General features: G+C 28.2%; 56 protein-coding genes (1 of these 56 running past the window's edge). 47 read left to right on the top strand and 9 right to left on the bottom strand.

The window, feature by feature from the left end:
* From larA to ACRDDE_RS07325, 5 genes are all read left to right on the top strand, one after another.
* Positions 1-331: the final stretch of a nickel-dependent lactate racemase gene (gene larA, locus ACRDDE_RS07345; protein ID WP_438626648.1), read on the top strand. 941 nt of this gene lie to the left of the window's left edge; only the last 331 of its 1272 coding nucleotides appear in the window; its start codon lies off the left edge, out of view; it ends in the stop codon at positions 329-331.
* Positions 332-344: 13 nt separating this feature from the next.
* The gene (locus tag ACRDDE_RS07340; protein WP_085282011.1) at positions 345-1127 is read left to right on the top strand and encodes an electron transfer flavoprotein subunit beta/FixA family protein; all 783 of its coding nucleotides are present in this window, start codon (positions 345-347) and stop codon (positions 1125-1127) included.
* 13 nt (positions 1128-1140) lie between these two features.
* Positions 1141-2370, top strand: a complete 1230-nt coding sequence (locus ACRDDE_RS07335) for an FAD-binding protein (RefSeq protein WP_438626647.1) — start codon at positions 1141-1143, stop codon at positions 2368-2370.
* An 18-nt stretch (positions 2371-2388) separates the two neighbouring features.
* Positions 2389-3780, top strand: coding sequence for an FAD-binding oxidoreductase (locus ACRDDE_RS07330; RefSeq protein ID WP_438626646.1), 1392 nt, complete (start codon positions 2389-2391; stop codon positions 3778-3780).
* A 213-nt stretch (positions 3781-3993) separates the two neighbouring features.
* Positions 3994-4659 carry a hypothetical protein gene (locus tag ACRDDE_RS07325; RefSeq protein WP_438626645.1) on the top strand — a complete coding sequence of 222 codons (666 nt, stop codon included), beginning with the start codon at positions 3994-3996 and terminating at the stop codon, positions 4657-4659.
* A gap of 67 nt (positions 4660-4726) precedes the next feature.
* Here the strand turns inward: ACRDDE_RS07325 and ACRDDE_RS07320 are convergent, their stop codons facing one another.
* Together ACRDDE_RS07320 and ACRDDE_RS07315 are read right to left on the bottom strand one after the other, a co-directional pair.
* Entirely contained in the window at positions 4727-4936 is a 210-nt protein-coding gene (locus ACRDDE_RS07320; RefSeq protein WP_438626644.1) for a cold-shock protein, read from the bottom strand.
* A 102-nt stretch (positions 4937-5038) separates the two neighbouring features.
* A complete protein-coding gene (locus ACRDDE_RS07315; protein ID WP_438626643.1) occupies positions 5039-6313 on the bottom strand; it encodes an amidohydrolase family protein in 1275 nt (424 codons plus the stop codon).
* 204 nt (positions 6314-6517) lie between these two features.
* Between ACRDDE_RS07315 and ACRDDE_RS07310 the strand changes: the two genes are divergently transcribed.
* The 7 genes from ACRDDE_RS07310 to ACRDDE_RS07280 all read left to right on the top strand — a co-directional run bounded on the left by ACRDDE_RS07310 (position 6518) and on the right by ACRDDE_RS07280 (position 15359).
* On the top strand, positions 6518-10759 hold the full coding sequence (locus ACRDDE_RS07310) for an acyl-CoA dehydratase activase-related protein (protein ID WP_438626642.1): 4242 nt from the start codon (positions 6518-6520) through the stop codon (positions 10757-10759).
* 203 nt (positions 10760-10962) lie between these two features.
* Positions 10963-11514: a GNAT family N-acetyltransferase gene (locus tag ACRDDE_RS07305; RefSeq protein WP_438626641.1), complete on the top strand. Its 552-nt coding sequence runs from the start codon at positions 10963-10965 to the stop codon at positions 11512-11514.
* A gap of 66 nt (positions 11515-11580) precedes the next feature.
* On the top strand, positions 11581-12885 hold the full coding sequence (locus ACRDDE_RS07300) for a hypothetical protein (protein ID WP_438626640.1): 1305 nt from the start codon (positions 11581-11583) through the stop codon (positions 12883-12885).
* 79 nt (positions 12886-12964) lie between these two features.
* Complete coding sequence (locus ACRDDE_RS07295; RefSeq protein WP_438626639.1) at positions 12965-13324, top strand: arsenate reductase family protein; 360 nt, start codon at positions 12965-12967, stop codon at positions 13322-13324.
* Between the two features lie 146 nt (positions 13325-13470).
* Positions 13471-13845 carry a GntR family transcriptional regulator gene (locus ACRDDE_RS07290; protein WP_438626638.1) on the top strand — a complete coding sequence of 125 codons (375 nt, stop codon included), beginning with the start codon at positions 13471-13473 and terminating at the stop codon, positions 13843-13845.
* A 12-nt stretch (positions 13846-13857) separates the two neighbouring features.
* On the top strand, positions 13858-14712 hold the full coding sequence (locus tag ACRDDE_RS07285; RefSeq protein WP_438626637.1) for an ABC transporter ATP-binding protein: 855 nt from the start codon (positions 13858-13860) through the stop codon (positions 14710-14712).
* A 2-nt stretch (positions 14713-14714) separates the two neighbouring features.
* A complete protein-coding gene (locus ACRDDE_RS07280; RefSeq protein ID WP_438626636.1) occupies positions 14715-15359 on the top strand; it encodes an ABC-2 transporter permease in 645 nt (214 codons plus the stop codon).
* Between the two features lie 19 nt (positions 15360-15378).
* Here the strand turns inward: ACRDDE_RS07280 and ACRDDE_RS07275 are convergent, their stop codons facing one another.
* Entirely contained in the window at positions 15379-15618 is a 240-nt protein-coding gene (locus tag ACRDDE_RS07275) for a hypothetical protein (protein WP_438626635.1), read from the bottom strand.
* 214 nt (positions 15619-15832) lie between these two features.
* Here ACRDDE_RS07275 and ACRDDE_RS07270 point away from each other — a divergent pair, with 214 nt between their 5' ends.
* The 12 genes from ACRDDE_RS07270 to ACRDDE_RS07215 all read left to right on the top strand — a co-directional run bounded on the left by ACRDDE_RS07270 (position 15833) and on the right by ACRDDE_RS07215 (position 25588).
* Entirely contained in the window at positions 15833-16351 is a 519-nt protein-coding gene (locus ACRDDE_RS07270; RefSeq protein WP_438626634.1) for a hypothetical protein, read from the top strand.
* 214 nt (positions 16352-16565) lie between these two features.
* Positions 16566-17375 (top strand): ATP-dependent sacrificial sulfur transferase LarE, encoded by an 810-nt coding sequence (larE, locus tag ACRDDE_RS07265; protein WP_438626633.1) that lies wholly within the window; start codon positions 16566-16568, stop codon positions 17373-17375.
* A 9-nt stretch (positions 17376-17384) separates the two neighbouring features.
* Positions 17385-18542 carry a THUMP domain-containing class I SAM-dependent RNA methyltransferase gene (locus ACRDDE_RS07260; protein ID WP_438626632.1) on the top strand — a complete coding sequence of 386 codons (1158 nt, stop codon included), beginning with the start codon at positions 17385-17387 and terminating at the stop codon, positions 18540-18542.
* A 57-nt stretch (positions 18543-18599) separates the two neighbouring features.
* Complete coding sequence (locus ACRDDE_RS07255) at positions 18600-18998, top strand: hypothetical protein (RefSeq protein WP_438626631.1); 399 nt, start codon at positions 18600-18602, stop codon at positions 18996-18998.
* Positions 18999-19073: 75 nt separating this feature from the next.
* Entirely contained in the window at positions 19074-19700 is a 627-nt protein-coding gene (locus tag ACRDDE_RS07250; RefSeq protein ID WP_438626630.1) for an HD domain-containing protein, read from the top strand.
* Entirely contained in the window at positions 19701-21071 is a 1371-nt protein-coding gene (locus ACRDDE_RS07245) for a hypothetical protein (protein WP_438626628.1), read from the top strand. It begins immediately after the preceding gene.
* Between the two features lie 19 nt (positions 21072-21090).
* Positions 21091-21792, top strand: a complete 702-nt coding sequence (gene walR, locus ACRDDE_RS07240) for a cell wall metabolism DNA-binding response regulator WalR (RefSeq protein WP_438626626.1) — start codon at positions 21091-21093, stop codon at positions 21790-21792.
* Positions 21792-23213 (top strand): sensor histidine kinase, encoded by a 1422-nt coding sequence (locus tag ACRDDE_RS07235; protein WP_438626677.1) that lies wholly within the window; start codon positions 21792-21794, stop codon positions 23211-23213. The genes walR and ACRDDE_RS07235 overlap by 1 nt, the downstream gene beginning before the upstream one ends.
* A gap of 13 nt (positions 23214-23226) precedes the next feature.
* Complete coding sequence (gene truA, locus ACRDDE_RS07230) at positions 23227-23964, top strand: tRNA pseudouridine(38-40) synthase TruA (protein ID WP_438626624.1); 738 nt, start codon at positions 23227-23229, stop codon at positions 23962-23964.
* A gap of 45 nt (positions 23965-24009) precedes the next feature.
* Positions 24010-24318: a GIY-YIG nuclease family protein gene (locus tag ACRDDE_RS07225; RefSeq protein ID WP_438626623.1), complete on the top strand. Its 309-nt coding sequence runs from the start codon at positions 24010-24012 to the stop codon at positions 24316-24318.
* 191 nt (positions 24319-24509) lie between these two features.
* A complete protein-coding gene (locus ACRDDE_RS07220) occupies positions 24510-25259 on the top strand; it encodes a carbohydrate deacetylase (RefSeq protein WP_438626622.1) in 750 nt (249 codons plus the stop codon).
* 2 nt (positions 25260-25261) lie between these two features.
* Complete coding sequence (locus tag ACRDDE_RS07215) at positions 25262-25588, top strand: PTS lactose/cellobiose transporter subunit IIA (RefSeq protein WP_438626620.1); 327 nt, start codon at positions 25262-25264, stop codon at positions 25586-25588.
* Positions 25589-25645: 57 nt separating this feature from the next.
* Here the strand turns inward: ACRDDE_RS07215 and ACRDDE_RS07210 are convergent, their stop codons facing one another.
* On the bottom strand, positions 25646-26551 hold the full coding sequence (locus ACRDDE_RS07210; protein ID WP_438626619.1) for a hypothetical protein: 906 nt from the start codon (positions 26549-26551) through the stop codon (positions 25646-25648).
* 352 nt (positions 26552-26903) lie between these two features.
* On the opposite strand from ACRDDE_RS07210, the gene ACRDDE_RS07205 reads away from it, so the two are divergent.
* The 7 genes from ACRDDE_RS07205 (at position 26904) to ACRDDE_RS07175 (ending at position 33692) form a co-directional block, all read left to right on the top strand.
* Positions 26904-27218 (top strand): PTS lactose/cellobiose transporter subunit IIA, encoded by a 315-nt coding sequence (locus ACRDDE_RS07205; RefSeq protein ID WP_438626617.1) that lies wholly within the window; start codon positions 26904-26906, stop codon positions 27216-27218.
* Between the two features lie 49 nt (positions 27219-27267).
* Positions 27268-27594, top strand: coding sequence for a PTS sugar transporter subunit IIB (locus ACRDDE_RS07200; protein ID WP_021431139.1), 327 nt, complete (start codon positions 27268-27270; stop codon positions 27592-27594).
* Between the two features lie 130 nt (positions 27595-27724).
* Entirely contained in the window at positions 27725-28711 is a 987-nt protein-coding gene (locus tag ACRDDE_RS07195; protein WP_438626615.1) for a N(4)-(beta-N-acetylglucosaminyl)-L-asparaginase, read from the top strand.
* Positions 28695-29723: a hypothetical protein gene (locus ACRDDE_RS07190; RefSeq protein ID WP_438626613.1), complete on the top strand. Its 1029-nt coding sequence runs from the start codon at positions 28695-28697 to the stop codon at positions 29721-29723. The genes ACRDDE_RS07195 and ACRDDE_RS07190 overlap by 17 nt, the downstream gene beginning before the upstream one ends.
* Positions 29717-30391 carry a copper homeostasis protein CutC gene (locus ACRDDE_RS07185; protein ID WP_438626611.1) on the top strand — a complete coding sequence of 225 codons (675 nt, stop codon included), beginning with the start codon at positions 29717-29719 and terminating at the stop codon, positions 30389-30391. The genes ACRDDE_RS07190 and ACRDDE_RS07185 overlap by 7 nt, the downstream gene beginning before the upstream one ends.
* Positions 30392-30554: 163 nt before the next feature.
* Positions 30555-32621: an SH3 domain-containing protein gene (locus tag ACRDDE_RS07180; RefSeq protein ID WP_438626610.1), complete on the top strand. Its 2067-nt coding sequence runs from the start codon at positions 30555-30557 to the stop codon at positions 32619-32621.
* Between the two features lie 105 nt (positions 32622-32726).
* Positions 32727-33692 (top strand): ornithine cyclodeaminase family protein, encoded by a 966-nt coding sequence (locus ACRDDE_RS07175; protein ID WP_438626608.1) that lies wholly within the window; start codon positions 32727-32729, stop codon positions 33690-33692.
* Between the two features lie 37 nt (positions 33693-33729).
* Here the strand turns inward: ACRDDE_RS07175 and ACRDDE_RS07170 are convergent, their stop codons facing one another.
* Positions 33730-34614 (bottom strand): AraC family transcriptional regulator, encoded by an 885-nt coding sequence (locus tag ACRDDE_RS07170; protein ID WP_025162480.1) that lies wholly within the window; start codon positions 34612-34614, stop codon positions 33730-33732.
* A 211-nt stretch (positions 34615-34825) separates the two neighbouring features.
* On the opposite strand from ACRDDE_RS07170, the gene ACRDDE_RS07165 reads away from it, so the two are divergent.
* The 9 genes from ACRDDE_RS07165 (at position 34826) to proC (ending at position 45981) form a co-directional block, all read left to right on the top strand.
* Positions 34826-36073, top strand: coding sequence for a dicarboxylate/amino acid:cation symporter (locus ACRDDE_RS07165; protein WP_438626606.1), 1248 nt, complete (start codon positions 34826-34828; stop codon positions 36071-36073).
* Positions 36074-36182: 109 nt separating this feature from the next.
* Entirely contained in the window at positions 36183-37340 is a 1158-nt protein-coding gene (locus ACRDDE_RS07160) for an MFS transporter (RefSeq protein ID WP_438626605.1), read from the top strand.
* Between the two features lie 151 nt (positions 37341-37491).
* Complete coding sequence (locus ACRDDE_RS07155; protein WP_438626603.1) at positions 37492-38055, top strand: helix-turn-helix domain-containing protein; 564 nt, start codon at positions 37492-37494, stop codon at positions 38053-38055.
* Between the two features lie 20 nt (positions 38056-38075).
* Positions 38076-38987 (top strand): trans-4-hydroxy-L-proline dehydratase activase, encoded by a 912-nt coding sequence (locus ACRDDE_RS07150; RefSeq protein ID WP_438626601.1) that lies wholly within the window; start codon positions 38076-38078, stop codon positions 38985-38987.
* Positions 38988-38991: 4 nt separating this feature from the next.
* Positions 38992-41361 (top strand): trans-4-hydroxy-L-proline dehydratase, encoded by a 2370-nt coding sequence (gene hypD / locus ACRDDE_RS07145; protein WP_438626599.1) that lies wholly within the window; start codon positions 38992-38994, stop codon positions 41359-41361.
* A 254-nt stretch (positions 41362-41615) separates the two neighbouring features.
* The gene (locus tag ACRDDE_RS07140; RefSeq protein WP_438626597.1) at positions 41616-42743 is read left to right on the top strand and encodes a tyrosine-type recombinase/integrase; all 1128 of its coding nucleotides are present in this window, start codon (positions 41616-41618) and stop codon (positions 42741-42743) included.
* Position 42744: 1 nt separating this feature from the next.
* Positions 42745-44709 (top strand): tyrosine-type recombinase/integrase, encoded by a 1965-nt coding sequence (locus ACRDDE_RS07135; protein ID WP_438626596.1) that lies wholly within the window; start codon positions 42745-42747, stop codon positions 44707-44709.
* Complete coding sequence (locus tag ACRDDE_RS07130) at positions 44709-45083, top strand: DUF6262 family protein (protein WP_438626594.1); 375 nt, start codon at positions 44709-44711, stop codon at positions 45081-45083. Before ACRDDE_RS07135 ends, ACRDDE_RS07130 begins: the two co-directional genes overlap by 1 nt.
* Before the next feature lie 91 nt (positions 45084-45174).
* The gene (proC, locus tag ACRDDE_RS07125; RefSeq protein WP_438626592.1) at positions 45175-45981 is read left to right on the top strand and encodes a pyrroline-5-carboxylate reductase; all 807 of its coding nucleotides are present in this window, start codon (positions 45175-45177) and stop codon (positions 45979-45981) included.
* A gap of 124 nt (positions 45982-46105) precedes the next feature.
* Here the strand turns inward: proC and ACRDDE_RS07120 are convergent, their stop codons facing one another.
* Positions 46106-46486, bottom strand: a complete 381-nt coding sequence (locus tag ACRDDE_RS07120) for a DUF4363 family protein (RefSeq protein WP_438626590.1) — start codon at positions 46484-46486, stop codon at positions 46106-46108.
* 18 nt (positions 46487-46504) lie between these two features.
* Positions 46505-47155 (bottom strand): DUF421 domain-containing protein, encoded by a 651-nt coding sequence (locus ACRDDE_RS07115; protein ID WP_438626588.1) that lies wholly within the window; start codon positions 47153-47155, stop codon positions 46505-46507.
* A 192-nt stretch (positions 47156-47347) separates the two neighbouring features.
* Here ACRDDE_RS07115 and miaB point away from each other — a divergent pair, with 192 nt between their 5' ends.
* From miaB to gltA, 3 genes are all read left to right on the top strand, one after another.
* On the top strand, positions 47348-48781 hold the full coding sequence (gene miaB, locus ACRDDE_RS07110) for a tRNA (N6-isopentenyl adenosine(37)-C2)-methylthiotransferase MiaB (RefSeq protein ID WP_438626586.1): 1434 nt from the start codon (positions 47348-47350) through the stop codon (positions 48779-48781).
* 202 nt (positions 48782-48983) lie between these two features.
* Complete coding sequence (locus tag ACRDDE_RS07105; RefSeq protein ID WP_438626584.1) at positions 48984-49874, top strand: sulfide/dihydroorotate dehydrogenase-like FAD/NAD-binding protein; 891 nt, start codon at positions 48984-48986, stop codon at positions 49872-49874.
* A gap of 2 nt (positions 49875-49876) precedes the next feature.
* A complete protein-coding gene (gene gltA / locus ACRDDE_RS07100) occupies positions 49877-51277 on the top strand; it encodes an NADPH-dependent glutamate synthase (RefSeq protein WP_438626582.1) in 1401 nt (466 codons plus the stop codon).
* Positions 51278-51321: 44 nt separating this feature from the next.
* Here gltA and ACRDDE_RS07095 read toward each other — a convergent pair whose 3' ends face one another.
* Positions 51322-51930 (bottom strand): NUDIX hydrolase, encoded by a 609-nt coding sequence (locus tag ACRDDE_RS07095; RefSeq protein ID WP_438626580.1) that lies wholly within the window; start codon positions 51928-51930, stop codon positions 51322-51324.
* A 215-nt stretch (positions 51931-52145) separates the two neighbouring features.
* Between ACRDDE_RS07095 and ACRDDE_RS07090 the strand changes: the two genes are divergently transcribed.
* The gene (locus tag ACRDDE_RS07090; RefSeq protein WP_438626578.1) at positions 52146-53240 is read left to right on the top strand and encodes a hypothetical protein; all 1095 of its coding nucleotides are present in this window, start codon (positions 52146-52148) and stop codon (positions 53238-53240) included.
* Between the two features lie 185 nt (positions 53241-53425).
* On the opposite strand, the gene ACRDDE_RS07085 is transcribed toward ACRDDE_RS07090, so the two are convergent.
* The gene (locus ACRDDE_RS07085) at positions 53426-54031 is read right to left on the bottom strand and encodes a peptidylprolyl isomerase (protein WP_438626576.1); all 606 of its coding nucleotides are present in this window, start codon (positions 54029-54031) and stop codon (positions 53426-53428) included.
* Between the two features lie 137 nt (positions 54032-54168).
* Between ACRDDE_RS07085 and rbr the strand changes: the two genes are divergently transcribed.
* The 3 genes from rbr to ACRDDE_RS07070 all read left to right on the top strand — a co-directional run.
* Positions 54169-54705, top strand: coding sequence for a rubrerythrin (rbr, locus tag ACRDDE_RS07080; RefSeq protein ID WP_438626574.1), 537 nt, complete (start codon positions 54169-54171; stop codon positions 54703-54705).
* Between the two features lie 27 nt (positions 54706-54732).
* Positions 54733-55890 carry an amidohydrolase gene (locus ACRDDE_RS07075; RefSeq protein ID WP_438626572.1) on the top strand — a complete coding sequence of 386 codons (1158 nt, stop codon included), beginning with the start codon at positions 54733-54735 and terminating at the stop codon, positions 55888-55890.
* 151 nt (positions 55891-56041) lie between these two features.
* A partial coding sequence (locus ACRDDE_RS07070; protein WP_438626570.1) for an ABC transporter substrate-binding protein occupies positions 56042-57671 on the top strand: 1630 nt, incomplete at its 3' end.

Here is a 57671-nt window from a genome sequence, read left to right as displayed (position 1 = left end):
GATATCTGCATGTAATGATGGCCATGGAGGTCAATCTTTTTATGATAGCGTAGCAAATGCATCTTCACCTAGTGAAATATTAGAGAAAGTAAGAAAAATTTCCAAAGATAAAACTATTCCAGACCAATGGGAGTTTCAAATATTAGCAAGAATTCTAGAAAAGTTTACAGTGATAATGGTTACAAACTTATGTGACCCTAATATGATTAAAAATATGCACATGAAACATGCACATAGTTTTGATGAAGCTTTAAAAATGGCTTTTGACATAAAAGGTAAAAACTCAAAAATAGCTGTTATACCTGATGGAGTATCAGTGATAGTAAAGTAAAGGGGGAAGCAATATGGAAATATTAGTATGTATAAAACAAGTTCCAGGAACATCTGAAGTAGAAGTAGATGAAAAGACAGGGGTTTTAAAAAGAGATGGAGTCGATTCTAAAATGAATCCATATGACTTGTACGCTCTTGAAACAGCATTAAGAATTAAAAAAGAAAATGATGCTAAAATAAAAGTTTTAAGTATGGGGCCACCACAAGCAAAACAAGTAATTCAAGAAGCATTCATGATGGGTGCTGATGAGGGTTCATTAGTGAGTGATAGAAAATTTGCAGGAGCTGATGTACTTGCAACTTCATATACAATTTCACAAGGAATTAAAAAGCTAGGGAATACTGATTTAATTATTTGTGGTAAGCAAACAACTGATGGGGATACTGCGCAAGTTGGACCAGAAATAGCTGAGTTTTTAAATATACCTCATGTAACAAATGTAACAAAATTAATTGAAACTAAAGAAAAAAGTATAGTAGTAGAAGTAGATATGCCTAATACTCGTGAAATTTGTGAAATTAAATTTCCTTGTTTAATAACAGTTGAAAAAGAGATTTTCCAACCAAGATTACCTTCTTTTAAATTAAAACTTGAAACTAAAGATAGAGAAATACCAATGATTAGCCTTAATGATTTTGAAGACAAAGATGAAAAAAATTATGGATTAAATGGATCTCCAACTCAAGTTTTAAAAATTTTCCCACCTACTTCAAATGTAGAAAAAGAAACTTGGACTGGTGAAGAAGTATCATCTTTATTATTAAATAAAATAAAAGAGCTAAAATTAATATAAGGGGGAATTTAAAGTGGCTAAAATAGTTATAAATCAAGACAAAGTTACAGAAATGAAAAAAGTATTAGACATATGTCCTTTTGGTGCTATAGAGCTAAATGATGGAAAATTAGAAATTGGTGCAGGGTGTAAAATGTGTAAGATATGTGTAAAAACTGGACCAAAGGGTGTATTTGAATTCGTAGAAGATGAAGTTATAAAAATAGATAAAGATAAATGGAAGGGTATAGCAGTATATGTTGATCATCATGAGGGAGATATCCATCCTGTAACATTTGAATTAATAGGAAAAGCTAAAGAAATGGCAAAGAAAATAAATCAACCGGTTTACTGTATATTTGTTGGAAGTAATTTAGAAGACAAAACAGATGCATTACTTTCTTATGGTGTAGACAATGTATTTGTATATGATTACAAAGATTTAAAAGAATTTAAGATTGAGCCATATACTGCATGCGTAGAGGATTTTATAAAAGAAGTAAAACCAACTATATTACTATTTGGAGGAACTACAATTGGTAGAAGTTTAGCTCCAAGGCTTGCAGCTAGATTTAAAACTGGACTAACAGCAGATTGTACAATACTTGATGTTCAAGAAAATACTGATTTAGACCAAATAAGACCTGCTTTTGGTGGTAATATAATGGCACATATACATACACCAAATCATAGACCACAGTTTGCTACAGTTAGATATAAAATATTTTCAGCTCCAGAAAAAGTTGACCATCCAACAGGTAAGGTTACTTTATGCAATATAGATGAAAATAAATTGAAATCTGATATAGAGGTTTTAGAAATTAACAATAAAACTAAAGAAGTAGGAATAGAAGATGCAGAAGTTATAATAGTTGGAAGTAGAGCTATTAAGAAAAAAGAAGACATGGAAATGCTATATAAATTAGCTGATTTACTAGGAGGGCAAGTTGCAGGAACAAGACCTTTAGTAGAATCTGGATGGATAGATGCTAAAAAACAAATTGGATTAAGTGGTAGAACTGTAAAGCCTAAGTTAATAATAACTTGTGGGGTATCAGGAGCTATACAGTTTGTTGCAGGTATGAATGGATCAGAGTGTATAATATCTATAGATAAAGATGAAAAAGCTCCTATTTTTGATACAGCTCATTATGCAATTGTAGGAGATGTATATGATGTAATACCTAGACTTATTAAGGATTTAGAACTTGAAAAATCAAATGATTATGAAGTAATGGATGAAGTTGTAGCTACATTAGAATAAGGATCGGGGGAAAATACAATGTATAAAAAAATAGATGAAAAAGATATTGAATTCTTAAAAAGCGTATGTGGAGTTGAAAATATTTTAGTAGGAGAGGAAATAAATGAAGATTACTCTCATGATGAATTAGGAGGAGTTGAAAAATACCCTGAAGTTTTAGTAAATATTCACAGCACAGAAGAAGTTTCTAAAATAATGAAATATGCATATGAAAATAATATACCTGTAACGCCAAGAGGACAAGGAACTGGATTAGTGGGGGCCGCTGTAGCTATTTATGGTGGAATAATGATAAATTTAAGTCAAATGAATAAAATAATAGAGTTAGATGAAGAAAACTTAACATTAACAGTAGAACCTGGGGTATTACTTATGACTATAGGTCAATATGTAAGTGAAAAAGATCTATTTTATCCTCCAGATCCAGGAGAAAAAAGTGCAACAATTGGTGGAAATATAAACACCAATGCAGGAGGAATGAGAGCTGTTAAATATGGAGTTACAAGAGACTATGTAAGAGGATTGGAAGTTGTACTTGCAAATGGAGAAGTAATTAATGTTGGAGGAAAAGTTGTAAAAAACAGTTCAGGTTATAGTATAAAAGATTTATTAGTTGGATCAGAAGGGACTTTAGGAATAGTAACTAAAGCTATACTTAAATTATTGCCATTACCTAAAAAGGATATAAGTTTACTTATTCCATTCCCAGATTTAGGAACAGCAATTGATACAGTTCCTAAGATAATAAAATCTAAGTGTATTCCAACTGCTATTGAATTTATGGAAAGAGATGTTATACTTGCGGCAGAAGAATTTTTAGGTAAAAAATTCCCAGATAATACATCAGATGCATATTTATTGTTAAAATTTGATGGAAATAGTAAGGAAGAAATTGAAAAGGCATATGACCAAGTGGCAAAACTTTGTTTAGAGTGTGGAGCTTATGATGTATTTATCTCAGATACGCAAGAAAGAAATGAATCTATATGGTCAGCTAGGGGTGCATTTTTAGAAGCTATAAAAGCAACTACAACTGAAATGGATGAATGTGATGTTGTTGTCCCAAGAGATAAAGTTGCAGAATTTATAAAGTTTACAAATGAACTTCAAGAGACATTGAATGTAAGAATTAAAAGTTTTGGGCATGCAGGAGATGGAAACTTACACATATATATATTAAGAGATGAATTAAATAAATCTGAATGGGATACAAAGCTAAAAGAAGCTTTTGAAAAGATGTATGAAAAATCTAGAGAACTTAGAGGCCAAGTTTCAGGAGAGCATGGAATTGGATATGCAAAAAAAGAATATTTAAGTGAATCTCAAAGTGAATCATATATGGATATAATAAAAAATATAAAATTAGCGTTTGATGCTAAGAATATATTAAATCCAGGAAAAATATATTAAAACTTTATATACAGAAAAAGTCGATTTTAAATAATCGACTTTTTTTACGTTTAGGAAAATTCTGATTACTAAAAAAGTGTATAGCCTATGAAACTTAGTTATATTAAAATAATAAAAATAAATTAATTTAATTGTATACAAAATGAAAAAAATGTAGTAAAATAATGAAATAGTAAAAAAAGGTTAGAATTCTAAGTAAATAAGGAGGAAATTATGAAAAAGAGAATATTTTTGATGACTGCATTAATTTCTACTATGATTTTAACAGGTTGTTCAAATGATAATATAAAAGAAAAAAAGGAAGAAAAAACAACTACTGAGGAAAGTAGCGTAGATATTGATGTAGCAGGAAAAATAAGAGATAAATTTGATGAACTGGATACAGATTCTCATATAAGTTCTTTAACTGAATTTGCACATAGTTTTTCTGATAAAGTTGATTCTGCCAAATCTACATTAAAAGATGCAAATAATGCGTTGGATTCAGCAGGAGATTTAACTGCAGGGTTAGACTCTAAAATTAATGATGCAAATAGCAAAATAAGTAGTGCTAGAGGAGATGTTAATTCAGCTAGACATAAAGTAAATTCTAAAATAGATAATGCTACAGATAAAGTGAATTCAGCATCAGATAAGTTAAACACAGCAAAAAATAAAGCAGATAGTGCAAAAGATAAAGTAAGTGATAAAATAAATAAAGCAGATAAAGATGTAAATAATGCCAAAGATAAAGTTAATGAAATAGATAGAGATATAAACAATAAAAAAGATAAAGTTAATAATAAAGTTGATGATACGAAAAATAAAATAGAAGATACTAAAAACAAGATAGATAGTATAAAAAATGATATATCAGATAAAATTCACAATAGACACTAGAAAAAAACGAAGATTGCAACAAAAAAATTCTTACTGTAACATATATTATACAGTAAGAATTTTTTATTTACATTTTATGAACGTTTATAGCGGATAAACCTTTTGGCTCATCTATTACATCAAAACCTACTTCTTCTCCTTCATGTAAATCCTTACAATGTCCATTTTCCTTAACATTAGAGAAATGAACAAAAACATCGTTTCCATCGTTAGCTGATATAAATCCATAGCCTCTATCGTTATCAAACCATTTAACTACGCCTGTGAATTTTGACATATAAAAACTCCTTTAAGTTATATTTAAATAAACTATAAATAGTTTATTTACACATAGTATTTACTTTTAGAGTTTTTTAATAGTAGAAAATATATGTAAAATTTAATAAAATTTAGGGGCTGAGATTTCTTTTCCTCTGACATATCTATGAATTATATTTCTATCATCACCTATATATATAAATCTTTCTAACCTTTCAATTAAGCTATAACTTTCAGGATTTAAATTGCTATCATCTAAAATCAAGGCGTCAAAATCATAATCTTTTTCAAAACTACCGACTTTTCCAAAGAAGCTTCCGCCACATTTTGTAGCCATATAAAAAGCCTCTGAAAGAGTTAAGAAATCTACTTGATTATCTGAATTAACCCATAAAAGTTTAGAACACTGTATAGCATTTACCATAACTTTGAATATAGATAAATCATGACCTCCACTAATATCTGAGCCTAGTGCTATATTAATATCATTATCTAAAAATTTTCTAACAGGCATAATACCACTTCCTAAATTTAAGTTTGAATTCGGACAGTGAACTGCAAAGACGTTGTTTTTTTTCATAAGTTCTAATTCTTTATCGCAAGAATAAACACAATGAGCCATTAAAGTTTTAGTTTGACCAAACAAGTTAAATCTATTATAAGCATCTCCATAAAATTCAGATTCTGGCTGAAGTTGTCTAACCCAATCTATTTCTCCTAAATTCTCAGAGAGATGAGATTGAGTAGGTATATTGTACTTAATTGCTAAATCTCCTAATGATTTTAAAAGTTTACTATTACAGCTAGGTATAAATCTTGGTGTAATTATAGGGTTAACCAGTGCATTATCATTATAATAGTTTTCTAATATATACTCAGTATCAGAAATTGATTTTTTTGTGCTTTCTAATAAGTCGTTTGTGCAGTTTATATTCATATTGACTTTTCCCACAAGAGCACCAAGCCCGCTTTGCTTAAATAAATCGATAAGTCTTATGCTAGACTCTTTATGAACAGTGGCAAAAACAGCTATTCTAGTGGTTCCATGTCTCCAAACCTCTTTTATGAAATTTTTATAAACTTTATCTGCATATTCTATGCTTTTAAATTTGCTTTCTTCAGGGAATGTGTAATTATCAAGCCAAGGTATTAACTCTTTATCCATAGCCATTCCTAAATTTCTAAATTGAGGGGCGTGACAATGCAAATCATTCATTCCTGGAATTATTAAATTATCACTAAAATCTATAACTTCAAAATTTTGATATTCACTTGGTAAGTTTTTAAATAAATTTAATATTTTTCCATTTTCAACTATTATAAAACCATTTGCTATTATTTCAAATTTATCTTTAATTTTCGTGAATAATATATTCCCCTTATATATTTGAACCATAAATACCTCCTGATATGTGTAAAAAATTATAATAATTGCTAATTTAATTATAATGTACGTATAATTAAAATTAAAATATAAAAAAAATTCGTATTGTGATAATTTTAAATACTGTAACTAAAAATAGTATATGTAATATGATGAAGTAAAAATTCATATTTTATAGTGATAATCAATTTGGCCTAAATAATGGGGGGAGATTTTATGATAGATGATTTCCATATAGGTATCGATATTGGATCAACTACAGTAAAAGTTATTGTATTAGATGATAGCAAAAATATGGTATTTAAATCATATAAAAGGCATTTATCAGATATAAAAAATTCAGTTATAAGTTTATTAAATGAAGCTTATGATAGTATAGGTGATAATAGAATATCTGTTGTTATAACCGGATCTGGAGGTATGAAATTAGCAAAAAAATTAAATGTAGAATTTGTTCAAGAAGTAATAGCAAGTACAAAGGCGATTGAAACTTATAATCCAGAAACTGATGTGGTTATAGAACTTGGGGGAGAAGATGCTAAAATAATATATTTGACCAATGGTATAGAGCAGAGAATGAATGGAATATGCGCTGGTGGTACAGGGTCTTTTATAGATCAGATGGCAATATTATTAAAAACTGATGCTAAAGGGCTAAATGATTTAGCTAAAGACTATAAAAATATATATAGCATAGCTGCTAGGTGTGGAGTATTTGCTAAAACAGATATACAACCACTTATAAATGAAGGAGCTAGGAAAGAAGATATAGCTGCTAGCATATTTCATGCTGTAGTTGTTCAAACAATTAGTGTATTGGCATGTGGAAGAAAAATTAAAGGTAATGTTGCATTTTTAGGAGGACCACTATATTTTTTATCAGAACTAAGAAATAGATTTATAGATGTACTAAAACTAGATAAATATAATATTATATTTCCTGAAAATGCACAGTTGTACATAGCTATGGGTGCTGCATTATCATATAAAAATAACTATATGTTATTTAGTGATTTAATAAAAAACATAGAAAGTTTAAAAGATATAGAAGATGTAGTTAGCTCTAACATTAAACCATTGTTTGATAACGAAAAAGAATATGAAATCTTTGAAAATAGACATAAAAAAAATGTAGTAAAATCAACAGATATATCAAGCTATAAAGGTAAATGTTTTTTAGGTATTGATGCTGGGTCTACAACTACAAAAGTTGCATTAATAGATGAAGGTGGAAATTTATTATTTTCAGAATACAAAAGTAATGAAGGGAACCCTTTAAAATCAACTATAGGTATTTTAAATAATCTATATAGTAAATTACCAAGTGAAGCGAAAATCGTGAATTCTGTAGTAACAGGATATGGAGAAGGATTAATTAAAAGTGCCTTGAAAGTTGATTTTGGAGAGATAGAAACTATAGCCCACTATAAAGGAGCTAAATTTTTCTCGCCGAAAGTTGATTTTATACTAGATATAGGCGGGCAAGATATGAAATGCTTAAAAATAAATCAAGGGGTAATTGAAACTATTATCTTAAATGAAGCTTGCTCATCTGGATGTGGATCTTTTTTAGAAACATTTGCTAAGTCATTAAATCTAGATATAAAAGAATTTGCTACAAAGGCATTATTTTCAAAACATCCGGTTGATTTAGGGTCAAGATGTACAGTTTTTATGAACTCTAGAGTAAAGCAAGCTCAAAAAGAAGGGAATTCGGTAGGAGATATAAGTGCAGGTCTTTCTTATTCTGTTATAAAAAATGCATTGTACAAAGTTATAAAAATGAAATCATCTGAGGATATTGGAAAGTATCCTGTTGTACAAGGTGGTACTTTTTATAATGATGCGGTTTTAAGATCGTTTGAAAATTTAACATGTAGAGAAGTTGTAAGACCGAATATAGCCGGTATAATGGGAGCTTTTGGTGCAAGTATAATTGCAAAAGAAAAGTATAAAGAAGGTTATATAACGACTCTTTTAAATAAAGAATCTATGAACTCTATAAATTTAAAAATAAGTACATCAAGATGTAAGGGGTGTTCAAATAATTGCTTGCTTACTGTAAATGATTTTGGAAACTCAGAAAAATTCATATCTGGAAATAGATGCGAAAAGGGTATGGGTTTATATAGAAAAGAAAAAGTTGATATAAATTTATTTGATTATAAATATAAACGAGTATTTAATTACAGAAATTTAGATGAAGAAAGCGCAATAAGAAAAGTAATTGGAATTCCTAGAGTTTTAAATATATATGAAGATTATCCTTTATGGCATACTATATTTACAAATTTAGGATTTAGTGTTGTTTTGTCGGATGCATCTTCAAAGGATATTTATGAGCAGGGAATGGACTCTATTGCATCAGAATCTGCATGTTATCCTGCAAAACTAGTTCATGGTCATATACAAAATTTAATAAAAAAAGGTATCAAAAATATATTTTATCCATGTATTAGGAGTGAGAGTAAAGAATTTAAAAATGCCAACAATAGTTTTAATTGTCCTGTTGTAATGTCTTATTCAGAAGTAATTAAAAATAATATTAGTGAGATTAAAGAAAATAAAATAAATTATATTAACCCATTTTTACCTATACACAATAAAAATTCTTTAAAGAAACGACTTTTAGAAGAATTAAATAAAATAAAAAATTATGATAAAGATTTTTTAGAAATTAGCAAAGAAGAGATAGATAAAAGTGTAGAATTAGGATTTGAAGAATATGAAAAATTTAAAGCAGATATGAGGTATATGGGAGAAAAATCTCTAGAAATAATAAATAAAAATAATAAAAGAGGCATTGTGTTAGCAGGAAGACCATATCATATAGATCCAGAAATAAATCATGGAATACCAGAGTTGATAAATTCATTAGACATGGCAGTTTTAACAGAGGATAGTGTTGCACATTTAGGAAAGTTAGAAGAACCTTTAAGAGTGGTTGATCAGTGGACATATCACTCAAGACTTTACAGAGCTGCAAATTTTGTAAAGTCTGTAAAAAACATAGAACTTGTACAATTAAATTCTTTTGGATGTGGATTAGATGCGGTTACAACTGATCAAGTTCAAGAAATTTTAAATGGTGAAGGTAAAATTTATACATGCATAAAAATAGATGAAGGTAATAATTTAGGAGCAGCAAAAATAAGATTAAGATCATTAAAAGCATCTATAGAAGAAAGAGATATTAATGGGTTAAAGATAGATAAAAGGAAAAAAACATATATAAAAGGAAAAATAAACAAATCTACAAAATCAAATTATACTATATTAATGCCGCAAATGTCTCCTATTCACTTTGAGTTAGTAGAACATGGAATTAAATCTTGTGGATATAACATTGAAGTGCTTAAAGACTATGACGGAGCTATAGAAGAAGGATTGAAATATGTTAATAATGATGCCTGTTATCCTGCGATAATTGTTATAGGGCAGTTGATTAAAGCTATAAAAAGTGGAAAATATGATTTAAGCAAAACTATGGTTGCGATAACACAAACAGGAGGTGTTTGTAGAGCTACAAATTACATTGGCTTCTTGAGAAAGGCATTGAGTGATGCAGGTTATGGTGATATTCCAGTAATATCATTATCTTTAAATGGAGAAGAAAAACGAAATTTATATAGTGCATTTTCATTAGGGCTTATAAATAGAGTGATGATGGCAGCTATTTATGGAGATTTACTTATGAAAGTTTTACATAGAGTAAGACCGTATGAACAATATAAGGGTAGTGCAAATAAACTATATCAAAAGCATCTAGAAATTTGTAAGGCTAGTTTAAAAAAGGCTAGTTTATCTAACTTTAAAGAAAATATATATAACATAGTTAAAGAATTTGATGAATTTCCTATAAATGAACAAAATAAACCTAGAGTTGGATTGGTAGGAGAAATTTTGGTTAAATTTCACCCACTGGCAAATAACAATATTGTAGATGTTTTAGAGGCTGAGGGAGTCGAGGTTGTTGTTCCAGAACTGATGAATTTCTTCTTAAGTTGTGCTTATAATACTTATTATAAGTCAGAGTATTTGTTAGATAAAAAATATAAAAAATTAGGCGGAAAGTTAATGAAAGACACAATAGAGATGTATCAAAAACATTATTTAAAAGCATTAAAAAATAGTAAAAGATTTAATATGCCAGAGAGTATTGAAACATTAGCTAGTAAAGCTTCTAAGATAGTTTCGATTGGAAATCAAGCAGGAGAGGGATGGCTATTAACAGCTGAAATGGTAGAGCTTATAGAAAGTGGAGTAGGAAATATTGTATGTATGCAACCTTTTGCTTGTTTACCAAATCATATAACAGGTAAAGGGGTTATTAAGGAACTTAAACGAATTTATAAAAATGCAAATATTGTTCCAATTGACTATGACCCAGGAGCAAGTGAAGTAAATCAAATTAATAGGATTAAACTTATGTTGTCCACATCATTTAAAACAATGTAAAAAGAAGATGTATAAACTACATCTTCTTTTTAGTTATTTCCTATAAAAGTACTTAACAATAAATTATATAAAATTAAAAATAGATATTATTACCAAATTTAATATTATAATATAAAGGGATTAAAAAAACATTTGGCGAATAATGTAAGGTTGTAAAGAATTGGAATATGTAATTTTAAAAATTTAATAAGGAGGATCGGCTGTTGATATACGTATTTAGAGATTTACCAAGTTTACATACTGAAAGGTTAATACTTAGAAAAGTTTATAGAAATGATATCAATGAATTACATAGATGCCTATCGAATGATTATCTATCAAAATATATGTTAATAGATTTTGATAAAAGTATAAACACTACAAAGAAGATGCTAGATATGATAATAAATGGATATGAAAATGATAAGGCTACTCCTTGGGGAGTTACTTTAAAAGAAGATGGAAAATTAATTGGTATGTGTGGATTTTCAAGTTATAGTGAATTAAATAACAAAGCTGAGGTTGGATATATATTAAATAGTGACTATTGGAATAAAGGAATAATAACAGAAGCTCTTTGTAGTGTTATAGATTTTGGGTTTAAAAATATGAACTTAAATAAAATAGAAGCTAAATGTATATCAGGAAATTCTGCATCTGAAAAAGTTATGATAAAAAATGGAATGCGTTTAGATGGGATATTAAGAAGTGATAGACCTCATAAGGGTATGTATACAGATTTAAAACTATATTCAATTTTGAAACAAGACAAATAAATGTTGTTTATTTGTCTTATATGTTATAATATTAAGACAACTATGTAAAATGAAGGTGGGCTAAAAATGAAGGTAGTAAAAGAAGCTATATCTTCTCCTTATTTAGAATATGGAGTCGATGAAGATATAGTTATTCATGAAGGAAATTTTTGCATTTACCTAGACAAGCTATATAAATGTAAGGGCCGGATCTACTATAGAATTAGTCCTCCCGTATGTATAAATTTTGAAGCTAAAGTACTAGGTCATAAAAATATAGATTTAGAAATTCTTAAAGATGATTACCTGGAAGGGGTTATAGAAGTCCATGGATATCAACCTTTCCAAGTTAATATAAATAGTATACAAAAAAATTATGTAGATGGATACGTTAGCAGCGGAATAATAAAATCAAAAAATAGATATGTGGATTACATAGATTTTCATATTGTAAATTTTGACAAAAAGCAAGGAACCCTTATAAAGTATATGGATAAATTGTTTGCTGGAAGAATTGAGTTTGAAATAAGTGGATATGAGATAATAATTGATAAAAGATACGATTATAAAAAAGAACTATATGAAGAGTTAAGGTTTAAAAATGGTAGCATAATTACACATATAGGAAGAATAAAAAGAAAAGATAATAAAGTATTTAAGTCAACATATATATTTAAACTATTAGATGAGATATCAGATACGCTTAGCTTTTTAGCTGGAAGATACATAGGTATATGTATGGTAATGGGCTATAAAGACAATCAAAATACATTTAGGCTATGGAAGGAGTCTTTAACAACTCCATTTAAATATGTTCCTACATGGTCTGACACTATAGCAAATCATCATAATATTGAAAAATATATGAACTTAATGTGCAGAAAATTACATGATTCTTACTATGGTCCAGCGTTAAAGCATGTAGTAGACTGGTACATAGAATCTATAGATAATATAAGTATAGAAAATAATGTTGTATCCTTACAAATTGCACTAGAAACATTGTCTTATGTTGTTATTGTTGAAAAAAATAAAATTTTAACTGATGTAGAGTTTGAAAAGAATACAGCCTCTGACAATATAAGAATCTTATTAGATGAGTGCAGTATATATTATGGAAAAGAAGAATTAAATTTATTCAATGAGTATATATATAACAAGTTCAATGATGGAGTTGATATATTTACATATTTTAGAAATAAAGTTGTTCATCCGACTCGAAAAACTAAAAGAGCTAATTTAACAGTTGAAGATATGTGGAATATACTTCAAATAGGGACTAGATACGTGGAATTAGTAGTTCTATATATCATTAATTATAAAGGTGAGTATTCTAACCGTTTAAATGATAGATGCTATGGAGAAGTTGAAGTTGTTCCGTGGAATGATTAAATTTTATTTTAAGAAAATGTTTTAACATGTAGAAAACTGTGTAATAATATAAAAAATACAGTAAAGGAAAGTGATATATATGTTAAAATTTTATGGATATTCTAGATGATCTACAGTTAGGAAAGCCAAGGTTTGGCTTAATGAGAATAATATAGATTTTGAGGAAATAGAAATAGTAAAAAATCCTCCTAGCAAAGAAGAATTAGAAACTATGTATAAAACAGGTACATATGAATTAAAAAAATTCTTTAACACTAGTGGAGTTAAATATAGAGAACTTGGGCTTAAAGATATAGTTAAAAGCGAAAGTGATGATAAATTACTAGAAATTTTAGCTAGTGATGGAATGCTTATAAAAAGACCTATAGCATTTGATGGAAAAAATGTACTTATAGGATTTAAAGAAGATGAATGGAAAGAAAAACTTTTAATAAAATAAAAAAAGAACCTTTATATAAAGGTTCTTTTTTTATTTTATTAAATTTGAAGAAGATAAAGTTGACAATGGTGTATATAAAGTGTATATATATAATATACACAGTTTATACACACTATACATATTATATAAAGAAATGAGGTGTAAAATTGAATATAAATATAAGCAATACATCTACAATTCCACTTTATGAACAAATTAAAAATCAAACTAAAAATCAAATTTTAGATTCTACACTAAAGCAAGGGGAGGGATTACCTTCTATAAGAAATTTTGCAAAAGAACTAAAGGTAAGCATTATAACTATAAAAAGGGCTTATGAGGAACTTGAAAAAGAAGGATTTATAGAGACGATTGCAGGTAAAGGAACATTTGTATCTATGCAAAATAAAGATAGGTTAAGAGAAACTGCTTTATATGAGATAGAAAATAAACTTGAAATAGTTATAAAACAAGCAAAATCAGTTGGTATAACTTTAGAAGAAGGTATAGAAATATTTAAAAGTTTATATGTAGAACTTTAAGGAGGTTAATGTATGAATGCTATAGAGATAAAAAACTTAAATAAAACTCTAGGAGATTTTAATTTAAAAATAAATGATATTGAAATTAAAAAAGGATATATAACTGGATTTATAGGGCCTAATGGATCAGGTAAAACAACAACTATGAAGTTAATTATGAATATGCTGAAAAAAGACAGCGGAACTATAAAAGTATTTGGTAAAGAAAGGAGAGTAGATGATATTGAAACAAAAGAAGTTATAGGGTACATAGGAGATGTATCCGGTTATATGAAAGAAAATAAATTGAAAAATATAAAAAAATCAATAAAACCATTTTATAAAAATTGGGATGAACAACTATATAAAAAATATATAATAAAATTTAAGTTAAATGAAAACAAAGTATATAAAGAACTTTCAAAAGGGCAACAAAAGAAATTTGAGCTTGTAATGGTACTATCACATCATCCAAAGTTAATAATAATGGATGAACCAACAGCTAACTTAGATCCATTAGTAAGGAATGAATTTCTTGAAATTTTACAAGAACATATAGAAAAAGAAGAAGCTACGGTATTTTATTCAACTCATATAACATCTGACTTAGATAAAGTAGCAGACTTTCTTGTATTTATATACGAAGGGAATATAATCCTTTCAGGAAATAAAGAGGATATACTTGAGAATCACAAAATAATAAGAGGAAATAAAGAGTTATTAGATGTAGATACAAAAAAAGAATTAATGTCATATACTGAAAATTCTTTTGGATTTAATGGTATGACATCTAATGTTAAAAATGCTTATGAAGTATTTGGTGAAGAAGTAGTATATGATAATGCAAATTTAGAAGATATATTAATGTATTATACAAAGGGGTGTTAGATATGGTAAATATAATAAATCTTACAAAAATGAGTTTAAATAATTTAAGTTCGGTTATAAAAAGTATTGGGCTTGTATTTTGTATATGGATTATAGTATCGATATTTTCTCCGTCATTTTTAAGTATGCTATTTTGTATGGGTTCATATTTAATTGTATATCAAACCATGGCATATGAGGATATGCATGGTATAGACAATCTTATATCAACACTTCCAGTAAAAAGAAGTGAGTATGTAATATCTAGATATGTTTTAGGAATATTTGGGGTAATAATATCTATGGTTTTATTATTAGGAGTATACTTTAGTATAAGCAAAGTTAATAAAACTGATGTGTCTTTAGAATTATTGATAATAACAGGGGTATTGTCATCAGTATTAGTTATATCGGTTATAATACCTGTAGTTTTAAAGCTTGGAGTAACCAAAGGAAAAATAATAAATTTTTTAGTGGTTTTTTTACTAATTGGAGTAGGAACAGGTATTATACAAGGGGCTAGTTCAGATAAAGAATTTATGGATACTATTATTAACATAATAAGTTCAGTAGGGTTTCCTATGGTTACAACTATAATAAGTTTATTTATGATAACAATATCTATGATAATAAGTTTAAAATTATATAAAGATAAAGAAATAAAATAATGTTCAGGGATTAGTACAACTAATCCCTTTTTTCTGGTATATAAATTTTTGGTATGTACAAAGTTATATTTTCTAAGTTTGTAATAGTATCATAAATAAATTTAGCATTATCTTCAATACTATTACTTTTAAGTTCTAATGTTGAAAGTAATTTAGATAAGTTCTTAATTTCTAATGTATTAGTATTTTCTATAAAACCGATTTTTATATTTTTATTACATCTAAGCAAGTCATTTAAATGTTTAAAATCTAAAGTCACAATATCCCCTCCCTGATAAGTTTATAATATAATATATATACAAAAAACTCAAATAAAAACAAAGTATTACAATATGAATAAATTTTATAAAAATTTTGAATAAAAACTGGATATTTTTAGTATTAAAATTCAGAATCATATGATAATATTTTAGATGTAATTAAAAGTTTTAGTTAACTATATTGTTTTTAAAATCTAAATAGGGAGGCAGCTGATGGGGGAAAAACAAAATAGCTCTATGATAAAATCTCTTTCAATTATAATTGCAGTACTATTTTCAATAGAAATAGTTACATATACGATGGTATATGTAAACTTAAAAAGTAATTCTAATAATGCAACAAATGACATAATGTTTTTTATGATACCGCCTATTATATATATGATAGCATTTTATATATCTTTTAAGGCTATTGAAGATGAAGAAAACTCAATTTTTTCTACATTGCTAAGTATTTTAGCATCATGGACTCCGTTTTTTTTAGTACCAACTTTTATAGACAACAACATGTTAGAAACGCTATTTACTAACTTAGAGATAGTTAAACTATTACCTAAGATATCTATAGCTATAGGAGTGGTATCAACTTTAAAAGGTATTGGGGCTTATACAATTAAATCTAAAAAGAAAAAAGAAGCAAGAAGAGAGAGAGAATTGCAAATAAAAAGAGAAAGGCGAGAACTTTATAAACAAGAATTATTAAAGCATAAAAATAGAAAAAGAACTTATTAAATTTATATATTTAAAGTAGAAAGTATTTTAAGGTAAAACAAAAAGAGTTGTCTTAGAAATTAAGACAACTCTTTTTGTTTTAATTATACAAAAAGGTAAAAAACTCAAATAAAAACAAAATATTACAATATCGACACATCTTCTAAAATGTTTGATAAAAAACTATATATTGTATATAATTAAATGTATTAGAAAATGGGGGAGGTATGTGGGAATGGATACTTCAAATAAGCTAAATATTCTAAAGAATAAACTTAAAGAAATGGAAAGTGTTATAATTGCATTTTCAGGTGGAGTAGATAGTACTTTTTTATTAAAAGTAGCACATGATGTGTTAGGAGATAAATGCATAGCGGTTACAATACATGCTATGATGCATTCAAATAGAGAAATAGAAGAAGCTAAGGAATTTACAAAAGCATTAGGTGTAAAACATATAGTTATAAAAATTGATGACTTTGACGTTAAAGAATTTATCGAAAATGATGAAAAAAGATGTTACTACTGTAAAAAAACTATATTTACGAATATAAAAAATATAGCTAACGACAATAATATAAATTATGTTTTAGATGGAACAAATTTAGATGATTTAGGAGATTACAGACCAGGCTTAAAAGCATTGGAAGAGTTAAATATAAAAAGCCCTTTAAAGGATAGTTTATTAACGAAAAAAGAAATTAGAAGCTTATCAAAAGAACTTAATGTTCCTACATTTAATAAGCCTGCATTTGCATGCTTGGCTACAAGAATACCTTATGGAGAAGTTATAACCAATGATAAGCTTAGAATGATTGAAAAAAGTGAAGAATACTTACAAGATTTAGGATTTAAACAATTTAGAGTAAGAGTACATGGCAATTTAGCGAGAATAGAAGTAGAAGAAAATGAGATACATAAATTTTTTGATGAAAATTTATTAAAAACTACACATGATAAGTTTAAAGATATTGGATTTAGGTATATAACTTTAGATTTATTAGGTTATCGAATGGGCAATATGAATGATAGCATTAAGCAATAGGAGGAAGACATGAAAAATTACACATTAATAACACCGTGTTTTTTCGGTATAGAAAAAATATTAAAAAATGAAATATCAAACTTAGGTTATGAAATAATAAAAACTGAAGATGGAAGAGTAACGTATAAAACAGATGAAAAAGGAATAGCAATGTCTAATATATGGCTAAGAACTGCTGAAAGAGTTCTTTTAAAAGTTGCTGAGTTTGAAGCTAAAACTTTTAATGATTTATTTGAAAGCACAAAAGCTATAAATTGGGCAAAATACATTCCATATGGTGGAGAATTCCCTGTTTCAAAGGCATCTTCAATAAAATCTAAATTATTTTCAACTTCAGATATACAAGCAATTGTAAAAAAAGCTGTAGTAGAAAGTTTAAAAACTAGTTATCAAGAAGATGGTATGTTACCAGAAACTAAAGAAAAATATCCAATACAAGTGTTTATTCATAAAGACATAGTAACTATAACATTAGATACAAGTGGGATGGCACTTCATAAAAGAGGATATAGAGAAGTATCAACAAAGGCTCCATTAAGAGAAACTATGGCATCTGCTATGGTACAGTTAACTCCTTGGCAGCCAGGAAGAATTTTTGTTGACCCTATGTGTGGATCAGGAACTATAGTAATAGAGGCTGCTATGTTAGGACTGAATATGGCTCCTGGACTTAATAGAGAGTTTATATCTGAAAAGTGGACTACTATGGATAAAAATATATGGTGGGATGTAAGAAAAGAAGCATTTGAAAAAATGAATACAGATGTAGATTTTAAAATTCAAGGATATGATATAGATAAAGAAGCTGTTATGATAGCTCAAAAAAATGCAGAACTTGCAGGTGTAGAAGAGTATGTAGAGTTTAAAGTTTTCAATGCTAAAAACTTTGAAAGTGAAGAAAAATTTGGATTTATAGTTACAAATCCTCCTTATGGAGAAAGGTTAGAAGATAAGCAAACTGTAAAAAAACTATACAAAGATTTAGGTTATGCATTTAAAGAGCTTAAAACATGGTCTTATTACATGGTTACTTCGTATGAAGACTTTGAAAATGCATTTAATAAAAAAGCTACTAAAAAGAGAAAATTATATAATGGTAGATTAAAAACTTATATATATCAATATGTAGGACCTAAGCCACCTAAATATATGAATAATAATAAATAATTACAAGCCCTCTTAAATATAAATATAGTGTAGTAATAAATTTAAGGGGGGATATAAATGAGATTGTCAGCCAAAAAAAATAGTAAAGCTCAGCCAAGGAAAAGAACTAACAAGAATAAACATAACCAAGCAAAAGAAGTATTAAAGGAAGAAGTAGTATTAAATGACATTATGGATAAAGAAGATAAGGAAGCTGAAATAGTATTAAATGATTTAGTTCCAGAAAGAGATAAATCAAAGTATGGTATAAAAGCTAATTCAAATAATAATCAGAAAAAAAATGGAATTAAGCTAAATTTTAATTTATTTCCAAAAAACAATAAAGTTAGTACCTCAAGTAACAAGTCTAGAAATAATAAAGTTATAAAAAATGAGGAATTAGCAAAAAATAAGAAATCTGAAAAAATTGAAGAAGAAACAAAAGTTATAGATGAAATAGATAACTCACAAGAATAAAAATTCAAAACAAGAGCTTATTTTAATAAGCTCTTGTTTTGGAAATTTAAAAACTAACATAAGGATGTGTACACTATGAGTCAAAAATTAACTTTTAAAGAAATGAGTAATCATTTAATAGAAGATGAAACACCTTCTTTATATATAAAAAAAATAATTTCGGATGATAGATATTCTTTTGAACTTAAAGACAAACTTTTAAAGCTTGAAACAATAGATCAAAACCCAAAATATCATCCAGAGGGAAATGTTTTAAACCATGTGTTATTAGTTTTAGATAATGCAGCTCAAATAAAAAAAATTTCTAAAGATAGTTTATCTTTTATGTGGGCAGCACTTCTTCATGATATTGGAAAGATTACTACTACTAAGATTAGAAAGGGAAGGATTACTTCTTATAATCATGATGTAGAAGGTGAACAAATTTCTAAACAAATTTTGGACAAGCTTACAGATGATGAAGAATTAAAATATACAGTTTCTAAATTAGTTAGATATCATATGCAACCATTATTTTTTGATAAGAACTTACCTTTTTTTAGCTGTGAAGAAATGATAAAAGAAATTGATTATAATGAGGTTGCCTTAATATCGATGGCAGATAGATTAGGGAGAGGAAATATTACTAGTGAAATTAGGGAAAAAGAGCTAGAAAATCTAGAGAAGTTTAAAGCTTATTTAAAAACTAGAGAGGAAAAATAAATGAAGCTATTTAAATTAATTGTATTGATTTTATTTGCAGGATTTTTAAATGTAGGATGTACTACAAGTACAGCATCACCTGAACAATTAATCGAAAAGCCTACTTATAATGAACAAAAACTAAGGTTAAAAGTTAATATAGAGAGTGCCTTAAAGGGAGCAAAACCATTACTACCTAAAAATTCTTCAGATGTATCCTCTATAAATGAAGTTGACTTAGATAAAAATGGAGTAAATGAATTAGTTGTATTTCAAAAAAATGAAGATATAGATGAAGGAAGTGTAAAAGTTGGCTTTTCCATAATGAACTATGGAAAAGATAGTGTATATTCGGTTGTAGATGAATATTTAGTTACAGGAGAAAGTATTGAGTATACATACTTTTCTGATTTAGATAATGATGGGAATAAAGAAATAATATTATTAACTAAAAATGGAAATAAGAGTAATTTAGATATATGCCAATTTAAGAATAATAAGATAACTAGGCTATATAGATTTGATCCAAATTGGATAAAGGATTCAAATGAATATACTGATACAAAGGTATATATAGATAATCTAGATAATGATGGAACGCCTGATATGGTTATATGTAGTTTAAATCCAGAAACTCATAAAATGATAGTGAGTTTAACTTATTTCGATAAATACATAAGGCTTAAAGATTATACAATAATAAACGATGTAAAAAGTTTAGATAATGTATATATAGATATAGAAAAGGTACGAAAAGATAAAAAAGCAATTATTTTAGGATACAAGCCTTTTACAGGTGGAGAATCTTATTTTACTCAAATACTGTATTTGAGTGGAAATAAATTGATGAAAGCATTTGATGAGAATGATATAAAAACAAAGAATCCATATTATATGGCTCCAGAAGATATTAATCACGATGGAGTTGTGGAGATACCTATAATCAATAATAATACTAGAGGATACAATAAAAAAACATCTGCTAATGTAAGTTGGTATGGTTGGAATGGAAAAGAGAATGAAGAATCAAATTTAGTTTTTGTAAGTCAAGTTTATTACAATTACTCTAATAATTTTAAATTGCTTATACCTAATAATTTAGCCAATAAAATATATATTGAAGAAGTTCCAAAAGATAATAAACTTTATTTTGAATTTATGTATTATGATACTCAACATACAGAACCTATAAAGTTATTTACTATTAGTAAGGTAAATAAAAATAATGTTGATGAAAGTAAAAGTGCTAATTCGACTACTAATAATGGAGGATATATAATTTTAGAAAATGACAAGGCATCATTTATGTTGCTTGTAAATAGTCCTGAAGTATTAAAAAAATTAGATATATCAAATGAAGCAATAAAAGGGTATTTTTTACCAATTTATTAGGTTACAGGGAGGAAGTATTATGAATGAAAAAATCTTGATTTTAGAAGATGAAATAGGTATAAGAAGTTTTGTAAGCATAAATTTAAAAAGAGAAGGCTATGAAGTTATAGAAGCGGGAACAGGACAAGAAGCTATAGATAAAATAACAAATGAAAAAAATATATCTATAGCATTGTTAGATGTTATGTTACCTGATATGAGTGGAATAGATGTATGTAAGCATATAAGAAACAATTTTGATTCAGTTGGGATTATAATGCTTACAGCTAAATCTCAGGAAGAAGACAAAATAGAAGGCTTTATATCTGGAGCAGATGACTATATGGTTAAACCATTTAGTATAAAGGAATTGCTTATGAGAGTAAGTGCTCTTTCAAGAAGAATTAATAGAGAGGCAAATGCAAAGAATAAAAGTATAATAGAAAGTGGACCTTTCATATTAGATTTAGAAAAAAGAAAGTTAACTAAAAATAATTCAGATATAGAGTTAACTCCAACAGAATTTTCAATCGTTAAGTTTTTAATAACAAATGAAAAACAATCTTTAAGTAGAGATCAAATTTTAGATGAAGTATGGGGAACTAATTATTTATATGATTTTAAGATAGTTGATGTAAATATCAGAAGAATAAGAAATAAAATAGAAGATGATCCATCAAAACCTAAATTTATACAAACGGTTTGGGGATATGGTTACTGTTGGAGAAAGGAAGAACAATAGTGATACACTTTGCAGGACTTAGAAAAAAAATAATAAAAAATTATTTTATAATAATTATTATAACTGTAACACTATTTGAAGGACTATTTATATTCTATGCTCAAAATTATTATTATGACTCGATAAGAAGAACACTTATGCATCAAGCTAGTAACACTGATAGCATATATAGTGGATATATGGGAGATAGTTCATTTGAGCAAAAGGTTAATAATTTGTATGATAAAAGAGATATAGATAGTGATTCAAAAATGGCATTAGAGATAATAGACAAAAAGAAGAATATTATAATTGATCAATATGGGTTTAGAAGTAGAGAAAAAGCTCATTATGAAGATGTAAATGAAGCTCTAAAAAATAAAACAACAACAAGCACATATAGAATAAAAGATACTGGAGAACATGTTATGAGTATTTCAGTACCTTTAAAATCTAATAATCAAATTGAAGGAGTCGCAAGATATACTGTTTCACTAGATTACATTGATAGAACTATATTTAAGATAGTTTTAGGGCTAATACTTGCAGGTATATTTATTTTATTAATAGCAATATCTATAAGTTTAAAATTTGCATATACTTTGATTGATCCATTAAGTGAACTTAAAAAGTTTGCAAATGAATTAGCTCATGGTAATTACAATATAAGATTAAAACCAAGAGCTATAATTGATGATGAAATTGGAGAATTAGCAGAAACATTCGAACATATGGCAAAAGAAATTGACAAAAGTGAAAAGCTAAAAGAAGAATTTATATCATCAATTTCACATGAATTAAGGACACCTTTAACATCAATTAAAGGATGGAGTGAGACTTTAGGATTTGAAGGAATTGGAAAAGAAGAGTTAGATTTAGGACTAGGAATAATTCAAGATGAAACAGAAAGACTTATTAAACTAGTTGAAGAGCTTTTAGATTTTTCAAGATTATCATCTGATAGAATTAAACTTCAAATAGATATGGTTGATATTCAACAATTAGCTTTTGGAGTTGTTAATCAATTGAAAGTTAAGTCACAAGAAAAGAATATTTCATTAAGTTGTGAAGTTGAAGACCATCAAATGAGATCGATACAAGGAGATAAAAACAGATTAAGACAAGTTCTTATAAACTTAGTACAAAATGCTTTAAAGTTTACAGAAGAAAATGGATATGTAAAGGTTTTAGTTCACCAAGAAGAAGATTATACAACTATTAGTGTTGTTGATAATGGAGAAGGTATAGAAGAACATAATTTAGAAAAGGTATTAGATAAATTTTTCCAAGAAAACTATAATAAAGCAGGTAGTGGTTTAGGACTTGCTATAAGTAACGAAATCGTAAAACTACATGGTGGAGAAATGAAAATAAAAAGTAAAAAAGGTGAAGGCACATGTATTATATTTACATTGAAAAATACACTACTGGAGTCTGTATAGAAAGAGGATAAAAATGAGAAATATTAAAATGACTATTGAGTATGACGGATCAAGATACAAGGGATTTCAAAGATTAAAAGATAACGATAATACGATACAAGGAAAGATTGAAGATGTACTTAGTAAAATGGCAGATGAAAAAATAGAAATTATTGGATCAGGAAGAACTGATATGGGTGTTCACGCTTACAATCAAGTAGCTAATTTTAAAACAAACTCTAATTTATCAGTTAAAAAAATTAATGATTATTTAAATAACTATTTACCAGAGGATATAGTTATAAAAACTGTTGAAGAAGTTGATGAAAGATTCCATTCAAGATATAATGTAAAACAAAAGGTTTATTTATATAAAATAAATAATTCAAAAACTCAAGATGTGTTTTTGAGAAAATATAGTACTTATATAGAAAAGCCGTTAGATATAGAATTGATGAAAAAAGCTAGTGAGTATTTAGTGGGAGAACATGATTTTACAAGCTTTGCATCGTCTAAATCAAAAAAGAAATCTAATGTAAGAGAGATACACAGTATAACTATAAATAAAAATAAAGATATGATAGACATATTTGTAGAAGGTAATGGCTTTTTATACAATATGGTAAGAATAATAGCAGGAGCTTTAATAGAGGTTGGGTTAAATAAAAAAACTCCTGAGGATATAAAACTTATGTTGGACGCAAAAGATAGAAGTAAATCATCAGATACTGCTCCAGCTAAAGGTCTATACTTATATTCTGTTAAATATTAATTATTAAGCAGCTTTTAGCTGCTTAATTTATTTTTTGGAGGAAAAATGTATTATACATATATAATAACTTGTAAAGATGAAACTTATTACATTGGCTACACTAGCGATATTGAAAGAAGAATTAATGAACATAAAATAGGAAAGAACTCGAAATATACTAGAGCAAGAGGATTTAAAAATTTAGAAATATACTGGAGTAGTAATTCTCGCAGTGATGCAATGAAGCTAGAATGTTTTTTGAAAAAGCTTACAAGGTTAAATAAAACTAAACTTATAAATAATCCTAGTTTACTATATGATAAATATAAAGTGGATGATAAAAAATATAGGTTAGAGGTGTTAGACGAATTATAATTTCAAAAATTATTAAGTAGTAGTTTGTATAATTATAGGCTGAAATAGACTTTGAATACTAAAAGTAAATAAAATTTAAAATAAAATTAAAAATAAAATTTAAAAATAATATTGATTTTTGTATATGAAAATGTTATTTTAAATATGTAAACGTTTTACCGGAGGAAGCGAAAGAGGGGAGAGGGGTATTTGTGACAAATATAATAATAAATGCAGATGATTTTGGCTACTGTGAAGGTGTAAATCAGGGTATTATTTCAGCCTATAAAAATGGCGTTGTAACTTCTTGTAGTATAATGGCGGGTATGCCTGGTTTTAATCAAGCTGTGAAGCTTTTAAATGAAAACAGAGGGCTTGGCTGTGGAGTTCATATGACTTTGAGTTGTTATAAACCGGTTTTAGATACACATAAAACTTTGGTAGATGAAAGTGGATACTTCTTTAGGAGAATAACAAAAGAAAAGGCTATGGAATTTGATTTAGATGAGGTATATCTAGAACTTTGCTCACAAATAGATAAAGCTATAGGTGCTGGAGTTAAAATAAGTCATTTAGATAGTCATCATCATATACATACACTTGAAGAGTTTAGACCAGTAATTGAGAAAATATTAAAAAAGTATAATTTGCCTATACGAGGTGGATTTGAATATGAAATTAGTTATGATAAAGTAGTTCCGCTTATAGATAGTTTTTATGGGGATAATATAAGTGATGATTATTTTAATAATAACATTGACGATATAAAAAAATTTAAAGTTGTGGATATAATGAGCCATCCTGCATTTGTAGATGCTTTTTTATCAAAATCAACCTCATATTCTATACAACGAACATTAGAACATGAAATATTAACTTCATTTGAACTAAAACAGTTTTTTGAAGATAATAATATAAACTTAATTAATTATAACAATATAGGGGAAAGTGAAGGTATTTAATTATGAATGAAAAAATTTTTGAAATATCATTTGGTATAATAGGTCATGCGGGAGATGCTAAAAGTACAGCACATGAAGCGTTAGGTGAAGCTAAATTAGGAAATTTTGAAAAGGCAAGAGAGTTATTAAAAGAAGCTAATGAAACATTAACTAAGGCTCATAGATTCCAAACTGAGTTAATTCAAGCAGAGGCTAGCGGAGAAAAAACTGAAATGGGAGTTGTATTAGTTCACTCTCAAGACCATTTAATGACAACTATGAATTTTTTACAATTAGCTAAAGAATTTATTGATATGTATGAATTTATATATAGTAAGTTAGAAAAATGATAAAAAATAAAAGCGCTTATTAATAAGCGCTTTTATTTTTTATCATTTTGTGTAAGATTATTTTTTGCTGGATGGAGCTATTTTTTTCTTGTTAGGTTTGTAAGGTACAGGATTAACCTTATTAGGAACTTCTACAGATTCACCCTTAGGGCCTTGGGGACCAACAGCACCAGTATCACCCTTAGGACCTTGAGAACCGGAAGTTCCAGTAGAACCCTTATCACCCTGAGGACCTTGAGAACCAGCAGCACCAGTGCTACCTTTAGGACCTTGAGAACCAGTAGCACCAGTGTCACCTTTAGGGCCTTGAGGACCAGCAGCACCAGTGTCACCTTTAGGGCCTTGAGGACCAGCAGCACCAGTATCCCCTTTAGGACCTTGAGGACCAGCAGCACCAGTGTCACCCTTAGGACCTTGAGGACCAGCAGCACCAGTGTCACCCTTAGGACCTTGAGGACCAGTAGCACCGGTATCGCCCTTAGGACCTTGAGTGCTAGGTAATGTTAATATTTCAGACTTATTTATATTACACAATGGATTAACATATACTTCTTTACCAAAATCAACATAGTCAATAGCTGATAATTTTATACATATAGGACCTTTTCCTGAAGGTGTAGTTCCATATATACTACATGGAGTAATTTTTTTTACTTTTAACCTTAAAATACAATCGCTATTAGAAAGTTTAAAACCAAGTATTCTACCTACGCATCCAACCAAATTTTTATATAAATCTAAATCACAAGCATAATAAAAAAACATTTGGCTTTCATCGCAATTTAAAGTGTTACTTTGGCAAGTGTTACAATTATAGTTTTTGTCTGGATAGTTGTCACAATCATAAGTTTCAAGTTCAAATAAATTTGAGGAACTTTTGTTTAGGTTACAATTGTCACATTCACAATATTCCGATGTACATTTTTTTTGTTTACAAAAGTTGCAGTCATATTTTTTTTGCATAAAAACACCTCATATATATTTTAATTAATAGGCATACCCTATCATTATATCTATATGCAATAGACATACAGTTTGAAACTAATTGAAAAAATATAAATTAATAAAGAAATTTTTTTTTACATAAATGCAAAATACGCTATAATATATATATAACCCTAGTAATTAAGACAAAAATAGAAAAAACCCTTGAAAAATAAACTGAAAATAAGAAATAAAATGTAAAATAAAAATTAATTGTAAAATTTTTTTAAAAAAATACAATTTACTATTTCCTTTTTTAAAAGTCTATTGTAAAATATAGTTAAAGAAAACGTTAACAACAAACAAAAGACCTTAGTAAGGTGGTGAAAATATGAATTATCAAGATAAAATACTAAAGGTTATAATTCATGCAGGAAATGCTAAATCACATATATATGAAGCTTTACATTGTGCTAAAAAAGGCGACTTTAAAAAAAGCGATGAATATATGGAAAGTGCAAATGAAGAAATTTTAGAAGCTCAAAAAATTCAAACTAGTTTAATAAACAAAGATGCTGATGGGAAAAATGTCGAAATAAGCATGCTTTTAATTCACTCACAAGATCATTTAATGACATGTTTAAGTGAGAGAAATTTAGTAAAAGAAATTATAGACTTAAGAAAAGAGCTTAAATTAAATAAGTAATTAACAATATTAAAATAAAAATATATTAGACTTTTAGGAGGAAATTAAAATGAATAAAAAAATATACTTATTTTGTAGTGCAGGGATGTCAACAAGTTTATTAGCAAGTAAAATGCAAAATGTTGCCAATCAACATAATTTACCAATAGAGGTAGAAGCATTTCCATATGCTGATATAGACAAAATAGTAGAACAAAAAAATCCGGACTGCATACTACTTGGGCCTCAAGTTAAATTTATGCTAAAAGAAGTTCAAGAAAAATTTGATGCAAAAACTCCAGTAGATGTTATAAATAGTCTTGATTATGGAGCTATGAATGGAGAGAAAGTTTTAAAGACAGCTATAAAGATGATAAAAGCTCGCCAAGCTAAATAATCATAGCATAAATTCAAGGGAATATAAGTGGGTTAAAAATAAAGTAAATATATTAAAATTAGAAGTTTTAGTCTAAAAATAAAAGCCTTGGGAAACCAAGGCTTTTATTAAAAATATGGAGGGATTAATAATGTGGGGGATAATAGCTACTTGGAGAACGGCAATTGAGGGAATTGATGAAAGTGCTCAAGCTTTAAGTAAAGGAATAGATGCAGGAGATGCAATTGAAAGCGCTATAAAAATAGTAGAAGACTATCCATTTTACAAGTCAGTAGGATATGGGGGTCTTCCTAATGAAAATTGTGAAGTAGAGTTAGACGCAGCATATATGGATGGAAACACATTATCTATTGGGGCTATTGCTGGAATGAAAAATTTTGCAAATCCGATATCAATAGCTAGAAAGTTAAGTAGTGAAAAAGTAAACTGTTTTTTAATAGGAATAGGAGCAGAAGAATATGCTCACAAAAATGGATTTGAAAGAAAATATATGTTAAGTGAAAGAGCTAAAAAACATTATAATAAAAGAAAAAGAGAAATATTAGAAAAAGGATTAAGTCCATATATAGGCCATGATACGGTTGGAATGGTATCTCTAGATTGTAATGGTAAAATGTGTGCAGGAACATCGACTAGTGGATTATTTATGAAAAAAAATGGAAGAGTAGGAGATTCTCCATTATCTGGCTCTGGATTTTATGTAGATAGTGAAATCGGAGGAGCAACCGCGACAGGTTTAGGAGAAGATCTTATGAAAGGCTGTATATCTTATGAAATAGTTAGACTAATGAAAAGTGGGTTGAGTCCACAAGAAGCTTGTGATAAAGCTATTTTTGAACTAGATACAAAACTTCTAAATAGACGAGGGAAAGCTGGAGATTTATCAGTAGTTGCTATGAATAATAAAGGTGAATGGGGAGTGGCAACAAATATAGATAGTTTTAGTTTTTCTATTGCAACTCAATATCATAAGCCAACAGTATATTTAAGTAGTCGTATCAACGGGAAGAGTGTTCACAAAGTAGCATCAAAAGAATGGTTAGATGCATACTCTTTAAGAATAAAAGCACCTATAGAACAAATAAGAATTGAGGAATTTTATGAATATCCTGGATGATAAAATAAAAGAATTAAAAAGAGACTTGATAAATGATATTATAGAGAGTGAGAAAAATACTTTTGAGAAAGAAGTAGGTATGACATTAGAAGAAACATTGGAAATTGCTAAAAAGCTAGGGTTTAAAACTGAAAATATTGATGGAGATATTGGATATGCTGAATATGGAATCGGAGATGATTACATATTTGTAATAGGCGTATTGAATAATAAACATTCAATAATAAGTTCATTATATGCACTAAAAACTATAGAAAAATCTAAAATTAAATTGAATAGAAAAGTTAGGATAATATTTGCAATGAATGGTGAATCTGGATTTAAACATATTAAAAATTACTTGAGAAAAGAGAAGTCGACTATAGAGACATTTGAATCAGATTGTAAATACCCTGTAGTATACGGAGACAAAATAATTGGTAAATTTACTATACAAAATTATTTAGATATAGAAAATATAAGAATTCACCAAGATTTAGTAATAGATAAAAATATCAAATATTGCTGTATTGAAGTTCCTAAAGAATACATATATGAGGATATAATATGTTATTTAGAAAATAAGGCAAATTCCGAAGAAGGAATTATAAGTACATATAAAAATATAAATATTAAAATAAATGAAAATCATGTAATTATAAAATCTTTTATAAATAGTGATATTGCTAAAACTGGTATATATGGAAATAATGTTATAATCAATTTAGTAAACTATTTAGTAGAAGAAAATTTTATTGAACATAAAAAACTAAATAAATGTTTTTTATTAATAAATAAATATTTTTATGAAAAAAAAGAATTGTTTACTAATGAAAATTCAAAAAAACAGTTAAATTTAGATAACTTAAATTTTGAAAAAGGAAAAATAGCTATTGAATTTAACGTTGGTAATAATGTGAAAAATGAAATAGCTTATATTAGTGATGAATCTATGACTATAGATGATATTATATTAAATACTAAAATATTTGCAGATATAATTTGTAAATTAGATAAGGAGGAGCAATGCTAGAAATTATAGCTATGAGCGTAGAAGATGCTATAAGTATTGAAGAATGTGGAGCAAATAGAATTGAACTTGTAAGTGCTCTTACAGAAGGTGGACTTACACCAAGTTTTGGGTTAATAGATGAAGTTATAAAAAGTGTAAATATACCAGTAAATGTGATGATAAGACATCATGCTAAAAGCTTTATGTATAGTGATTCAGATATAGGTATCATGCTAAAAGACATCGAAAAAGTAAAAGAACTAGGAGCCAATGGTATAGTTATTGGAATGTTAGATGAACAAAATAATATACAAGAAAATCAGCTAAAAACTATAATAAGTGCTTCTAAAGGATTAGAAATTACATTTCATAGAGCGATAGATGAAACAAATTTACTCAATTCTATAGATGTGATAAATAGACATAATGAAATTACAAATATCTTAACATCTGGAGGTAAAGGAAAGATAATAGATAATATTGACTATATAAATACTTTGAAAAATAAATCTAAGCATGCAAAGGTATTATTAGGAGGCGGCTTAAATTTTGAAAATATAGAGCAAATAAAAAAGTTAACAAATAACAAAAATTTCCACTTTGGAACAGCAGTTAGAGTTGATAAAAATCCGTTTGGAGAAATTGATAAAGTAAAATTAAAAAAATTAGTGAACATTATTAATAATTAAAAATGAAAAGTATCAATTACATTAAAATATAATTGATACTTTTTTGTTGTTGACTAATTGACAAAAAATGCAAAATATTGTAAAAAATGTATAAAATATGTTAGAATATATCCGTATAAACAATGTGAGATAGCAAAATGTTAATTATAGAGGAGACGTAAAATTGAGTAGAAGAAATAGAAAACTTATAAAATATATTGTAACATTCGGAATAATATCAGCAACAACAGCAGTTGGAAGTATAGTTCCTGTAAGTGCTAATGAAAATGTAGAAGCTGAGTTTTCAGCGGTTATGGATAAACATAAAAATGAAGAAGTCGTAGTAGATGATGGGGTATCTTTAAGAAAAGGAGAAACTCTAAATTTATCAAAAAATCCTAATTGGGAGATGTCAGATAATGATACAGTTAAAATAAGTGAAGATGGAATTGTAACGCCTGTAAATTCAGGGACTGTATTTTTAAGCCAGAAGATAGATGACAAGGTACATATATTAGAAGTATACGTTCCTCAAAATAAGATAAGAGCATATAGCTTTGCTGCTATGCCAAAAGTAGATAGAGATCACTATAAAGTTTTTGTTGATCCTGGACATGGTGGAGAAGATAGTGGGGCAGTTGGACATGGAAACTATGAAGATGAACTAAATTTACAAGTTGCAAATAAAGTTAGACAAAAACTTGAAGCTAAGGGTATAGAAGTAAAAATGAGTAGAACTAGTGATGAATTTATATCTTTAGGTGATAGAGCTAAGATGGCAAACAGCTATGTTCCTGATGTATTTGTTTCAATTCATCAAAACTCTGCAGATGCAACTAGTGCAAATGGTATAGAGACATACTATCATACGAATAAAAGTGATCACAAACCATATGCTCAAGATGTTCAAACTAAGGCAATAGGTGAGACAAATGCTAGAAATAGAGGAGTTAAAAGTGCAAACTTCGCTGTTTTAAGAGAAACTAATATGCCTGCAGCTTTATTTGAGAGTGGGTTTATAACTAATCAAAATGAATCTGCAAATTTAGCAAGTTCATCATACCAAGATAAATTAGCTACGGGAATTGCAAATGGAGTAGAAAAATACTTGAAAGAAAATATAGAAATAAATGGCAGTGGAGAAAAACCTGTAGATCCAGAACAACCATCTACAACAAAAACAGGAGTAGTAACAGCAACTTCATTAAATGTAAGAAGTGGGTATGGAACTAGTTATGGAGTTATAGGTTCAATATCAAATGGAGCAAAAGTAGAAATAGTAGAAAGTAAAGATGGATGGTACAAGATAAAATATAATGGAGGATATGGATACGTATCAGGAGATTATATAAAAGTAGATGAAAGTACAACTCCACCAACAAATCCAGGAGAAACAGTTAAAAATACAGGAGTAGTAACAGCAACTTCATTAAATGTAAGAAGTGGATATGGGTCAAGCTATTCAAAGATAGGAACATTATCAAATGGAGCAAAAGTAGAGATAGTAGAAAGTAAAGATGGATGGCATAAAATAAAGTATAATGGAGGATACGGATACGTATCAGGAGATTATATAAAAGTGGATGGAAGTACAACTCCTCCAACAAACCCAGGAGAAACAGTTAAAAATACAGGAGTAGTAACAGCAACTTCATTAAATGTAAGAAGTGGATATGGGTCAAGCTATTCAAAGATAGGAACATTATCAAATGGAGCAAAAGTAGAGATAGTAGAAAGTAAAAATGGATGGCACAAGATAAAGTATAATGGAGGATACGGATATGTATCAGGAGATTATATAAAAGTGGATGGAAGTACAACACCACCAACAAATCCAGGAGAAACAGTTAAAAATACAGGAGTAGTAACAGCAACTTCATTAAATATAAGAAGTGGTTACGGATCAAGCTATTCGAAAATAGGAACATTATCAAATGGAGCAAAAGTAGAAATAGTAGAAAGTAAAAATGGATGGCACAAGATAAAATATAATGGAGGATACGGATACGTATCAGGAGATTATATAAAAATAGGAGGGAGCACAACAAACCCACCATCTACAACAAAAACAGGAGTAGTAACAGCAACTTCATTAAATGTAAGAAGTGGTTACGGATCAGGTTATTCAAAGATAGGGACATTATCAAATGGAGCAAAAGTAGAAATAGTAGAAAGTAAAAATGGATGGCACAAGATAAAGTATAATGGAGGATACGGATACGTATCAGGAGATTATATAAAAATAGGATAAGAATTAAAACAAGAGTATATAAAAGCTAACAAAAAATAGTTTTATATACTCTTGTTTGTTAAAATGATATAATTATATAAATAAAAATTAGGAAGGAGATTTTTTATGATTTATTTAAATAGTGAAGATATAATAAAGTCTATAACATTAGATGAGTGTATGGATGCTATAGAAGATGCATATAGAATGTATGTAAACAATGAGTATAATATGCCAGATAGATTACAAGTTGAGAATAATGATTTAACTTCTTTATATATGCCTTGTTTTACGAAAGAATCATTTGGTACGAAAATACTTACAGTGGCACCTAATAATGCAAAAATAAACAAACCTATAATTGATGGAATTATGTTAGTGAATGATATAGATACAGGGGAAGTTGTTTGCATGATGGATGGGAAAACACTTACAGCAATTAGAACTGGAGCAGTAGGTGGTGTTGGAGTTAGACATACAACAAGAGCAGATGTGAAAAATATAGGATTGATAGGTACAGGAGTTCAAGGGTTTTATCAAATTATATATGCATGTAAGGCAAGAAATATAGAGAATGTTTACTTATATAATAGAACAAAAGAAAAAGCAGTTAATTTAAAAAATGAACTAGAGAAAGAATTAAAAAATATTAATATACATATAGTAGAAACTTCTAGAGAATTAGTTCAAAAAAGTGAAGTTATAGTAACAGCGACAACTTCATACCAACCAGTTATAGAAGAAGATAAAGAATTGTTTAGAGGAAAACATATAATAGCAATAGGCTCTTATAAACCTGACATGAGAGAGTTACCAGATGCATTACTTGAAATTGCAGATCTTGTAGTAGTAGACACTGATTTTGCGAAGGAAGAAAGTGGAGATTTATATGTACCGATACAAAAAGGATTGATAAAATCAGATGATATTAAGAACATGGGAGAATTTTTCAAAGAAAATAATAACGTGAACTTAAAAGAAAAAACTACTCTGTACAAGTCGGTTGGAATGGGGCTGTTTGACATGGTAGTAGCTGATAAAATTTATAAAAAATCTTTAGAGAAAAAAATAGGTCAAAATATTGAATTATAAAAAACATGTCTAAAGTTTAAACTTTAGACATGTTTTTTTATTCTATATCAAATGGATTTTTTTCGAATTCACTTATCCTATCTAAATAATGTTTAGGTGAAACTCCGTAAGCTTTTTTAAAAGCTCTAACAAAACTTGAATAATCCTTAAATCCACATTCTATACAAGCATCACTCATAAGATATCCCTTTTTTATTAATGACTTAGCATAAATAAGTCTTTTTTGAACTATATAGCTATGTAGAGAGCTTCCGGTTTGAGACTTGAATTTACGCATTAGATAATACTTGCTCATGAAAAATTTATTAGCTATAGTGTCTATAGATAAATCTTTATTTAAATTATCATTTATATAACTAAAAATTTGTTGAATTGTTTCATCGTACTCAACATCCTCTGAAGTATCATCGCTTTTTAAAAATAGTCTATTAATTAAAACTAAGAATTGTATAAATAAAGAATTTTTAAGTATAATATGGCCAAACTCATCAGAAGATTCAGCAGCTTTAATTTTAAATAAAATATTTTTTAAATTTTCTAAGTCATTTGGATTAAGTCTTAACAAATTAGATTTATTTTTACTTGATATATTAAAACAAGTGAATAAATCATCTCCGTATATATTATGTTTTTCTATATATTCTGGATTTATCCATATAACTATACGTTCATAATATTTATTAGGATTTATAATAGGTTTATGTATTTCAGTATTATTTATAAATAAAATATCCCAAGGTTTTAATTTATATGATTTTCCTTCTACTAAATAATCTACATCACCAGAGATTAAAATTGTAATTTTATTAAAGTCATGATGATGATAGTCAAACTTTATATCCCTCATATCCTTTATATGAAATATTTTAAAATTATCATCAAGATATCCAACCTTATCTATATTTTCTTTATTTATATCCATAAAAACAACCTCTCATATTCAAATAATAGTAATAACTTTAAAAATATTTACAATTTAATATACCGTAAATAAGATAAATTGTAATCGTCTATATATAGTATAGCACTTTTTACAATGCATAGGGCATTTTACGCAATGTACATGGTAAAAAAATAATAATATAATAAAATTCATTGTGCATTAAAGCGATAGTATTAAAAGGAGAAGACAAATGAAAAAATTTTTGAAAAATTATAAATCATCATTAATATTACTAGGCGCAATATTAATCGGAGGAATTGTAGGTGTAGTTTTAGGACCTAAAGCTACCATGCTAAAGCCTTTTGGGGACTTATTTTTAAATTTATTATTTATGTCACTAGTGCCTCTTGTATTTTTCAGTGTTTCATCAGCAATAGCAAATATGAACACTATGAAAAGATTAGGGAAAATAATGGGTAATATTGTTATAGTATTTTTATCAACAGCATTCATAGCAGCATTAATAGGTATTTTAGGAGCTATAATTTTAAACCCAACTAAAGGATTAGATTCTAGCATGTTTACTTCTATAATAGGAAGTGGAGAAATCGTAGAAGCTGAAAAAGTTAGTTTCTTAGATCAAATTGTAAAAACTGTAACAGTTAATGATTTTAACATGTTATTTTCAAAGTCAAATATGTTACAACTTATAGTATTTGCGGTACTATTTGGGCTTGCGACTGCAATGGCTGGAGAAAAGGCAAAAGGTATAGCAAAATTTGTGGAAGAAGGATCAGAAGTTATAGGAAACATTATAAAGATAATAATGTATTATGCACCGATAGGTCTTGGGTGTTACTTTGCATCTGTTATAGGTGAATTAGGAACTCAAATACTTTCTGGTTATGTAACTGCATTTTTATTATATTTAGGAATAACGGTTATATACTACTTTGGATTCTATACAATATATGCTTATTTAGCTGGAGGAAAAGAAGGTATAAAAATTTTCTGGAAAAATGCAGTTGGACCAACAGTTACAGCGGTAGCTACTTGTTCAAGTGCAGCATGCATACCAGTGAATCTAGTTTCAGCTAAAAATATGGGAGTGCCAGATGATATAGCTGAAACAGTTGTACCACTAGGTGCTAATATTCATAAAGACGGGTCTGTAATTGGAGGAGTATTAAAAATAACATTCTTAATGGGAATTTTCGGAATGGATATAACTAACCCATCAACACTATTAAGTATATTAGTAGTTTCGTTTTTAGTAGGTGCTGTTGTAGGTGCTATACCAGGTGGGGGAGTAATTGGAGAAATGTTAATACTTAGTGTATTTGGATTTTCTCCAGAAATGCTACCGATAATAACTGTTTTAGGAACAGTTATAGATGCACCAGCAACACTATTAAATTCAGCAGGAAACACTGTTTGTGCGATGATGGTTGCTAGGTTAGTTGAAGGTAAAAACTGGTTGATTTCTAAATCTAACTAGAGAAGAGATCTGGATATAGATTTTCATCTATATCTAGGTCTTTTTTTGTCATTTCAATACAAAAATATGATATAATGGAGTGTATTTAACAGATTGAAGGGAGCAAGACATGACAAAATACTATTTATACTATGTGCTTATATATGGTGGTTTAGGAGCATTTATACCATATATAGTTCCATATTTAGAAGGATCATTAAATTTATCTGCTACGCAAATAGGAATCATAACATCTATACCATCAATAATAGGTATATTAGTTGTTCCACTTTGGGGAATTATAACCGATATAACTAAAAAAGATAAAAAAATACTTGGAATTTGTGTAGCTATAAACTGTTTAATAATGGGGATGTACTCAAGTGTAAAATTATTCCCTGTATTACTTATAGTAGCTACGTTGGCAGAGGCATTTAGATATGCAATATCACCTTTAGCCGATAATATAACTACAGATTATTGTAAGCATAAAAATTTAAATTATGGAGTTATAAGAAGTGGAGGGTCTGTAGGTTTTGCACTTATAAGTTTTTTAACAGGGCAACTTATAAAAGTAACATCAAATTCTAAGATTATCTTCTTAGTTTATATAATTTTATTTGTGGTTTCTTTAATAGTACTTCCGTTTTTAAATTCTAAAAAATATGATGAAGAAGAAAAATTAAAAGGCTCAACGATGAAAGAAGATTTAAAAGAGCTTATAAAAGATAAATCATACTTATGGCTTTTAGCTATTGTTATATGTACTATAAGTATTAGTGAAGTAACTAATGCATATCAAGGTTTATATTTAATTGACTTAGGTGCAAGTGAAGGTGATATAGGTATACTAGTAATCTTTACAGCTTTACCTGAAATATTTTTTATGTCAAAAATTAATTCGTTAGTTTTAAAATATGGATATAAAAAAGTATTTAAAATAGGTATACTTACATTTTTAATAAGATGGATAACTTGCTTATTTGCAACTTCTCCAATGATGTTTATACTTACAGCTCCGCTTACAGCTTTAGCATTTTCAACAATGTTAGTTTCATATATTGGATATATAAAAGATAAATTTTCGAGTGAGATTCAAGCTACAGCTTTAACATTAACATCAATGGCAATAGGTGTTTCTTCTGCATTAATTAAGTTACCGGTTGGATTTGGAATAGATGTATTTGGATTAAAAACTATATATATACTATCGATAGTAATAACTTGTTTAGGATTTATTGTTTGTAGTGTAAAAAAGGAAAATAAAAATGAAAAAGCTATAGGTTAATAACCTATAGCTTTTCTTATATTAAATTTGACATATAAAAAATTTGATATAACTAAAAAAAGTTAATTATAACTAAAAAATATGATAGACAAATTTATAACAATGTAGTATATTTAAATTGAGGAAATGGTTTTCGAAAGAGGGGTTGAAGATGAATGAGCATATAGGAGCTAAGATAAAAAGCTTGAGAACACAAAGAAAAATGACATTAAAAGATTTAAGTGAAAAAACTAACTTATCTATTGGTTTTTTATCTCAGTTAGAGAGAGGATTAACTAGTATAGCAACAGACACATTAGGAAGCATTGCAGATGTATTTGAAGTTGAGTTATCTTATTTCTTTTTAAAGCCAAGAACTAAGAAAAGACCAATAATTAGAAGTTATGAAAAAGAAGTTTTTAATATATGTACATCTGGATGTATCCAGTACAATTTATCTAATGACTTAAAGGAAAAGATTATGCTTCCTAGGTTTTTAGATATTCTTCCAAATAATACAGATGAAGATATACAGTCATATTCTCACGAAGGAGAAGAATTTGTATATGTATTAGAAGGAACACTAACATTATTTTTAGATGGGGAACAACATGAATTATATCCTGGAGATAGTATACACTACAATTCTTCAAGAAATCACAATTGGGCTAATTATACAAATAAAATGGTAAGGATGATAGTTGTTGCAACTCCGAATCCTTTTAATAATAACTAAAACTATTTGAAGGTGATTAAATGAATAAGCCACTCATATTGAATATACAAAAATATAGTTTGCATGATGGGGATGGAATTAGAACTACAGTATTTTTTAAAGGATGTCCTTTAGAATGTATATGGTGTCATAATCCAGAAAGTCAGGATTACAAAAAAGAAGTTTTATACAATGATGAAAAATGTTTAAAGTGTGGGACTTGTATAGAGAAATGCCCTAATGAAGCTATATATAAAGGTTTAAATGTAATTGAATTAGAAAAAGAAAAGTGTGAATTTTGTGAGACTTGTATAGATTGTTGCTTAAATAATGCAAGGGAAATAGTTGGGAAAACATATGAAATAAAAGATTTAGTAAAAGAATTAATAAAAGATATGGCGTTTTATGAAGAGTCAGGTGGAGGCGTTACTTTATCTGGAGGAGAAGTAATGACTCAGGATATAGAATATATAAAAAAACTAGTAATTTCACTAAAACAAAAAGGTATAAACGTAGCAATAGATACATGTGGACATTCAAAGTTTGATAACTATGAAGCTATATTGCCATTTGTGGATACATTTTTATATGATATAAAATTAATAAGTGATGAAAAACATGAATTTTTTACTAATAAATCAAATAAATTAATTCTAAATAATTTAAAGATGCTAAGTGAAAAAGGAGCAAATATAAACATAAGAATACCATTAATAGAAGGTGTTAATGTAGATGATAACAATGAAGAAATTAAAAAAATAATAGATTTTATAAAGCCTTTAAACATTGCAAAAGTTAATATATTGCCATACCACAATATAGGAATGCATAAATACAGAAAGCTTTATATGCAGTATGAAGGAGAAAATTTAAAACGACCTTCAGACGAGAAATTAGAGGAAATAAAACAAATTTTCAAAGCAAATAATTTTGAAATAAAGATTGGGGGATAATCATATGGAAAGAGGAAGTTTTGAAAGGACTAAAAAACTTAGAAAGCAAAGTATAGAGACTCAACCTTTTATAACTATTGAAAGAGCTAGGCTTATGACAGAAGGATATAAGAAATATGAGGGAAGTGTTGAAATACCAGTACTTAGAGCTTTAGCGTTTAAACACTATATGGAAAATAGAACTCTTTGTATAAATGATGGAGAACTTATAGTTGGAGAAAAAGGAGATTCGCCACAAAGTACACCTACTTATCCAGAATTATGCTGCCATACAATGGAAGATTTAGATATAATGGATAAACGAGATATTATATCTTTTAAAGTGAGTGATGATATAAAGAAAATTCACGAAGATGAAATAATACCTTTTTGGAAAAATAGACAAATAAGACAAAAAATAGTTAGTTCTATGGAACAAGAATGGATAGATTGTTATGAAAATGGAGTTTTTACAGAGTTCATGGAACAAAGAGCCCCAGGACATACAGTTTGTGGTGGAACAATATATAAAAAGGGATTTTTAGACTTAAAGAAGGAAATTGAAATAGCAATAAGCAAACTAGATTTTGTTAACGATAAAGAAGCGTATGATAAAAAAGCTCAGCTAGAGGGAATGGCTATTGCTTGTGATGCTTTAATTATATACGGAAAACGTTATCATGAGTATGCTAAGCAATTAGCAGAGAAAGAAACTGATGAAGCTAAGAAAAAAGATTTATTAACTATAGCTAAAAATTGTGAGGTAGTACCTGCAAATAAACCAGAAACATTCCACCAAGCAGTTCAGATGTATTGGTTTGTTCACATAGGAGTTACTACGGAACTTAATATATGGGATGCATTTAGTCCAGGTAGATTTGATCAACATTTAAATCCTTTTTATGAAAATGATATAGAAAACGATACATTAGATAGAGATATGGCTAAAGAAATTTTAGAATGCTTATGGATTAAATTTAATAATCAACCAGCACCTCCAAAAGTAGGGGTTACACTAAAAGAAAGTGGAACATACACTGACTTTGCAAATATAAATACAGGAGGAATAACGGAAGATGGTAAAGATGGAGTTAATGATGTAAGCTATATAATTCTAGATGTAATGGATGAAATGAAATTATTACAACCTAGTTCAAATGTACAAATTAGTAAAAAAACTCCAAGTAAGTTCTTAAAAAGAGCATGTGAAATTTCTAGAAAGGGTTGGGGTCAGCCTGCATTTTATAACACAGAAGCAATAATTCAAGAGTTATTAGAAGCAGGTAAAACAATAGAAGATGCTAGATGTGGTGGAACTAGTGGTTGTGTAGAGACAGGATGTTATGGTAAGGAAGCATATATACTTACAGGTTATTTAAATTTACCTAAAATCCTTGAAATAACTTTAAATAATGGGATAGACCCTGTGACAAATAAAAAACTTGGTATAGAAACTGGTGATCCTAATAACTTTAAATCTTACGAAGAGTTATTTAATGCATTTAAGTCTCAATTAAATCACTTTGTAGAAATAAAGGTAAAAGGAAACAATGTAATTGAAAGAATATACTCAAAGCATATGCCAGCCCCACTTATGAGTGTTATAGTAGATGATTGTATAAAAACTGCAAAAGATTATAATGCAGGTGGAGCAAGATATAACACAAAATATATACAAGGTGTTGGGATAGGAACTATAACAGATAGTTTAACTTCTATCAAATACAATGTATTTGATAAGAAAAAGTTTAACATGAGCGAATTACTAGAAGCTTTAAAAAATAATTTTAATGGATACGAAGCTATATATAACATGGTAGTTAACAAAACTCCTAAGTATGGTAATGACAATGACTATGCAGATGATTTAATGCAAGATGTATTTAATTCATTCTATAATGAAGTCACAGGAAGAAAGTCTCCTATGGGAGCTGAGTATAGAATAAATATGCTACCTACAACATGCCATGTTTACTTTGGAGAAGTTATGGGGGCTAGTGCTAATGGTAGGTTAAGTCAAAAACCATTATCTGAAGGTATATCTCCGGAAAAAGGTGGAGATACGAATGGGCCTACAGCTGTTATCAAGTCATGTTCTAAAATGGACCATTTAAAAACAGGAGGAACACTTTTAAATCAAAGATTTGCACCTGCTGTAGTACAAGGAGAAGAAGGACTAGAAAACATGTCTAACTTAGTTAGAGCTTATTTCAATATGGATGGACACCACATACAATTTAATGTATTTGATAAAAATGTATTACTAGCAGCACAAAAAAATCCAGATGAATATAAGGATTTAATAGTTAGAGTTGCTGGATATAGTGATCACTTTAATAATTTAAGCAGAGCTCTTCAAGATGAAATAATAGGAAGAACAGAGCAAAGCTTCTAATATATTTTATAAAAAGTATTGAAATAGGGTATGTTTTAAGATATTTATATTCTTAAGACAGACCCTATAACTATTTAAACAAAATGATAAATTTATAACACAAAAGAAATATAGTGTAAATAATTAGATGGTATTTATAGTAGTTTAAATACACGCTTATAATAAATTTAATACTTGGAATACTAAATATATAGTTATAAAAATTATAGTATTTATAGTAATTAATATAAATTTATAGGAGTGTGTATTAAAGTATGGAAGTAGTGAAAGTAAAAACAGAAGATGAAAAAGAACGATACTTTGTAGCAGATGATAATGGATTACCAATAGAACCTATATTAAAGTTTATTAGATTTAAAGATAATACAGATTATGCAAGAAATACTTTAAGAATGTATTGCCAACATCTAAAACTATACTTTGAATATCTACAACAAAGAGAGTTGGATTTTCAAAATGTAACTATTGATGATTTAGCCTTGTTTGTGAATTGGCTACAAAATCCATATAAAAGTCTGAAAGTTATTCCTACACATCAAGTACAAACAGCGAGAAGTCCAAGGACAGTAAATATTATAGTTAATACTGTACTGGCATTTTATGATTACATTCTAAGACATGAAGAATATAGTAATAATATTTCTGATAGACTTAAAAAGTTTGTATCTACTCCAAGTAGAAATTTTAAAGGGTTCTTATATGGAATAGCATATGAACAAAAGAAAGTAACAAGTAACATCTTAAAATTAAAAGTTCCTAAGACTAAACCAAAAACATTATCTAAAGAAGAGATAGGAATACTCATTAGAACTTGCAACAACATTAGAGATAGGTTCTTGCTAACATTGTTATATGAAACTGGAATGAGAATAGGCGAAGCCTTATCTTTATGGATTGAGGACTTTGACATAAGTGATATGGTCATTGACTTAAAGGACAGAGGTGAACTTGAAAACAATGCTGAAATTAAGACAGTATCAAGTCCTCGAAGAATAGATATCTCTCAAAATCTTGCAGATATGTTTATGGAGTATATAGCAGAGTATCACACAGAAGAAGTTGAAACCAACCATATATTCATTAAGATTAGTGGTAGTAATAAGTATAAATCTATGAATTATACTGATGCAGATAATTTATTCAGAACACTAAAGAGAAAGACTGGAATATATGTTACTCCACACATGTTTAGACATAGTTCACTAACATTGTTAAGGATGTCGGGATGGCAACCTGAATTATTAAGAATAAGAGCAGGGCATAAAAATATTTATACTACTTTAAACACTTATATACACCCTTCTGATGAAGAGATTACGAAAGAGTTTAATAAAACCCAACCTAATTTAGACTTAGACATTTATAGTGGAGAGGGTGAATAAAGTGGAAAAATTACAAGAGATAAAAAATAATCAAAAAAGTAAGTATGATGAAATAATAGAATACCTTAGTCAAGATAATGGATATTGGCTAGCCAATGATAAATGGGATATAACAAAAGATTTTTTCATGGGTAAATCTATTTATAATTATAAAACTATTAATTTTTCATATATAGATAATGCTGTTATAAAAAATGAAGTCAAATATTATTTTTTATATATGTTTAAAGAAAGGCTACTAACTAATAAAGTTATCGTAAGGCAAGGTAGTGTACTAAAGCATTTAGCTATATTTTTGAATGAAAGTGAGTTTACTACATTTTCAAATTTAAATAAAGTAAAAATATTCAACAGATGGAAACTTTATTTAATTAATGAAGATATAAAATATGTTAAAGAAGAAACAAGATATTTTTCATTTACTAATGTGTTGATAGATTTTATTAAAGATTTCTATGATAGTAGAGATGAAATTGAGAAAGATATATGGTATTCAAAAAATATTAAAGGTGCAAAAATACCTGCAAGTGGAGTAAATCACTGTAATAATAATAAAATTAACTTTAATAAGATTCCTATTTATTATAGACAAATAGTAAAAAGATATTTTAAGACTATAATTACAAAAAAGAGTTGGAATCATTGTTTTCAAATATTAAATAATTTAAATTATTTTTTTGATAAATTTTATTCATATGGGTATACAGATGGTTTTATAGAAAATTTATCAAGAAGAGATATAGAAAATTACTTATATTGGGTAAATAACGATTATAAAGATAAATCGGTGGCTTATAAAAGCAAATTTATATCCTATATAAGGATGTTTTTAGAATATATTCAAATGGCTCAATATGATAAAGTACCTAAAAAAGAAGTGTCATTTTTAATATTTCAAGATGATATTCCTAAAAGAGAACAAGTACAAGATGAAATGAAAAGAGTTAAATTTATTCCAGAGCCTATATTAAAACAATTAGATAGTAATATTATGAATTTAGATAGACCAAAGTTTATACCTATTTATATATTACTTCGTGAAACTGGATGGAGAGGTACTGATATTCTAAATCTTAGATATGATAATTGCTTAGAGCAAATATGGAATAGCAAAGAAGAAAGATATAACTACTACCTTTGCGGTGAAATAACTAAAACAGGAATAGCACAACTTAAAATACCAATAAGAGATAAAGTCGCTGAAATGGTTAAAAAGTCTATTGATAAAGCAAAAGAATTAAGTACGGAAGAGAATAATCCTAAGAAATATCTATTTAATACTTATGAAGGTAGATTAAAAGGTAAACCGTTAAATAAAACATCTTTATTAAATACTATTAAACGGTTAATTAAACAAAAAGATATTAGAGATATTAATGGTGAATTATACCATTTTAGACTTCATTCATTAAGGCATACAAGAGCAAAAGAATATGTTGAGCAAGGTATAGGGATAAGTGTTATACAACAGATATTGGGGCATCAGAGTCTACAAATGACTGTTCACTATGCTACTGTTTCAGAAAATATATTATATGAGAAATGGAAGAATACAGAGGATTTAGAATTATTTAAAGTTGATACATCAACTAATGAGCTTATAGAAGTCGATACAACAACTGATGCAGGAGAAAATCTTATCAGATATGAATATGTTAAAAAGAATTTAGATGCGGTTAGAGTACCATTTGGAGTATGTTTTAAGGCTTCTAAACTACCTTGTAGGCAACAAATGAACCATTGTTTAACTTGCGCAAGTTTCTGCACTACAGTTGAAAATATACCCGAGTATGAAGAAGAAATTGAAAAGGTTAAACAACAAATTGAAATAAGCAATAGATGTGGTAGAGAACTTTGGGCTGAAAAGAATAAACAGTATTTAAATATATTAGAGCAAACATTAGAAAAAGTTAAGGAACATAAATTAGTTCATAAAAATGGAAAGTTAAGGGAGGATGTAATTTAATGACCGATAATACAAAAGGATTAAAAGAATATGCAAAACAAAGGTCACAAATGGCTTTGGATAAAGTTGATAAGGCTATTAGAGAACTCTCTTTGACTGAACAGAAAATTAACTTTAATAGTGTTTCTCAACTTAGTGGAGTGTCTAAGACATTCCTCTATAACAACAAAGAAGTAAAAGCAAGAATTGAAGAACTCAGAAATAAACAAGTAAGTAAAACTATAAATCAAAGAGCCAAATATGATAAAACATCAAAGTCAAAAGATATTATCATAATGGCCAAGGATAAAAAAATAAAAGAATTAGAAGAAGAAAATAAAAAACTCAAAGAACAATTAGAAGTTCTTAGAGGTAAGTTATATGAAAAATTATAGACTACATAAAATATATGTAGTCTATATAAAAATATAGTCATGGCAAGGGGCTAATAATACCTTGCACTATATATATATGGGAGAGATATTTATGAACAAAAAAATAGGATTTATAGGGGCAGGTAACATGGCTAAGGCTATGATAGGAGGAATTGTTAAATCTAAATTAGTAGAGGCTAACAATGTGTTTGCATCTGATTTAAATGAAATAGCACTTGAAAATGCTAAAGATGAATATGGAATAAATATAACAAATGACTCTAAAGAAGTAGTAAAAAACAGTGATATAGTTATTGTAGCTGTAAAGCCAAATGTGTACGATATAGTATTAGAAGGAGTTAAAGAATTAATAGACAATGAAAAAATAATTGTAACTATAGCCGCAGGTAAAACAATAGAATCAGTAGAAAATGTAATAGGTTCAGATAAGAAGGTTATTAGAACTATGCCTAATACTCCAGCTTTAGTAAATGAAGGTATGAGTGCTCTTTGTAAAAATAAAAATATAACTGATGAAGAACTAAATCTTGTAAAGGAAATATTTAGCTCATTTGGTAAGGCGGAAGTAGTAAATGAATACTTAATAGATGCAGTAATTGGGGCAAGTGGGTCAGCACCTGCATATGTGTTTATGTTTATAGAAGCTATGGCTGATGCAGTAGTTGCTGCGGGAATGCCAAGAAATCAAGCCTATACATTTGTATCTCAAGCAGTTATGGGTTCTGCAAAAATGGTGCTTGAAACAGGTAAACATCCAGGTGAATTAAAAGATATGGTATGTTCTCCAGGGGGAACTACTATAGAAGCAGTTAAAACTTTAGAAGCTGAAGGATTCAGAAACTCAGTTATAAAAGCAATTGATGACTGCATAGAAAAATCTAAAGAAATGAGTAAGTAAATAGTAAATATATATTAAAATAGCAAAAATATTAAGGTGAATACATAAGTCTTGAACAAGAAGCTTATATATTCACCTTTTTTTAGATATTAATTTAAACTCATAAAAAATTATATTAATTATCCTATAATATATGGTCAAGACTATGTTTTTCCGACTCAATTAACCTATGAAGAGAAATTTTTATTACATCTATTTGTTCTAAGCAAGTTGAAACGTCTTTTAAATAAATACCATCAGATAATATATTAAAAGCTAGTTCAATATCACCTATGTGACAATGGTTTAAAAATTTAAAAAACTGCTTGGATTCTTCTTTGAAGTCATCCTTTAAGTTATTAGTATACTCTTCACATTTTTCCCAGTCTTCACTCTTAACATACATTTCTAGTTTATTCATTTCATTAGTATATTTAAGAGAAAAATCCTCAGCTTTTACAGATATAAAAAGGCCAAATATAACTAAAGCAATAGTCCAAACTATAGTGAATACAATAGATTTCATATATCCACCTCCTAAAAATTATTTCTTCTGTATAAAGAAGTTATCTTTTTCATCTAATACACAAATTAACGTTTCTGATACTGAATCTATATTGTGTGTTTTTAGGATTGATAAAAGCCAATCTGAACTTTTATTTATACTCTTAAGATTTTGTTTGATTATTTCACCATCTAATATTAAGGGCAATGGTAGATGTTTAAAGTTTTCGGTAGGAACTTTTTCGTAACTAGGAGTAGGTACTATACTAAGATTGCCATCAGTTTCAAGAATTGCGTAATAAACATCTTTTAAGTTGAAATAACCTTGTATTCTCAATTGTTCTAAAAGTTCATCCATAGATACTCTTTCTTCTTTTAAAGCTTTATAGTTAAGTCTTCCTTTATCTATTAAAATTGCAGGATTTCCATTTAATAAAAATCTAATGCTTTTAAATTTTAGAGTTAAAAAAGATATTATAATTTGCATAAAAACTAAACCAGTAAGAGATGCTATTCCATAAATTATAGGAATTTCATTATTTTGCATAGGGATAGCGGCAACCTCTGCAATTAGAAGCGTTATAACCAAATCAAATGAATTCATTTCTGCAATTTCGCCTTTTCCCATAATTCTAAGACTTATTAGTACGGCCATATAAAGAACTATACTTCTAATTAAAACTACAATCATAAGCTTCCATCCTTTATTTTTTATTATGTCTAATCTTAAAATAGACACATACTATTATTTGTATTTATAAAAAATATATACAAGCAAATGTCAAATGCATCTTTAAAATGAAGTATAAATTTGGTATAATTAATTTTAAATTCAAAAATTAGACAGCAAAGTGTCATCGAAGTAATTTAAGGAGGGCTAGTTGTGGCTAAAAGAAAACAAGTACACGTTCCTATAGAAAAAATTCAAGAGCAAGATAGATTTATAGAAGCTATAGCTGAAACGACAAATAGATATTATGCGATACATGGAAGAAAACCTAGATATATGATACAAACTTTTGGGTGTCAAATGAATGAACATGACTCTGAAAAATTATGTGCAATGTTAGATAATATGGGATATATTCAAGGTTTAACAGCTGCAGAATGTGATTTAGTTATATACAATACTTGTGCAGTAAGAGAAAATGCTGAGTTAAAAGTATATGGAAACTTAGGTCAGTTAAAGTTTTTAAAAAGAAAGAATCCAGATTTAAAAATAGCTGTGTGTGGATGCATGATGCAACAAAGTCATGTTGTTGAAGAAATAAAAACTAAATATAAGCATGTTGATTTAGTTTTTGGTACACATAACTTATACAAATTCCCTGAATTATTAGCTAAATCTATGGATACTGAAAAAACTTTAATAGATGTTTGGGATGTAGATGGAGAAGTTGTAGAAGGGCTTAGAAGCAATAGGAAATTTGAGCTTAAAGCATTTGTAAACATAATGTATGGATGTAACAATTTCTGTACTTATTGTATAGTTCCTTACACAAGAGGTAGAGAAAGAAGTAGAACTCCAGAGGATATAATAAATGAAATAAAAGAATTAGTTGCTAATGGAACAAAAGAAATAACTTTACTTGGTCAAAATGTTGACTCTTATGGAAAAACTTTAGAAAATCCAATTAGATTTGATGAGCTTTTAAGAATGGTAAATGAAATAGAAGGAATAGAAAGAATAAGATTTATGACATCTCACCCTAAAGATATATCAGATGAAGTTATATATGCTATTAGAGATTGTGATAAAGTTTGTGAATTCTTACACTTACCAGTTCAATGTGGAAGTTCTAGATTACTTAAGATAATGAATAGACACTACACTAAGGAGTATTATTTAGAGATAATAGAAAAAGCTAAAAAGGAAGTTCCAGATATAGCATTTTCTACAGATCTAATGATAGGATTCCCTGGCGAAACAGAAGAAGATGTAGAGGACACTATAGATGTTGTAAGAAAAGTTAGGTATGATTCAGCATTTACATTTATATACTCTAAGAGACAAGGAACTCCTGCTGCTAAAATGGAAAATCAAATTCCTGAAGAAATAAAACATGAAAGATTTAATAAAGTTTTAGCAGAGGTAAATAATGTATGTGCAGAAATAAATAAATCATATGAAGGAAAAGTAGTCGAAGTTTTAGTTGAGGGAAAAAGTAAAACAGACGAAAATAAATTTACAGGAAGAACTAGACAAAATAAGTTAGTTAACTTTGAATCTGATGTTCAAGACATCATAGGAACTCTTGTAAATGTTAAGATATTAGACTCAAGAACATTCTCATTAAACGGAGTAATACAAAAATAGGAAAATATTTTCAAAAAACAACCACAAAGGTTGTTTTTTTTTGTATAATATAAATGTAATATATAATATTAAATTATTGATTTTAAATATATAGCCTATAAGTTTGATTAAAAAATTATACTTATAAGGGGAAACTTGAACTTCAAGTTGGCTAATGTTTAAAATTAAAATATAAACTATTTGGCAGAATGGAGATAGAGATATGGGAAACAAGATTGTAAAAAAGAAACAGCTAACAGATAGTATTTATTTAATGGACATAGAAGCTCCAAGAGTAGCTAAAGCTTCTAAGCCAGGTCAATTTATCATTATAAAAAATGATGAAAAAGGGGAAAGAATACCTCTTACAATAGCTGATTATAATAATGAAGAAGGTACTGTAAGTATAGTGTTCCAAACAGTTGGAGCTAGTACTAAACAACTTGAAACTTTTGAAGAAGGCGATTACGTAGCTGACTTTGTTGGACCACTAGGAATGCCTAGTGAGTTTGTCGAAGAAGATATAAATGAATTAAAAAATAAAAAAATAATATTTGTAGCTGGTGGAGTTGGAGCAGCTCCTGTATATCCTCAAGTTAAATGGCTTAAGGAAAACGGTATAGATGCAGATGTTATAGTTGGATCTAGAACAAAAGATCTTTTAATATTTGAAGATGAAATGAGAGAAGTTGCAGGAAACCTTTATGTATGTACAGATGATGGTACATATGGATTTAACGGTAGAGTTACTGACTGTTTAAAAGACTTAGTTGAAAATCAAGGGAAAAAATATGATCAAGCAGTAGTTATAGGGCCTATGATAATGATGAAGTTTATGTGTATGTTAACTAAAGAGTTAAATATACCTACAACTGTAAGTTTAAACCCTATAATGGTAGATGGAACAGGTATGTGTGGAGCATGTAGAGTTAATATTGGAGGAGAAATTAAATTTGCATGTGTAGATGGACCTGAATTTGATGGGCATTTAGTTAACTTTGATGAGTCTATGAGAAGACAAGCTATGTACAAAACAGAAGAAGGTAGAGCTACGTTAAAAATAGAAGAAGGGGATACGCATCATCATGGCGGATGCGGATGTGGAGGTAATTAATCATGAGTAAAGTTAAAATACCTGTTAGACAACAAGAAGCTGAAGTTAGAGTTACAAACTTTGAAGAAGTTTGTTTAGGATATAATAAAGAAGAAGCAATGAAAGAGGCAAGTAGATGCTTAGAATGTAAAAAACCTAAGTGTGTATCAGGGTGTCCTGTTGAAGTAAATATACCAGGATTTATTGGCAAATTAAAAGAAGGGGATATTGAAGGAGCTGCTAAGGTTATAGCAAAAGATAGCTCACTTCCAGCAGTTTGTGGAAGGGTTTGTCCTCAAGAAAGTCAATGTGAAGGATTATGTGTGTTAGGAATAAAATCAGATGCTGTTTCAATAGGTAAATTAGAAAAATTTGTTGCTGATTATTCTAGAGAGCAAAATTTTGATTTAGCAAAAACAGAAGAGCTTAACAACAAAAAGGTAGCTGTTATAGGAAGTGGGCCTGCAGGGCTTGCTTGTGCTGGGGATTTAGCTAAAATGGGATATGATGTAACTATATTTGAAGCTATGCATGAACCAGGAGGGGTTTTAACTTACGGAATACCAGAATTTAGATTACCTAAAGATGGCGTTGTTAAACCTGAAATAGAAAATATTAAAAGCTTAGGCGTTAAAATAGAAACTAATGTTATAATAGGTAGAACTATAACAATAGATGAGTTACTAAATGAAGAAGGATTTGAAGCTGTATTTGTAGGCTCAGGAGCAGGACTTCCTAAGTTCATGGGAATACCAGGTGAAAATGCGAATGGTGTTTGTTCTGCAAATGAATTTTTAACAAGAGTTAACTTAATGAAGGCATACAAAGAAGGTTATATGACACCTGTAAGAAGCGGTAAAAATGTTGCGGTTATAGGTGGAGGAAATGTTGCTATGGATGCTGCGAGAACTGCAGCTAGATTAGGATCTAAAACTCATATAGTTTATAGAAGAAGTGAAGCAGAACTTCCTGCTAGATTAGAAGAAGTACACCATGCTAAAGAAGAAGGTGTAATATTTGATACTTTAACAAACCCAACTGAGATATTAGTTGATGAAAAAGGTGAAGTTAAAGGTATGGTATGTGTAAAAATGGAACTAGGAGAACCTGATGCATCAGGAAGAAGAAGACCTAAAGTTATAGAAAATTCAGATTTTATAATGGAAGTAGATACAGTTATAATGGCACTTGGAACATCTCCAAACCCACTTATAACATCAACTACAAAAGGATTAGATATAAATAAATGGGAATGTATAGTAGCTGATGATAACGGAGTAACTTCTAGAGAAGGTGTTTTTGCTGGAGGAGATGCAGTTACAGGAGCTGCAACAGTTATATCTGCTATGGGAGCTGGTAGAAAAGCAGCAAAAGCTATAAATGAATATTTAAAAAATAAAGAAGTAAATGCTTGTACTTTATAATAATAAAGGACTCCATATAATATGGAGTCCTTTTTAGTTAAAATTTATTTAATTAAGTTTAGAAAATTTTCGAGTATTTTACCTGTTATTCCCCAAATAACATAATCATTATATTTATAGAATAAAGAGTCATAATTTCCTGATTTGAACTTATAGTTTTCTTTATTAGGTATTAAGTCATAGGGAAAATTTTTATTAGGAACTACTCTAACTTCATTTTTATATCGTAAAGGCTCGTTTTCTAATAAATGAGATAAAGGAACTAAAAAAATGTGATCTACTTCATCAACATTTGGATTTGAAATTTCTAAGTCGTTTATAAACCCAACAAAAGTATGTATTATTATATCAGCAGGACTTAAAAATAAATCAAGTTCGCTTGCTATTTCTATATTGCTTTCGATAGTACCTAGTTCTTCACAAGTTTCTCTTATACAAGCAGAAATTGGAGTTTCATTTTTTTCAATCATACCTCCGGGAAAAGATATTTCATTTGGTTGAGACCTTAATGTCTTTGACCTAACTTCAAATAGTATAAAGTCCTCATTATTTTTTCTTACTATAGGAATTAAAACAGAAGCTTTTTTCATATTTTGATGACCATTTATATATGGTTTATAATCTTTTAATAATTCTTTTAAATTGCTATTCATTGCAAAAACCTCAACTCTCAGTTTTGATATATTAATATTATACTAGTCCAAGATCAATAATACACATAAAATATATTAAAAAAATATAAATTTTTACAAAAAATATATTTTGAATAAATATATAATTGAAAATGAACAATAATTAAAATAATATGACTAACTAAGAATTTTATGTATAATAATACTTAGGACAATATATAGTAAGGAGAAATAAGATGACAGAAGGTAGTAGCGCAAAATTAATAGAAAAAATAATAGTGGAAAATGATTTGAAATTATGTTTAAAAGATGAAAATAACTATATAGAGATACCTAAAGATATTATACATAATGATGAAATGGATATTTGTGATATAAATGATTTTATAAGGATATCACAAAATATAGAGAAGCTTAAAAATAATATTATTAAATTGTTATTTGAAAAAGAAAGTTGCATAAGTATTCATTCAATAGGAACTTTATTATTAAATATAAAATCAGAAGAAAAGATAGAAGATTTTCAAAAATATATTGATATAGATATAAACAGTTTGGAAGAAAAATTTAAATCATTGGCAGCATATTTTGATATAAGTATAGATGATATTTATGAATTAAAAGAAGCTGCAAAATTAGATTATATAAACAACTCTCAAAATGAAAATGAAGTTTTAGACAAATCATATATAGAGAATATATTATACAAAACTAAAAACTCTAGAATGTACAGTCTTATCAAAAGATCAAGATATGGATCTATATCTAAAGAATATAATATGCTAGATTTAAATGAAATCACAGATTTAAATGATGATGAAATAGGTGGAGAATATAGTCCAATTTTAGTTATATACAAACCAGCTAAATATATAAGGGGAGAGTATATACTAGATGATTTAAATTATGTATACATAAAAAGACAACCATTAAATGCACTTATAAACCAAGAAAAATTAAATGAAAAAGGTAGAGATGGAATGGGTGCAATAACATACATAAAACTTAATCATGATTTGACAAATGAGAACTTGCAGGAAATATTAGCTGAGTTATATGTAGATGGGCAAAAAAATAACATTCCATTTGAAAATATAAGACTTGCAGATATAAATTGTAATAAATTATGGTTAACAGCTGACAGATTAAAAAAAGAGTTTAAAGAACTAAGATACTACAACAAAAATTTAACACAAAAAATAAAAGATATATACGACTCTACAGGAGCTTATTATACTCAAATAAGTGGTAAGTACATATTTAATACTAGAGAATTCCTAAATTGTTACAAGGCTTATAAAAATAAAGATATAGCATTAAATAAAAAATAAGTAGCTAATGCTACTTATTTTTGCGCTTAAATAAACTATACTTATCAACTAATTGGTTATAAAACATTAAGTTAAGTTAGATAAAAATATTCTGCCTTGAGCGTAAAAATGTTTTTGAGCAACGGACAAAGTCGTTGGCGACATGAAGTGGTTCGCAGACGTAGTCGCTCAAGCAAAGCGAAATTTTATATCACTTTATAGCCTGTTTTTTTGCGTTCTTCCATTGTAGCATTCCATTTTGATAAAGTTTCTTCTTTAGATAAGCCTAAAAGTTTAGTTGGTTCATCGTATTCTATTCCAAATGTATCTACAGTCATACTTTCAATATATATTTTTTCAACAGCTCTATGTAAGAAAACCTCTAACTCAGTTTCAACTTTACTTATTCTATCAACCTCATCCATTCCATCTACAACTCGTCCAAATGAAGCAAAATTTTTATCAAGTTGAGGAGTATCTTGAGTAACTATAAAAAAATGGCAACTTTCTGTATTGTGCTCAAATCTACCATAACCAAGAGTACCTCTAGTGAATTTTAAGTTATTATCTACTTCGTTAGCTAAACACTCACTTTTTATACTATAACCCAAAACTCCTGTACCATTATTTTCTGGGCAACCACCTTGAATTAATTTATCATTTTCTACTCTCCAAAATGTTGTATTATTATAAAACCCCTTATTTATAAGACTTATAAAGTTTTTTACAGATTCAGGAGCTTCATTTGGAAAAAGTTCTATTTTTATAGATTTTCCATTTTTTATTTTCATAGTAACAATTGGATTTTTCATATAACTTACCACCTTAAAATTAATATTATATAAATTATATCATATAGAAAGAAAAAGGTTTTCTTTTTTAGTAATAATATCATTGAAATCTTAATATTAAAGATAATAAGCACTACTTAATATTAAGGGGGATAATTATGGATTTAAGAGATAGCAAAACTGTTAAAAATTTAATGGTAGCATTTGCTGGGGAGTCTCAGGCTACAGCTAAATATAATTACTATGCAAATCAAGCAAAAAAAGAAGGCTATAACAAGATAGCTCAATACTTTGAAGAAACAGCAAACAATGAGATGGTGCATGCAAAAATATGGTTTAAATTAATTAATAATGGAATACACTCTACGAAAAACAATTTAATTGACTCAGCTGAAGGAGAAAATTACGAATGGACAGATATGTATTATAAATTTGCAAAAGAAGCTCAAGAAGAAGGTTTTGATGATATAGCATATCTTTTTAAGTCTGTTGGGAAAATTGAAAAACAGCATGAGGAAAGATATTTAGAGCTTATAAAAAACTTAGATGAGAATAGTGTATTTAAGAAGGAAGAAGAGGTTACATGGAGATGCATGAACTGTGGACATATTCATAATGGGAAAAAGGCATTAGAAATATGCCCTGTATGTTCACATCCAAAATCTTTTTTCGAAATTAAATGCGATTGTATATAAAACTAAAACTATAATTTGGAGGATTCAATGATTTTAATAAAAAATGGGAAAATTATAACTATGACCGGAGAAAACTATGAAAATGGATGTGTACTTATAGATGATGGGAAGATAATAAATGTTGATAAATATATAAATGAATTAGATATTATGGAAGTTATAGATGCTCAAGGCGGATGGGTGATGCCGGGAATTATAGAAGCTCATTGCCACATAGGATTAAGTGAAGAAGGTATAAGATTTGAGGGGGATGATATAAATGAAGCAATAACACCATTGACATCACACTTAAGAGCAATAGATGCAATAAATCCTCTAGATGAAGCATTTAAGGATGCTATAGAAGGAGGGATAACCTCTGTAATGACAGGTCAAGGAAGTGCTAATGTATGTGGTGGTAAATTTGCTTTTATAAAAACCAGTGGAACATGTATTGATGATATGATTGTAAAAGAAGATGCAGCTATGAAAGTTGCATTTGGGGAAAATCCTAAGAGAGTTTACTCATCTAAAAATATATCTCCATCTACGAGGATGGCTACTGCGGCAATTTTAAGAGAAGCATTAACCAATGCTTTAAATTATAAAAATAAAAAGGAAATGGCTAAACAAAAAGGTGAATACTTTGATATTGATTTAAAACAAGAATGTTTTATTGATGTTTTGGATAAGAAAATACCACTAAAAGCTCATGCACACAGAGCTGATGATATACTAACAGCTATTAGAATTGCTAAAGAATTCGATTTAGATATGACGTTAGATCATTGTACAGAGGGACACCTTATTGCACAATACATAAAAAATTCAGGATTTAGTGCGATTGTGGGACCTAGCTTAACTAATAGGAGTAAAGTAGAGCTTAAAAATAGAACATTTGAAACAGCTGGAAAATTAAACAAAAATGGAGTTCAAGTTGCAATAACAACAGACCATCCAGTAATACCTATTCAGTATTTGCCAATATGTGCAGGATTTGCAGCTAAAAAAGGATTAGGAATAGATGAAGCACTTAAAGCTATAACTATAAATGCGGCTAAAATTTGTGGAGTTGATGATCGATTAGGAAGTATTGAAGCTGGTAAAGATGCAGATATAGCTATATTTACAGGTAATCCTATGGAAGTATTTACAGAAACTTTATACACCATAATAGATGGAAATATAGTTTATTCTAAAAATTAATTTAAATAAAAAAGAAAGTGAAATATAAAATTTATTCACTTTCTTTTTTATTTAAATTTAAAGATGGATTATATTGAAAGAAAATGAGGATTAAAATTGTGTAACTAATAGCTCATTTGTTAATAAAATATATTAAACTGGAGGGATTTAGATGATATTAAAAAAATATGTATCGACAATGACACTGATTACATTAATGACTTCATCAATCTTAGTAGGATGTAGTAGTCAAGATGAGAATAAAGTTATAAATTCTAGTGAATTATTGAAAAATAAAGATGCAAGACTTGCAATATCTATGGCGGTTGATAAAAGCGAAATAACTAGTGTGATTTTGAATAATGGATCAAATCCGGTAAATTATTATACACCAGAGGGGTTAGCCATAAATGATGAAGGTAAAGACTATAGAGAAATTGCTGGGAATATGGGAAGTGGTTATGATTTAAAAGAAGCAAAAGAACATTGGGAAAAAGTAAAAAAGGAATTGAATTTTGATAAGGTTACAATAGAAGTTTTAACATCAGACGTTGAAAGTAGTAAGAGAGTAGGAGAATTTTTTCAAAGTCAACTACAAAAAAATCTAGATGGAATGACAGTAGAAATAAAGCAAGTACCATTTAAGCAAAAACAACAACTAGAGGCACAAGGGGATTATGATTTAGTTTATAGTTCTTGGGTTGCTGACTATCCAGATCCATTAACATTTTTAGAGACGTTTACTACTACTGGAAAATTTGGAGTAAATAGTGGATATGATAGTAAAGACTATAATTCTTTAATAGAAGAAGGGAAAACTTCAACAAATATTAACGATAGTTGGAAAAAATATGCTAAAGCAGAAGAACTTTTATTGAGTGATGCATTCATAATGCCTCTTTTCCAAAGTAGTAGTGCTTATATACAAAAATCTTATGTAGATGGAATAACTATAATTCCATACGGAGCAAAATATGCTTATAAGTGGGCAAGTGCAGAAGGAAAGAATGAATTAAATTTAACAAGTACTTCAGATATACCTTCTTTAGATATGAGTAGATCTACAGATTCATTATCATTTAGTGCTGCAAATAATGTTATGGAAGGGCTTGTAAGGATAGATAATGATGGTAAGGTAGTTGAAGGTATTGCTAAGAGTTGGGAATCATCAGAAGATAAGAAAACGTGGACTTTTAATTTAAGAGAAGACTCTAAGTGGAGCAATGGAGATAAAGTAACTGCTAATGATTTTGAATATGCTTTTAAAAGAACCTTAAATCCAGAAACTGCGTCTCAATATGGATTTATAATGTATGATATTATTGGAGCTCAAGATTACAATATAGGAAAAACTAAAGAAGCTGAAGGCGTAGGTGTTAAAGCATTGGATGATTACACATTAGAAATAAAACTTAATAGACCTGTTAGCTATTTTGATAGGTTGATGGCATTTCCAGTATTTTTCCCACAAAATGAAAAATTTGTAGAAAATCAAGGGGATAAATATGGAACAACTAAAGAATCTACATTATATAATGGACCGTTTACTTTAACTAAATGGAAATTAGATGATGTTTATATAATGGCTAAAAATCAAAATTACTGGGATAAAAATAGTGTTAAATTAGAGTCTGTAAATACAAAAATTGTAAAAGAGGGATCTGCTGATATAAATTTATATGAAAATGGAGATATTGACTTCGTAGGAATAACAAATGAATTTATTGATAAATATAAAGATACGGATGAGTTTAGTACTAGTAAAAATGCAACAACATTTTTTATGCTTATAAATGGAAATA

Source organism: Paraclostridium sp., assembly GCF_051656405.1.
Lineage (GTDB): Bacteria > Bacillota > Clostridia > Peptostreptococcales > Peptostreptococcaceae > Paraclostridium.
This window is presented reverse-complemented; position numbering and strand designations above follow the sequence as displayed.

Bases quoted from the DNA above. Each gene is read 5' to 3' on its own strand.
- ACRDDE_RS07175 (WP_438626608.1), top strand. From the start codon at position 32,727: ATGATTTATTTAAATAGTGAAGATATAATAAAGTCTATAACATTAGAT.
- ACRDDE_RS07105 (WP_438626584.1), top strand. From the start codon at position 48,984: ATGGGAAACAAGATTGTAAAAAAGAAACAGCTAACAGATAGTATTTAT.
- ACRDDE_RS07215 (WP_438626620.1), top strand. From the start codon at position 25,262: ATGAATGAAAAAATTTTTGAAATATCATTTGGTATAATAGGTCATGCG.
- rbr (WP_438626574.1), top strand. From the start codon at position 54,169: ATGGATTTAAGAGATAGCAAAACTGTTAAAAATTTAATGGTAGCATTT.
- ACRDDE_RS07155 (WP_438626603.1), top strand. From the start codon at position 37,492: ATGAATGAGCATATAGGAGCTAAGATAAAAAGCTTGAGAACACAAAGA.
- ACRDDE_RS07320 (WP_438626644.1), bottom strand. From the start codon at position 4,936: ATGTCAAAATTCACAGGCGTAGTTAAATGGTTTGATAACGATAGAGGC.
- gltA (WP_438626582.1), top strand. From the start codon at position 49,877: ATGAGTAAAGTTAAAATACCTGTTAGACAACAAGAAGCTGAAGTTAGA.
- ACRDDE_RS07090 (WP_438626578.1), top strand. From the start codon at position 52,146: ATGACAGAAGGTAGTAGCGCAAAATTAATAGAAAAAATAATAGTGGAA.
- ACRDDE_RS07200 (WP_021431139.1), top strand. From the start codon at position 27,268: ATGAATAAAAAAATATACTTATTTTGTAGTGCAGGGATGTCAACAAGT.
- ACRDDE_RS07140 (WP_438626597.1), top strand. From the start codon at position 41,616: ATGGAAGTAGTGAAAGTAAAAACAGAAGATGAAAAAGAACGATACTTT.
- ACRDDE_RS07325 (WP_438626645.1), top strand. From the start codon at position 3,994: ATGAAAAAGAGAATATTTTTGATGACTGCATTAATTTCTACTATGATT.
- ACRDDE_RS07245 (WP_438626628.1), top strand. From the start codon at position 19,701: ATGAAGCTATTTAAATTAATTGTATTGATTTTATTTGCAGGATTTTTA.
- walR (WP_438626626.1), top strand. From the start codon at position 21,091: ATGAATGAAAAAATCTTGATTTTAGAAGATGAAATAGGTATAAGAAGT.
- ACRDDE_RS07310 (WP_438626642.1), top strand. From the start codon at position 6,518: ATGATAGATGATTTCCATATAGGTATCGATATTGGATCAACTACAGTA.
- ACRDDE_RS07170 (WP_025162480.1), bottom strand. From the start codon at position 34,614: ATGGATATAAATAAAGAAAATATAGATAAGGTTGGATATCTTGATGAT.
- ACRDDE_RS07195 (WP_438626615.1), top strand. From the start codon at position 27,725: ATGTGGGGGATAATAGCTACTTGGAGAACGGCAATTGAGGGAATTGAT.
- ACRDDE_RS07075 (WP_438626572.1), top strand. From the start codon at position 54,733: ATGATTTTAATAAAAAATGGGAAAATTATAACTATGACCGGAGAAAAC.
- ACRDDE_RS07205 (WP_438626617.1), top strand. From the start codon at position 26,904: ATGAATTATCAAGATAAAATACTAAAGGTTATAATTCATGCAGGAAAT.
- ACRDDE_RS07130 (WP_438626594.1), top strand. From the start codon at position 44,709: ATGACCGATAATACAAAAGGATTAAAAGAATATGCAAAACAAAGGTCA.
- proC (WP_438626592.1), top strand. From the start codon at position 45,175: ATGAACAAAAAAATAGGATTTATAGGGGCAGGTAACATGGCTAAGGCT.
- ACRDDE_RS07260 (WP_438626632.1), top strand. From the start codon at position 17,385: ATGAAAAATTACACATTAATAACACCGTGTTTTTTCGGTATAGAAAAA.
- ACRDDE_RS07085 (WP_438626576.1), bottom strand. From the start codon at position 54,031: ATGAAAAATCCAATTGTTACTATGAAAATAAAAAATGGAAAATCTATA.
- ACRDDE_RS07270 (WP_438626634.1), top strand. From the start codon at position 15,833: ATGGGGGAAAAACAAAATAGCTCTATGATAAAATCTCTTTCAATTATA.
- ACRDDE_RS07120 (WP_438626590.1), bottom strand. From the start codon at position 46,486: ATGAAATCTATTGTATTCACTATAGTTTGGACTATTGCTTTAGTTATA.
- ACRDDE_RS07190 (WP_438626613.1), top strand. From the start codon at position 28,695: ATGAATATCCTGGATGATAAAATAAAAGAATTAAAAAGAGACTTGATA.
- ACRDDE_RS07150 (WP_438626601.1), top strand. From the start codon at position 38,076: ATGAATAAGCCACTCATATTGAATATACAAAAATATAGTTTGCATGAT.
- truA (WP_438626624.1), top strand. From the start codon at position 23,227: ATGAGAAATATTAAAATGACTATTGAGTATGACGGATCAAGATACAAG.
- ACRDDE_RS07255 (WP_438626631.1), top strand. From the start codon at position 18,600: ATGAGATTGTCAGCCAAAAAAAATAGTAAAGCTCAGCCAAGGAAAAGA.
- ACRDDE_RS07340 (WP_085282011.1), top strand. From the start codon at position 345: ATGGAAATATTAGTATGTATAAAACAAGTTCCAGGAACATCTGAAGTA.
- ACRDDE_RS07225 (WP_438626623.1), top strand. From the start codon at position 24,010: ATGTATTATACATATATAATAACTTGTAAAGATGAAACTTATTACATT.
- ACRDDE_RS07280 (WP_438626636.1), top strand. From the start codon at position 14,715: ATGGTAAATATAATAAATCTTACAAAAATGAGTTTAAATAATTTAAGT.
- ACRDDE_RS07300 (WP_438626640.1), top strand. From the start codon at position 11,581: ATGAAGGTAGTAAAAGAAGCTATATCTTCTCCTTATTTAGAATATGGA.
- larE (WP_438626633.1), top strand. From the start codon at position 16,566: ATGGATACTTCAAATAAGCTAAATATTCTAAAGAATAAACTTAAAGAA.
- hypD (WP_438626599.1), top strand. From the start codon at position 38,992: ATGGAAAGAGGAAGTTTTGAAAGGACTAAAAAACTTAGAAAGCAAAGT.
- ACRDDE_RS07285 (WP_438626637.1), top strand. From the start codon at position 13,858: ATGAATGCTATAGAGATAAAAAACTTAAATAAAACTCTAGGAGATTTT.
- ACRDDE_RS07160 (WP_438626605.1), top strand. From the start codon at position 36,183: ATGACAAAATACTATTTATACTATGTGCTTATATATGGTGGTTTAGGA.
- ACRDDE_RS07095 (WP_438626580.1), bottom strand. From the start codon at position 51,930: ATGAATAGCAATTTAAAAGAATTATTAAAAGATTATAAACCATATATA.
- ACRDDE_RS07315 (WP_438626643.1), bottom strand. From the start codon at position 6,313: ATGGTTCAAATATATAAGGGGAATATATTATTCACGAAAATTAAAGAT.
- ACRDDE_RS07185 (WP_438626611.1), top strand. From the start codon at position 29,717: ATGCTAGAAATTATAGCTATGAGCGTAGAAGATGCTATAAGTATTGAA.
- ACRDDE_RS07115 (WP_438626588.1), bottom strand. From the start codon at position 47,155: ATGATTGTAGTTTTAATTAGAAGTATAGTTCTTTATATGGCCGTACTA.
- ACRDDE_RS07330 (WP_438626646.1), top strand. From the start codon at position 2,389: ATGTATAAAAAAATAGATGAAAAAGATATTGAATTCTTAAAAAGCGTA.
- ACRDDE_RS07165 (WP_438626606.1), top strand. From the start codon at position 34,826: ATGAAAAAATTTTTGAAAAATTATAAATCATCATTAATATTACTAGGC.
- ACRDDE_RS07210 (WP_438626619.1), bottom strand. From the start codon at position 26,551: ATGCAAAAAAAATATGACTGCAACTTTTGTAAACAAAAAAAATGTACA.
- ACRDDE_RS07250 (WP_438626630.1), top strand. From the start codon at position 19,074: ATGAGTCAAAAATTAACTTTTAAAGAAATGAGTAATCATTTAATAGAA.